This is a genomic window from Wenxinia marina DSM 24838 (assembly GCF_000379485.1).
GTDB classification, from domain to species: domain Bacteria; phylum Pseudomonadota; class Alphaproteobacteria; order Rhodobacterales; family Rhodobacteraceae; genus Wenxinia; species Wenxinia marina.
Genome location: NZ_KB902299.1, coordinates 218,086 through 259,519 on the forward strand (window position 1 = coordinate 218,086; position 41,434 = coordinate 259,519).

Consider the following 41,434-nt stretch of genomic DNA (forward strand, 5'->3'; position numbering starts at 1 on the left):
GTCAGGTGTTCTTCCGCTCGGACCGCAGGCCCTGCCAGATGGCGTAGCACATCAGCAGCAGCACGACGGTGAACAGCAGGCCGGTAGAGATCACCATCGACTGCAGCGAGGCGAGCCCGCCGCCGACCAGCAGCGCGATCGCGACCGCGCCCTCGAAGATGCACCAGAACACCCGCTGCGGCATCGGCGCGTCGACCTTGCCGCCGGCGGTGATCGTGTCGATTACGAGGCTGCCCGAATCCGACGAGGTCACGAAGAACACGATGACGAGGACGATGCCGACGAGACTGGTGATCTGCGTCAGCGGCAGGCCGTCCAGCATCTTGAACAGCTGCAGCTCCAGCGGCGCGTCCTGCGCGGCGGTGTAGCCCTCGGCCACCACCTGGTGGATCGCGGCGCCGCCGAAGACGGACATCCACAGCACGCACACCATCGACGGGATCAGCAGCACGCAGATGACGAACTCGCGCACCGTGCGGCCGCGGCTGACGCGGGCGATGAACATGCCCACGAACGGCGACCAGCTGATCCACCACGCCCAGTAGAACGACGTCCAGCCCTGGGAATAGTTCACGTCCTCGCGGCCGAACGGGTTCGACAGCGCCGGCAGGTACTGGCCGTAGGCGACGAGGCTCTCCCAGAAGAAGTTGAGGAGGAACAGCGTCGGCCCGAAGAAGAGGACGAACAGGAACAGAAGGCCCGCGAGGCCCATGTTGATCTCGGACAGGACCTTGACCCCGCCGTCGAGGCCACGGACGACCGAGACCAGCGCGACGGCCGTGATCGCCGAGATCAGGATCACCTCGGTCCCGACGCCGACCGGCACGCCGAACAGCTCGTTCAGGCCCGCGTTCGCCTGCGTCGCCCCGAATCCGAGCGAGGTGGCGAGACCGAACAGCGTCGCGAACACCGCGATGATGTCGATGACGTGGCCCCACCAGCCCCAGACCCGCTCGCCGAAGATCGGATAGAAGGCCGAGCGGATCGTCAGCGGCAGGCCCTTGTTGAAGCTGAAGAGCGCCAGCGCCAGCGCGACCATCGCATAGACCGCCCAGGGGTGCAGCGCCCAGTGGTAGATCGTCGCCGCCATGCCGAGCCGCACGGACTCCGCCTCGTTGCCCATCGCGCCGGTCAGCGGCGCCCAGTCGGTGCGAACGCCGTTCTCGACCGTCTGTTCGCCCATCGCGGTCGAGAAGTGGGTCATCGGCTCGGACACGCCGTAGAACATCAGGCCGATGCCCATGCCGGCCGCGAACAGCATCGCGAACCAGCCGACGTAGCTGTAATCCGGCGTCGCGTCCCTGCCGCCCAGCCGGACCGATCCGTAGGGCGTGAAGATCAGGAGGATCGCGAAGATCACGACGAGGTCGGCGGCGCCGAGGAAGAACCAGTCGAAGGTCTGGGTGGTGAACGCGAAGAGCGCGCTGAAGACGCTGCTCGCCTGCTCCGGCAGCGCCAGCGTGTAGAAGACGAAGACGACGATCGCGAGGCCCGAGATCAGGAACACCGGGTTGTGGATGTCGAGACCGAAGGGCCCGATCTTCGTCTCGATGTTGTCCTGCCCGATCGTGTAATCGGTCTCGATCACGTGCGCGGCGCCCTCCGGCGCCGGTATGCCGTGAGCGGCGGTTTCGTCGGTCATGTGGCCGGGTCTCCTTTCTTGTCGTTGGTTGGCGGTCAGGCCGCGGCGCGGACCAGGAAGATCGAGATGTCGGTGTGGCGGGCGAGCGCGCCGCCGTGGTTGGGGACCAGCATGTCGCCGATGCCGGGGACGTGCGTCGCCATCACCACGAGGTCGGCCCCCGTCTCGTGAACCGCCTCGACCAGCTTGTCGTCGAGGTCGGCGGCAGGGTCGTGGCTGACGACCGCATGGCCGCGCGTGGTGATGCCGCGCCCCTGCGCCTGCTCGCCGGCGAAGGCGTCCAGCTTGCTGCCGAACTCCTGCGGCGTGCGGGCGATCTGGCCCGGCATGTTCGTCGTCACGCCGACGAAGACCACCTCGGCGCCGTAGTGGCTGGCCAGATCGACCGCGACCGACACGGCGCCGGTCAGCTTGTCCGCGTGGGCCAGGTCGACGGGCACCATGATGCGCTTGAACATCTCGTCCCTCCATGAGTTGACGGCCGGGCTGGACCCGGCTCGCATTGGCCGGTCCCGCGGGTGGTGCGGGCCGGAGCGTGTTGGCTTGACGCAAGGATGCTAGCAGCAATGTCGGCGACCGAGAACCGCCAGCGGCGCGAAATGTTCGAGACGCGGCGCTGCGGCCGCTCAGCCGCCGTCCGGCATGAGGAACAGATCGGTGTCGGGCAGGCTGTGGCCGGCCGCGGTCAGCATGTGGTGGACCTGCCCGCGATGGTGGGTCTGGTGGTTGAAGAAGTGCACGACGAGGGGGCCGAGGGGGCGGGTCACCTCGGCCTTCCTCAGGCCCGAATACCACGTCAGGTCGCCCGCGAGGTCGAGGTCGCGCAGCCCGTCGGCCCAGGTCAGGATCGTCTGGTCGAGGCCCTTGCGCCGTGCCGCCCACTCGGCCGCGGTGGGCGTCATCGTCGGCGCCTCCTTCATTCCGACGGACGGAGCGGGCGTGCCGGCGAACCGCGACAGCCACATCGCATCGCCCCAGAGGAGGTGGTTCAGCGTGCCGAGGATCGAGCCCCAGAAGGCGCCCCGCTCTTCCGTCAGCTCAGCGGGCGGCATCGCGGTGACCACCCGGCTCAGGCCGTCGTTCTGCCATGCGTTGTAGCGGGCCATCAGCCGCACGTAGTCAGGCGTCGCCGGTCCCATCTTCGCCCCCCTTCCGAGGATGCGCAAAGAAGTGGCAGAGCGCCGCGCGCTCCGCAAGGCCGCGGCGAGGGCCCGGCCCTGCCCTTGCGGCGCTTCGGGGGCGCCATTACGGTTCCCGCCCGTGGACCACTCACCCCACGACAGGGAGACGGCTGAAACATGCATATCAAGAGCCTTGCCGGCGCCTCGCTCATGGCGCTCGCCACCGCCGCCGCGGCGCAGGATTCCGAACTGACCGTGCTCGACTATGCCGGGTTCGAGGACCCGGACTACCACCCCGCCTACATCGAGGCGCACGGCGACAGCCCCACCTACTCGTTCTTCTCGGACGAGGAGGAGGCGTTCCAGAAGGTCGTCGCCGGCTTCCAGGCGGACGTCGCGCAGATCTGCGCCGGCTCGGTCTCCAAGTGGGTCGAGAGCGGCATCATCGAGCCGTGGGACACGTCCCGCATCGACGCCATCGGCGATCTCGACGCCAACCTCACGGGGGAGCAGATCGGCTCGGGCACCGAAGAGGTCTACTTCGTGCCCCACAACTGGGGCGCGACGGCGATCGCCTACAATCCGGACGAGGTCCCGGAAGAGGACGTCGCCTCGCTGCAGGTCTTCACCAACCCGGCCTATGCCGGCCGGATGACGATGCCGGACAATACCGACGACGCCTACGCGCTCGCCTACCTCGCGACCGGGGTGACGAACTGGCAGGACGTCACGGACGAGCAGTTCGAGGCGGCGTCGAACTGGCTGCGCGAGGTGCACCCGAACATCCGCACCTACTGGGCCGACGCGTCCGAGCTGGCGCAGCTGATGGCGACCGGCGAGATCCTCGTCGCCTGGGCCTGGAACGAGACCTATCCCACGATGGAAGAGGAAGGCCGTCCGATCGGCTACCAGCGCGAGCCGGAAGAGGGCTCGTCGGTCTGGCTGTGCGGCTACGTGAACCTCGCGAACGGAGGCGGCTCCGAGGACAAGGCGTATGATTTCCTGAACGCCATCCTTGACCCCGCGGCGACGCCGTTCCTGATCGAGGACGGCTTCGGCCACGCCAACGCCGCCGCGATGGCGAGCATCGACGCGGCCGAGCTGGACGCCGTCGGCCTCGGCGAGATCGACGCGCCGGTGCTGGCGCAGCTGCCGATCTCGATCGAGCAGCGCGACCGCCAGGCCGAGACGTTCGAACTGATCAAGTCGGGCTTCTGAGCCCTTTGGGGGAGGGGCGGCGCCGGCCCTCCCCCGACCCCGGCTGTCGGTTGGCGGTCACCTATCATGCTGCGCGGCCGACCTGATCCATAACGACCCGCCCCGGCCTCGAGCCGGGGCCCCGCGAGGCCGGTCGCTCCGATTGGTCGGGGCCCCGGCTCGAGGCCGGGGCGGACCTTCTCCCGCTTCGCTGAACGCGGCGCCTTTCACTACCGGAACCGCAAAGCGACGCCGCCTCGACGCCGCGGACTGCGTATCGCCCGCAACCCGCGCCAGTCCTGCCCCTGCTCACGCCGAAATGTCCGCCCCACCCCTCGACCCCGGCAGCGCCAGAAGGCAGGGTCCGCCCATGAGCCGGCTCCGCCTCACCCTTCTGGCGTTCCTGTGCCTCGCCCTGCTGCCGTGGGGTGCGTTCGCGCGCGCCTTCCCGGCCCCGCCGCAGCCTGCGGCCGCGGAGGCGGTAACCGACGGCGCCGTCACCGCCATCCTGACCTTCGAGCGGCACTGCAAGGGTCCGGCCCTGCCCGGCTCGCCCTGCGGGCACGATCACGGGCAGCTCCCGACCGCGGCCCCGGCGATGCCGGTCCCGCCCGGCGGCCTCCTGCCCCGGACCTACGCCGACCTGCGCCTCGCCGGCCGCGCGCCGCCCGGCTCCCTCGATCCGCCCCGGGCCGGCTGATCGCCGCCGCCGCGCGCCCTAGCGCGCGGCCGACCGATCAGCCTGACTTCCGGAGCTTTTCATGACGACCCGACGCCTGTTCCTCGCGGCCCTTCCCGCCGCGCTCGTCTCCGCCTGCGCCCGCCCACCGGCGCCCCCCATCGTGATGCGCACGGCCGAGCCCCCGCCCGCCCCCCCGCCGATCCCGCCCCTGCCCGCCCGCTACGGCGCGATCACGGACGAGCCCTACCCTGTCCCCGCCGTCCCCGAGGGCGTGGTGCCGCCGCGCTTCTGGCGGCAGGAGGTCGACAATCCCTATCCCGACATGGCCGAGGGCGACCTCACCGTCGATCCCGACGACGGCTACCTGCACCTCGCCCTGCCGGGCGGACGGGCGCTGCGCTACGGTGTCGGCACGGGCGCGGCGGCCTACGACTGGTCCGGCACCGCGCGGCTGCAGTTCCGCCGCCGCTGGCCGCGCTGGAAGGCGCCCGACTCGATGATCGAGCGGCGGCCCGAGTTCGCGCCCTACTCCGTCGCCAACGGCGGCATGGACCCGGGGCCGGGCAACCCGCTCGGCGCGCGGGCGCTGTACCTGTTCCAGAACGGCGAGGACACGCTCTACCGCATCCACGGCGCCTGCGAGCCTCAGTACGTGGGCAAGGCGGTCTCGTCGGGCTGCGTGCGGATGCTGGACCAGGACGTCATCGACCTGCACGACCGCGTCCGCGACGGCGTGACGGTGACCGTGCTGCCCAGCGTGCGGCCCGCGCGGCTCGAGACGGTCTGGTAGCGCTGCGGCGGCCCGGCGGCGCGACCGCCGGGCCCCGTCTCCGGACCCCGCCCTCAGCGGTTCCAGTCGAAGACGAAGCTGGTCCCGTAGCTGCCCCAGTCGCGGGTGGTGACGCCGTTCAGCTCGGATCCGCGATAGCTGTCGAGGCCCGACGTGCCGACGGCGAAGACCGGGCCGCCGACATTGTCGATGTAGCCGGAATGGAGCGCGGCGGTGCAGATGTCGCTGTCGGCGGTGTAGGGGCCGGAGCCCCAGACGGTCCCCGACTCCTGCCCGGTACAGGAACAGGCCACCTCGGGCTCGCCCGCCGGGTAGCCGTCGCAGGCGGCGTAGGTGCCGCCGCCGCCCCGCGGGCCCTTGACATTAAAGGTGATCGAGGACGGGTAGCTGCCCCAGTCCCGGCTCTCGACCCCGTTCGCCATCGAACCGGCGAAACTGTCCTGCGCCGCGCCGAGCCGCGCTTCGATCGCCCCGCCGCCGGCGCCGATTACGCCGGCATGACGCGCCGCCGCGCACAGGTCGCTGTCGACGTGTAGGGGCCGGAACCCCAGACGCTGCCGCTCTCGCTCCCGGTGCAGGTACAGGCGTAGCTGGGCGCATCGCCCGGATAGCCCTCGCATGCCGGCAGGGTCTGCGCCTGCGCGCCGCCGCCCGCCCCGCCGGCGAGGCCGGCCAGCGCGATCATCCATGCCGTCCGCATCCCGATTCCTCCTCCGAAGGGCCGCGCCGCGCCCGGGCGACGCTGCGTCAAGCTGTAGCGCCGCCCCCGCCGGAACGGCAAGACAACGCGCAGCGCACGCTTGATCCGGCGGCCGGAGAGGCCTACCTTTGGGTCGTCCTTCGGGACTATGGACATAAACGCGCCCGCAATAAGCGGCTCGGACCCGGGGGCGGTACCCGGCGGCTCCACCAGACACCCTTCGTTGGGGGGACAGCGGGGCCGAAATAGGATCGACGAACGTCTAAAGGGGTATGCTTTGTCCCGGTGAGGTACCACCGTTATCGGTCCGAAACGCATAGTTGCCAACGACAACAATGCTCCGGTCGCGCTCGCTGCGTAAGCAGTGCGCAAAGCCGAAATCTAAGCCCTTGCGCCTAGCAGCGTAAGGCGGGGTTCGCAGGCACCTGGCAACAGAAGCCTGCACTTTCCCCTCCCTGCCTTGCCGCGGCGTCCCGTGCCTGCCACCCTCCACCCGATCAGGGGGGAGAGGCATGACCTTGCAGATCATCGGCGCCGGCTGGGGCCGGACCGGGACCGAGACGCTGCGCGCCGCGCTCGACGCGCTGGGCTTCGGACCCTGCCACCACATGCACGAGATCCGCGACCGGCCCGAGCTGCTCGCCGACTGGCAGGCCTTCGCCGCGGGCGCCCCGGTGCCGTGGGAGACGCTGTTCCGCGGCTACCGTTCGCAGGTGGACTTCCCCGGCGCCGCCTACTGGCGCGAACTGGCCGCCCATTACCCCGACGCGAAGGTGATCCTCACCGTCCGCGACCCCGACGAGTGGTACGACAGCGTCACCCGCACCGTCCTCGACCTGCTGAAGGAACGCGAGACGATGACCGACGCCCACGAGGTCGCGGTCCTCGACCTCAGCGACCGGCTCATCGGCGAGGGCTACTTCGCGGGGCGCGGCGCCGACCGCGACCACATGATCGCCCGCTTCCGCGCCCACGCCGCCGAGGTCCAGGCGGCGCTGCCGCCCGAGCGGCTGCTGACCTACGAGGTGCGGGACGGCTGGGCGCCGCTCTGCGGGTTTCTGGGCGTCCCGGTCCCGGATCTGCCGTTTCCGCATGCGAACGACCGGGACAGCTACCGCGCCGGCTGGCGCGGCTGACCGCGCGGCTTGCGCGGGGGGGCGGCGGGCGCTTTGATGGTCCCATGCGCGCGCTCCTCGCCCTGCTCGCCCTTCTCGGGCCCGCCTCCGCCCGCGCCTGCGAGACCGCGCTCCTCCTCGCCATCGACGTCAGCCAGTCGGTGGACGAGGCCGAGTTCCGGCTGCAGGTCGACGGCATGGCCGACGCGATGCGCGATCCCGAAGTGGCCGAGGCGCTGGTGCAGGGCGAGGTCGCGCTCGCCGTGATGCAATGGTCCGGCGCCGAGCGGCAGGAGATGTCGATCCCCTGGACCCGCATCGCCTCCCACTCGGACGTCGAAAGACTGTCGGACGCGGCCCGCGCCATTCCCCGTGCGTTCGTGATGTCCGACACCGCCCCGGGCGACGCGCTGGCCTTCGCGCTGGGGCAGTTCGGCCCGGTCGCGGACTGCGAGCGGCGGGTGATCGACGTCTCCGGCGACGGCACGCCGAACGCCGGCCGCGACGTGCGGCACGCCCGGATCGACGCCCAGCGCGCCGGCGTGACGATCAACGCCATCGCGATCGAGAGCCTCGGCCTCGCCATCACCAACTTCTACGAGCGCGCCGTCATCACCGCCGACGGCTTCGTCATGACGGCCCGCGGCCACCGCGACTACCCGATGGCGATCCGCCGCAAGATCCTGCGCGAGGTGTCGCGGGTTCTCGGCTGACTTGACGGGCTGCGGGCCGCCGTCTCATCTGCGCGCGCGCCAGTGGCAGGAGAGAAAGTGGCCGACCCGACCGCGACGCCGCCCCCCCTCGCCGAGCTGACGCGCGTCTTCGGCCGCATCGGCTGCGTGTCCTTCGGCGGACCGGCGGCGCAGATGGCGCTGATGCACCACGAGCTGGTGGAGCGGCGGGCGTGGCTGGGCGAGGCGCAGTACCTGCGCGGCCTGGGCTTCTGCATGCTGCTGCCGGGGCCCGAGGCGATGCAGCTCGCCACCTACGCCGGCTGGCGCCTGCGCGGCGTGCCGGGCGGGCTGATCGCGGGGGGCCTGTTCGTCCTGCCGGGCGCCCTGGTCATCCTCGTCCTCGCCCTGCTATACGGCGCCTACGGGACGCTTCCAGGCGTGCAGGCGGCCTTCCTCGGGGTGAAGGCGGCGGTCCTCGTCATCGTCGCCGAGGCGGTGCTGCGGATCGGCCGTCGCGCCCTCGGCCGGTGCGAAGCCGCGCTGATCGCCGTGCTGTCGCTGGTCGCGCTGTCGGTCTTCGGCCTGCCGTTCCCGCTGGTCATCGCCGTCGCCGGGGCCTGGGGCGCGCTGCGCCTGTCCGGCACCGGCACGCCGGCCCCGCCGGCACCGGCCGCGCCGGCCCGCGGGGCATTGACCGCGGCGGCAGGTGCGCTGGTGCTCTGGTGGCTGCCGGTCGCCTTGGCGTGGGCGGCGGGCGCCGACCTCCTCTACGAGATCGGCCGCTTCTTCTCGCTCCTCGCGGTGCTGACCTTCGGCGGCGCCTACGCCGTCCTCGCCTGGCTCGCCGACGCGGCGGTGGGCGGGTTCGGCTGGCTGAGCGCCGCGCAGATGATCGACGCGCTGGGCCTGGCCGAGACGACGCCGGGGCCGCTGATCCTGGTGACCGAGTTCGTGGCGATCCTCGCCGGCCTGCAGGCGGGGGGCGTGTGGCTGGGCCTCCTCGCCGGAGCGATGTGCCTGTGGGTGACCTTCGCGCCGTGCTTTCTGTGGATCTTCGCCTTCGCGCCGTTCCTCGACCGGATCACCGCGCAGCCGCGGCTGCAGGGCGCGCTGAACGGCATCACGGCGGCCGTCGTCGGCGTCATCGCCTCGCTCGGCCTGTGGTTCGGCGGGCATGTCCTGTTCGGTGGCGACGGAGAGGGCCTTGGCGCTCTCGACCCTTTCGCGCTGGTCCTCACCGCCCTCGGCGCCGCGCTGCTCCTCTGGCGGCACTGGCCGCTGCCGGCGGTTCTCGGCACGCTGGCGGCGGCGGGGCTGGCGCTCGGCGCGCTGGGCTGACAGAGCGGCGGCCGGGGGCCTTTTCACTGCACCCGAATCCCTTATGCTCGCACCCCGGAGAGACAGGACAGCGCACCCGATGACCCGTTCGATCGACTACGGCAATCTCATGCACCGCGCCATGCGCGGTTTGATCCAGGAGGTGCTGTCGGACGTCTCCGAACACGGCCTGCCGGGGCGGCACCATTTCTTCATCACCTTCGATACGATGCACCCCGACGTGGAGATCGCCGACTGGCTGTCCGACCGCTACCCGGGCGAGATGACCATCGTGCTGCAGCACTGGTTCCAGGGCCTCGAGGTCACGGACGAGGGCTTCTCGGTGACGCTGAACTTCGGCGACAACCCCGAGCCGCTCTACATTCCCTACGACGCGATCCGCACCTTCGTGGACCCGTCGGTGGAGTTCGGCCTGCGGTTCGAGACCCAGGACGAGGAGACCGCCGACGAGGACGGCGAAGCCCCCGCCGGCGAGGTCATCCCGGCGCGAAGCGCCAGGATCCCGGCCGAGACCGACGAGAACGAAGACGAGGACGCGCCCAAGCGCGACGCCGACATCGTCAGCCTCGACAGCTTCCGCAAGGGCTGAGCTCCGGCGCCGGCGCCCGATAGCGCCACCGGCGATTTACACGCAGGGGACCCCGGTCTAGACCGTCGCCGCACCGGACGACGAGGGACCCGCCGATGACCGCCACCCGCCTTGAGACCGACAGCTTCGGACCGATCGAGGTCCCCGGCGACCGCTACTGGGGCGCCCAGACCCAGCGCTCGATCCAGAACTTCCCCATCGGGTGGGAGAAGCAGCCGGTCGCCATCGTCCGCGCCCTCGGCGTCATCAAGCAGGCCTGCGCCGTCGCCAACAAGGCGAGAGGCAAGCTGTCCGGCGAGATGGCGGACGCGATCATCGCCGCCGCCGCCGAGGTGGTGGAGGGCAGGCTCGACGACCACTTCCCGCTGGTCGTCTGGCAGACCGGCTCTGGCACGCAGTCCAACATGAACGCCAACGAGGTGATCTCGAACCGCGCGATCGAGATGCTGGGCGGCGAGATGGGGTCGAAGGACCCGGTCCACCCCAACGACCACTGCAACATGGGCCAGTCGTCGAACGACACCTTCCCCACCGCGATGCACATCGCCGTCGCGATGACCGCCCGGGACGTGACCCTGCCCGGCCTGCGGCACCTCGCCGAGGCGCTGGAGGCCAAGCGCGACGCCTTCGACGCCATCATCAAGATCGGCCGCACGCATACGATGGACGCGACCCCGCTCACGCTGGGGCAGGAGTTCGGCGGCTACGCCCACCAGGTCCGCAAGGCGATCGAGCGGATCGAGGCGGCCCTCGGCGACATCTACGAGCTGGCCCAGGGCGGCACGGCCGTCGGCACCGGCCTCAACTCGCCCAAGGGCTGGGGCGAGACCGTGGCGAAGGAGATCGCGACGATCACCTCCCTGCCCTTCGTCACCGCGCCCAACAAGTTCGAGGCGCTCGCCGCGCACGACGCGATGGTGGCCATGTCGGGCGCGCTCAAGGCCTGCGCCGCCGGCCTGTTCAAGATCGCCAACGACATCCGCCTCATGGGCTCCGGCCCCCGCTGCGGCATCGGCGAGCTGAAGCTGCCCGAGAACGAGCCCGGCTCCTCGATCATGCCCGGCAAGGTGAACCCCACCCAGTCCGAGGCGCTGACGCAGGTCTGCGCCCACGTCGTCGGCAACGACGCCGCCGTCGGCATGGCCGGCTCCCAGGGCCATTTCGAGCTCAACGTCTACAAGCCGATGATCGCCTACAACGTCCTGCAATCCATGCAGCTGCTCGGCGATGCCGCCCGCGCCTTCACCGACAACTGCGTCGTCGGGATCGAGGCCGACGAGGAGCGGATCGGCAAGCTGATGCGCGAGAGCCTGATGCTCGTCACCGCGCTGGCGCCGACCATCGGCTACGACAACGCGACCACGGTGGCCAAGACCGCGCACAAGAAGGGCACGACCCTGCGGGAAGAGGCCATCGGTCTCGGCTTCGTCGACGCCGAGACCTTCGACCGCGTGGTCCGGCCCGAGGACATGATCGGGCCGAAGTGAGGCGGAGTCGGGCGCCCGCCTATTCGTCGATGTTCGTCGGCTCCAGGCCGACGAAGTCGCAGCTCCGGGCGAGGACGGCGCCGATGGCGGCGTCCGAGCCGCCGAGCGGGACCTCGGACAGCGCGCCGCGGCGGTAGAGACCGAGGGCGAGGCGGGCGCCGACGCGCAGTCCGGTGATCGTGCTCTCCGCCTCCTCGATGCTGTCGAAGGTGAGCAGGCAGCTGGGGCCGGTGCAGCTGCCCGCGACGAGGAACTCGCCGTAGCGGTCGACCTCCCAGACGAAGATGTCCTCGGCGGCGCCGGGGTCGTATCCCTCCACCAGCACCGCCGGCAGGCCGCCGTTGCCGCACTCCACCGCGACCGAGACACCGCCGGTGCCTGCGCCCGTCGCCCGGCCCGAGGGCTGAGGCGCGGGGTCGTAGGACCACTGGGCGGCGGCGGGGGCGGCGGCAAGGCCGAGCAGCAGGGCGAGGAATGACGTCTTCATCATTGCAATCCTTGTGAGAATACGTGAGCGGACCGCCGGAATGTGACGGTGCCGGGCCAGCCTACGCCACCGGCCCGCGGGGCTGCAACGTCGCGCTTGGCGGCAGCCGCGCCCGTCGCCTACAAGCGGAGTCCGGACAGCGAAGGAGTGGCGCGGATGACGGACGGTCCCATCAACCTCAACCGGGTCCGCAAGGAGAAGGCGCGCGCCGAGCGCAAGGCGCAGGCCGACGCCAACGCCGCCAAGTTCGGGCGCAGCAAGGGCGAGCGTCTGCTCGACGCCGCCCGCGCCGAGGCTGCGAAGAAGCGGCTCGACGGGCACCGGTTCGACGACGAATGACCCCCGCCGGCCGCCCCGAGAAACGCTCGCTGACGCTGCGTGGTCACCGGACCAGCGTCTCGCTCGAGGCCGAGTTCTGGGCCGCCTTCCGCGAGATCGCCCGCGCCCGCGGCCTCGCCATCAACGAGCTGGCGGCGCAGCTGGACGAGGCGCGGGGCGACGTGGGCCTCGCCTCCGCCATTCGGGTCTTCGTGCTGAACGAGACCCGGCGGCGCTGAGGTCAGCGGGGCGTGAGCCGCAGCCAGATGCCGTCGGCGGATCGCACCGTCAGATGCGCCACCGGCCGCGGCGTCCTCTCGGGGACGACCTCCAGCCGGTATGCCCGCAGGATCATCGCCAGCAGCAGAACCCCTTCGGCCATCGCGAAGCCGGCGCCGGTGCAGACGCGCGGGCCGGCCGAGAACGGCATGTAGGCCTCGCGCTGGCACCTGCGCCCGTTCTCCGTTTGCCAGCGACCGGGGTCGAAATCGTCAGGCGCGTCCCAGAGGCGCGTGTGCCGGTGCAGGTGCCACGGCGACAGGACCACCTGCGCCCCCTCGGGCGCGGCGCGGCCGCGAAACGTCTCGGCCCTCGTCGTCTCTCGCACCATCATCGGCACCGGCGGATACAGCCGCAGCGCCTCGCGCCAGATGTCGCGGGTGACGCGCAGGCGCGCCAGGGTGGCGAAGGACGGCTCCAGCGTCGCCGCCTCGGCCGCCGCCCGCTCCTGCCACTCCGGATAGCGGGCGACCAGCCACAGCGCCCAGCCCAGCGCCGAGGCCGACGTCTCGTGCCCGGCAAGGAAGAAGATCGCCACCTGATCGACCATCTCGGAGGGCGTGAAGCGCTCGCCCGTGACCGGGTCGGCCGTCGTCATGATCTTGGTCGCCAGGTCGTCCGGCGCCGTCCCCGCCGCGATCTCGGCCGCGCGTTCGTCAGTGAGCCGCACGATCAGCCGGCGGATGTCGCGCGCCGTCGCCTTGGCACGGCGGGAAAAGAAGCGCGGCATCCAGCGCGGGCCGGGGACGAAGGCGGCGAGGTTCAGGATCGGCTGCTCGCGCTGGTGGGTGCGGAACCTGTCGAACACCTCCGCCGCGATCTCGTTCTCGATCGGGATGGAGAAGAGGGTGCGGAAGATCACGTCGGCCGCCGCGTGGGAGGTCTCGGCCTCGATCTCCACCGGGCGGCCGGTGGCGCGGGCGGCGAGGCGCTCCACGGCCGCCTCCCCCGCCGCCCACATCGCCGGAAAGGTGTCCTTCAGCCGCCCGCCCTCGAACGCGGGGTCGATGATCCTGCGCTGGCGCTTCCACGTCTCGCCGTTGGTGAGAAAGACCGACTCGCCGAGGAGCGGGCGCAGCCCGGCGCCGATGCGGTCCGACTTCGGGAAGTCGTCGGGCCGGCCCTTCAGGACAAGGTCCACCAGCGCGGGGTCGTTCACCATGTAGGAGCGGAAGAACGGCGTCCGGAACTCCGCCATCCACGCGCGGTACAGGCGCGCCGGCTGCGCCGACAGGATGTCGGCCCGGAACAGGCGCAGGTAGCGCCAGAGCGAGACGCTGTCCGGCCGCGCCGGCGGCTTCGGCGGCCGGCCGGTCTCGTCGCTCACGCCGCGACCGAGGTGTACTTCGACGCCGGCACATCGATCCGGCTCTTCGACGGGGCGCGCCCGGCGAACCGCTCGGCCAGGGTCAGCGGACCGGCCGTGATGCGGAAATAGTCATAGTCCGAGGGGGTGCCGGGCAGGTTGTCGAAGGCGCAGAGGTACTGAAAGTGCAAGCGGAAGAACCGCCAGCGCAGCGCCGTCAAGGTCTGCGGCTTCAGCGTCTGGGTGAACGCGGCGGAGACGATGAGCGGCCATTTCGCGCCCGCCGGCTGCACGCCCGACACCGCGACCGGGTCGCACAGGGCGAAGGCGCAGCCGTCGCCCGGGGCGGTGACGTCGACCCACGCCAGTTCGTCCCGGCTGGAGAGGTACGCCAGATCCGCCCGCAGCCGCGTCGCGGCCGGCAGGAACGACACCATCGGCACCACCTGCCCCAGCGACAGGAAACCCAGCGCCGGCCCGCGCCGACGCAGCCGCCCGGCGCGGATCAGGTCGGCGAGGATCGACACGCCCAGGTGCGCCCCGGACGAGTGGCCGACGACCAGGACCTCGTCCACATCCTCCTGCAACGCCTGCGCGATCCGCTCGCCGAACTCGCCCATCCGGGCCTCGAGCGGCAGCGGGTTGGCGCCGTTCAGCTGGGCCGAATAGGCGTAATCGTGCATGAGGTAATAGGCGTAGAGCTTGCCGTCCTTCGACTTGAACCAGCGCAGGACGAGGACGAAGGCCGGCAGCGCGACGGCCCACCGGGCGAGGGCCGGCAGCAGCGCCTCGCCCACGCCGACCAGCGCGGCCAGCGGTTCCACCAGCCATGCGGCCAGTGCGCCGAGAAGCAGCCCCGCCGCCAGCGCCAGCAGCGCCTGCAGGAGCAGCATGCCCACCGGGTAGAGCGCCGCGATGACCGGCCCCTTGCGCAGCCACATCAGCCGCCGCAGCGTGCCCGACGCGATGTAGGTCCAGGCGGTGCGGACCAGCTGCCAGTAGGTCGCGGGGATCGTGTTGGACATCGACCCGCGCACGATATCGGACCAGACCAGCACCTCGACCTCGGTCGCGACACGCCTGCCCTCGACCTCTCCCCTGACCTGCCAGCCGTAGGCACCCGCGCCCTTCGCCTTGGGCGACAGCGCGAGCGAATAGCCCGACAGCTCGGCCTGGGCCGCGCCCTCCTTGCGGTAGAGCTCGCGGTAGCGGCGCGGATGGATCGGGTCGTAGCCGGGGATGTAGAAGACCTTGCGCCGGAAATCGGCGTCCGCGTCCGGCCCGGGCGGCGCGGCGGAGGGAACTTCGGCCGGCGATGCCGGCGGCGGGTCGAAGGATGGTTCCGCGGACGTCGCCGGCGGCTCGTCCGGCCGCGCGGGCGCCTCCGGGGCCCCGGTCGCCGGCCGGTCGCGCCCGTCGCGCGTCGCCGCCCGCACCCGGGCCAGCACTCCGTCGTCGTCGTCCGTCATCCGCCCGTCACCGCGCCGGCCCCCGCGGCAAGCCTAGCCGGGGAATCGGGCGACATTAAGCCTCAGCCGAGCGTCGCGAGCGACGGGAACGTCTCCAGCAGCCACCAGCTGAAGTCGCTGAACTGCCCCGTCAGCATGAACAGGCCCACGGTCCAGAGCAGCAGCCCCGACACCCGCTCGATCGCGCCCATGTGCCGGCGCATCGCCGCCATCAGACCGCCGAGCCGCGGAAAGAACGCCGCCACCAGCAGGAACGGCACGCCGAGGCCCAGCGCGTAGGTTGCCAGCAGCGCCGTCCCCCGCGCGACGTCCGCCTCAGACGCGGCGAGGCCGAGGATCGCGCCCAGGATCGGCCCCAGGCACGGGGTCCAGCCGAACGCGAAGGCGAGGCCGAGCAGGTACGCCCCCAGCGCCGAGCCGCCCCGGTCGCCGGCGTCCAGCCGTGCCTCCCGGTCGAGGAACCTCAACCGGAAGATGCCCAGGAAGTGCAGCCCGAACAGCATGATCAGCAGGCCCGCCCCCCAGACGAACCACTCCTGCACCGACAGGAACATACGCCCCAGCGCCGAGAAGGCGAAGCCGAGCAGCAGGAACACCGTCGACAGGCCGAGGACGAAGAACGCGGCCGCCAGCAACACGCGGCCCCGCGGCCCGCGCGGGCCCGCCATCTCGGTCACGCTGACCCCGCCCATGTAGGCGAGGTACGGCGGCACGATCGGCAGCACGCACGGGGAGAGGAACGACAGCAGGCCCGCCAGCGCGGCCACCGCCATCGCCGGCAGCAGCGTTCCGTCGAAGATCAAGCCGGCGTCAAGCATTTCCCGTCCCCTGTCCCCTTCCGCCTAGCCGAGAGCGGCGGCGCCGTCACCTGCCCTGCCCTCACAAGGCGGCGACGGGCCGGCGACGGGCGCACAGGTGACGCCTTTCCGCCACCCCGCGATCGTGAACGGCGCCCCCGCTTGACGGCGACGCCGGAAGGACGGCACAGGCGGCCGCGGCGGACAACGATCCGCCGCACCGTACCGTCCATCGAGGCAGACTCACCATGGCAACCCAAGCCGCGCCGCAAGCGGCCCGGTCGGTCCCGCAGGGGCCCGACATGCCGGCCCAAGTCGCGACCGCGACCGCCCCGGCCCCCAAGGCCCAGACCGTCCTCTTCCGGGACCTGGCCAGCATCTGACCAAGCCGGCGGCCCCGCCCTTGCCGGTGGGGCCGTTCGCGGCCCGGCCGTCACGGCGGGCGCATGGGGATGACGACGCTCGTGCCGTCGTCGCCGCGATCGCCGGCCGCCGCGTCGGCGAACGTCCGCCGATCGGCTCACGGGCGAGTGACCGCTGCGGGGGAAAGCGGTTAATCAGTCCCCAGCACAACACAGCTGGAGCCGCCGATGGTCCGCCTCGTTCTCGCCGCCCTCGTCGCCGTCTCCACGCTCACCGCCTGCGGCCGCGCTCCGACGCCCGAAGTCGCCCGCGCCGCCCCGGCCCTCTACCCTGGCGAGAGCGTGCAGCTGCGGGCGCTGATCCGGCAGTACGCGCAGGTCCACGGCATCCCGGAGGCGCTGCTGCACCGGGTCATCCAGCGCGAGAGCGACTACAACCCGGGCGCCCGCAACGGCCCCTACTACGGCCTGATGCAGATCCTGCCGCAGACCGCCCGGACGATGGGCTTCACCGGCGCCCCGAGCGACCTGCTGGACGCCGAGACCAACCTGATGTGGGCCGGCCGCTACCTGCGCGGCGCGTACATCGTGGCCGACGGCGACATCGACGAGGCGGTCGGCTGGTACGCCCGCGGCTACTACTACGAGGCCCGCGACCGCTGCCTGCTGGTCGAGACGGGGCTGCGGGACCGCGAGCTGCGCTGCTGAGGGGCGCGCGGAGGCATTGCCGCGCGAGGTCCCGGCTCAAGGCCGAGCCTTGCATCCATCACTTCGATTCAAGACCCGCCCCGGGCCTGATCCGGGGCCTCGACCGACCGGGCGCCGGCTCCCAGCCGTCTCCGAACCTCTGAACTCGCCGCTCATTTCCATGATAACAGGAGCATGGAAATCGACGCCCTCGCCGCCGCGCCGCACTCGGCCAGCCCGCCCGGCTGGATGTGCGGCGCCTGCTGATCCAGGTGGGGCCGGACGGCCTGCCCGCCGGCAGGATCGCCTCCCGCGTGGGCTGGACGCCATGGTCGCGCACCCGATCCTCGTGAACCGCACGATCGTCTGCACGCCTTTGGGCGGCCGCCTGTGCCGGCCGTCCGAAACGGTGCTCGACCTCCTCGACCCGCGGCCGGCGCTGCCCCTCGTCGACAGCGACGGCGCGGTCGTCCTCGATGTGGACGGGCGCCGCCCCGAGTGACGCCGCCCGCCCGACCTTTACCCGGCCCGCGAATTTCTTATATGTTCTCTCGGGATTGCCAGCCGGGGAGCCGGACATGAATGCCGAAGCGAAGTTCGAAGGCCAGGTGGAAGGGGCGCCGCTGATCGCTCCGTCCACGACGGAGCATCCGCTGTATGAGCAGATCGTCGAGGCCTGCCGCACCGTCTACGATCCGGAGATCCCGGTGAACATCTACGACCTCGGCCTCGTCTACACGATCGACATCAACGCCGAGAACGAGGTCAGGATCGTCATGACCCTCACCGCCCCCGGCTGCCCCGTCGCGGGCGAAATGCCGGGCTGGGTGGCCGGCGCGGTGGAGCCGCTGCCGGGCGTCAAGCAGGTCGACGTGGATCTGACGTGGGAGCCTCAGTGGGGCATGGACATGATGTCCGACGAGGCTCGGCTCGAACTCGGCTTCATGTAACGCCGGTTCCTGTCCGCAGGCCGTGGAACTCCGGCCGATCGCGTCACGTTGAGCGGTCATCCCGCGCACGCCGCCGACAGGACCGATGACAGGCACGATCCGGACCCTTCTCGCCGCGCTCCTCGCCTGCCTCGTCGCCGCGTCGTCCCTTCCCGCCGCCGCACAGGACGCCGGCTTCGACGTGGACGCCCTGAACGAAGGCCTCGCCCCGCCGCCCGACTGGCTCGATCGCTCGACCCCGCAGGGGACGATGGAGAGCCTGCAGACCGCCGCCGGCATCGGCGACTGGGCGGCGGCCGCCCACCTGCTCGACCTCACCGCCGTGGACCCGGACGAGCAGACCGATGCCGGGGCGGAACTGGCGCAGGGCCTCTTCGGCGTGCTCGAACGCAAGGTGGTCATCGACTGGTGGGACCTGCCGGACCGGCCCGACGGCGCGCTCGAGCCGGGGGACGACGATCCGGCCATCGCGCTGACCCCCCGCAGTTCGATCCGGCTCTGGACGCTGGACCTGGGGGACCGGACGGTCCCGATCCGCCTGAACCGCCTCCAGCCGCCGGACGGCGACCCTGTCTGGGTCTTCTCGGCCGCCACGGTCCGTAACATCCCCGCCCTGCGCGATCTGTACCAGCCCTCCTGGGTCGAACGCTCGATCCCCGACCCGCTGCGCAACGACGCGCTCTGGGGTCTCGAATACTGGGAACTGGTCGCCCTGCCCCTCGTCCTGCTTATGACGGGCGGGGCGGGCTGGTTGCTGTGGCGGATCCTCGGCCGGATCGGCAGCGCGATGGAGGGGCGCGGCGGCGGCCTCGTCGTCGCGGCCCGGGCGCCGCTGACGCTCGCCCTCGTGACGCTGCTGCTGTCCACGCTGGCCGGTTCGATCCTCGTCTTCTCGGGCCGGATCGACGCGGTCTTGTCGCCGCTGACCGCGATCCTGTTCGTCGTCGCCGCGCTGTGGCTGGTGGTGGGTCTGGGCGACGCGATCCTCGACCGGGTGATCTCTCTCGACGGAATGAACTATTCCAAGGTCGACGGCGACTACGAGGAGCGGCGGCGGACCGCGACGCGCATGGTGGCGCTGCGGCGGGCGGCGATCGTCGTCGTCGCGCTCGCCGGCATCGGCATCGTCCTCAACGAGGTGAACGTCCTGCGGACGCTGGGCGTCTCGCTCCTCGCCTCGGCCGGGGCCCTGACGATCCTGATCGGTTTCGCCGCGCGCAACGTGCTGGCGAACATCATGGCGAGCCTGCAGATCGCGCTCAACGGGTCGGCCAAGATCGGCGACAAGCTCCTCTTCCAGGATCGCATCTGCACAGTGGAGCGGATCAACTTCACCTTCGTGCAGCTGCTGGTCTGGACCGGCGAGCGGCTGGTCGTGCCGGTGACCGAGTTCGTGGGTGAGCCGTTCGAGAACTGGACGATGAAGGAACCGGGCCTGACCCGCATCTTCACGCTGAAGCTCGCCCACACCGCGGATGCCGAGCGGCTGCGCGCGCCCTACAACGAGATTCTCGACCGGCTGAAGTCCGACGGCGCCGAGATCGGGCCCGACGACGGTCGGGGCGTCCATGTGACCGACCACGACGTCTTCGGTCAGGACGTGCTGTTCAAGGTGCCCTGCACCAACCCCGATACCGCCTGGACGCTGGAATGCACCGTCCGCGAAGAACTCCTGCGGGCCGCGACCCGTCTCGGCGAAGAGGCGACGCCGGTCTTCCCCGACGCCCAGCCGGCCGAGGCCGCCTGACGCGCACCCTTGAGCCGCCCCGGCGCGGGGCCTATCTTGAGGGCCAAGCCAAGGAGGCACCGATGTTCGGCATTCCCGGCAAGCAGGCCGTCACCCTCACCCCCCGCGCCGCGGCGCGCATCTCCCGCCTGATGGAGAAGGACGGGTCCAAGGGCCTGCGCCTCGGCGTCAAGAAGGGCGGCTGCGCGGGCATGGAGTACACCATGGACTTCGCGCAGGAGGTCGACCCCAACGACGAGGTGGTCGAGCAGGACGGCGCGCGGGTGATGATCGCGCCGATGGCGCAGATGTTCCTGTTCGGCACCGAGATCGACTACGAGACGTCGCTGCTCGAGTCGGGGTTCAAGTTCCGCAATCCCAACGTCACCGAGGCGTGCGGCTGCGGCGAGTCGATCAAGTTCGACGAGACCCTGGGCGCCGCCGGCTGACATGGCCGTCTCGGCCGAGGATGCCGATTTCGCCCGCGAGCTTTTCGCCGGCGTCGGCCCCCTGACCACGCGCAGGATGATGGGAGGCCTCTGCCTCTACGCGGACGGCACCATCTTCGCCATCGTCCGCTCGGACGGTGCGATCCTCCTCAAGGGGGCGGGCGCCATGGCCACGCGGATGGAGGCCGACGGCTGGGAGAAGTGGGACTACGTCCGTTCCAACGGCGCCCGCGGCGCAATGCCCTACTGGCTGCTGCCCGACGACGTCTACGACGATCCGGACCGCGCGTCCGCCCTCGCCCGGGACGCGTTGGCCTGCCTCTAGACGGATAGGCCCGGGCTGCGGGGCGTGTTACTTCCTTCTGGCACGTCACGAAGGAGGACCGCCCGATGCCCCGCAAGCTCGCCGCCGGAAACTGGAAGATGAACGGCACGCTCGAGGGCCTGTCCGAGATCGCGGAGCTCGGCGGCCTGCACCGCGCCCCGTCCGTGGACATCCTGATCTGCCCGCCCGCGACGCTGCTGTCGCCGATGGCCCGCGCCGCGCAGGGCACCTCGGTCTGGATCGGCGGGCAGGACTGCCACGCCGCCGCCTCGGGCGCCCACACCGGCGACGTCTCCGCCGGGATGCTCTCCGCCGCCGGCGCCGCCTACGTCATCGTCGGGCACTCCGAGCGGCGGACGGACCACGGCGAGGACGACGGAAACGTCCGCGCCAAGGCCGAGGCAGCCTGGCGGGCCGGCCTCGTCGCCATCGTCTGCCTCGGCGAGACGCTGGAGGAGCGGGAGAGCGGCCGGGCGCTGGATGTCGTCGCCCGACAGCTCGCCGGCTCGGTGCCGGACGGCGCGACCGCGGCGAACACGGTCGTCGCCTACGAGCCGGTCTGGGCGATCGGCACCGGAAAGGTCGCCGGACCGACCGAGATCGGCGAGGTCCACGCGGCGATGCGGGCGGCGCTGACGCAGCGGTTCGGCGACGAAGGCGCGCAGATGCGCCTGCTCTACGGCGGCTCCGTCAAGGCGTCGAACGCGGCGGAGATCTTCGCCGTGCCCCACGTCGACGGCGCCCTCGTCGGCGGCGCGAGCCTGAAGGCGTCGGACTTCTCGCCCATCGTGACGGCCCTCGAACAGGCGTAGGTGGGTGAAACCCACCACGCCGGACCGGGTCGCGTCGGTGGGTTTCACCCACCCTACGGAAGGCGGCCCCGTAGGGTGGGTGAAACCCACCGTGCCCCGGCCGACCAACCCGCCGCGCCCCGGTGGACGGCCCCGTCCAACCCCATCACCGCCTCAGTTGATGATGATCTCCGGCCCCATCGTGGCGTTCGGCAGCACGGTGGAGAGCCACGGCACGTAGGTGATCAGGATCAGGAACACGAACAGCACCGCCAGGAACGGCAGGGCGGCGCGGACCACCCGCATCATGCTCATCCCCGCCACGCCCGACGTGACGAAGAGGTTCAGGCCGACGGGCGGCGTGATCATCCCGATCTCCATGTTCACGACCATGATGATCCCGAGGTGGATCGGGTCGATCCCGAGCGAGATCGCGATCGGAAACACCAGCGGCGCGACGATGACGATCAGGCCCGACGGCTCCATGAACTGACCGCCGATGAGCAGGATCACGTTCACCACGATCAGGAACGTCACCGGCCCCAGCCCCGCCGACAGCATCGCCTCGGCGATGTGCTGCGGCACCTGCTCGTCCGTCAGCACGTGCTTGAGGATCAGCGCGTTGGCGATGATGAACATCAGCGTGATGGTCAGCTTGCCGCTCTCGAACAGGGTCTTGCGGGTGTCCCGGTGCCAGAACGCCGTCACCAGCGTCCAGGGCCGGCGGAACACGGTCGAGCGCTCGCCCAGCGGCGCGCCCTCGGCCACCGCGCTGGCCGACAGGCTGCGCGCGGGGCGCGGCGCCAGCGGGCCCATGTCGCGGTAGATGAACGTCGCCGCGATGAAGGCGTAGACCGCTGCGACCGCCGCCGCCTCGGTCGGCGTGAAGGCGCCGGGCGACCAGTAGACATAGAGCGGCGAGAGGCTGATCCAGGGATGGCCGTAGATGCCGCCCATGATGATGGCGATCAGGAACAGGCCCCAGAACGCCTCGCGGAAGCTCGTCCAGACCTCGCCCCAGCCCAGCCACTCGCCCTTGGGCATGTTCTTGATCCGCGCCATCACGTAGATCGTGACCATCAGCATGAGGCCGGCGAGGATCCCCGGAATGACGCCGGCCAGGAACATGCGCCCGACGCTGACGTCCGTCGCGCTGGCATAGACGACCATGACGATCGACGGCGGGATCAGGATGCCGAGCGTGCCGGCGTTGCAGATCACGCCCGCCGCGAATTCCTTGGTGTAGCCGACCTGCCGCATCGCCGCGATGACGATGGAGCCGATGGCGACCACCGTCGCGGGGCTGGAACCGGAGAGCGCCGCGAACATCATGCAGGCCAGCACGCCGGCGATGGCGAGGCCGCCCTGCAGGTGCCCGACGCAGGCCACCGAGAACCGGATGATCCGCCGCGCCACGCCCCCCGTCGACATGAACGACGAGGCGAGGACGAAGAACGGGATCGCCAGCAGCGCGGGATGCCCGGCCATCCCTTGGTACAGGGACTGCGCGATCGCCGCGAGAGAGGTGTTGGAATAGAGCAGCTGGAAGATGATCGAGGCGAGGCCGAGCGACACCGCGATCGGCACCCCGATCAGCAGGAAGCCCACGATCATCACGAAGAGAAGGACGACCTCCATCCCCTCAGCCCTCCCGGTTCATGTGGGCCACGTCCTCGACCGCGTCCTCGGCCTCGTGGCTGACGATGAGGCTCTGGCTCGCCCCGGTCCAGACGCGGCCGATGGCCTGCACGATCCGGAACAGCATCAGCGCCGCCGCGATCGGCAGGATCGTGTAGGGCACGAGGCGGGGCATGTAGTTGTACCGCTCCACGATGATCTCCCCGCCCTCCTCGTAGGAGTTGAAGGTCGCGGACAGCCACCCCCGGAACCACTCGAACGGGATCGGCATCCGGTCCGTCTCGAAGTACGGCGTGCGGCGGGCGTCCCAGTCGATCCCGTCGGGAAGCCAGCGGCCCGTCGTCTTTGGCAGGTTCGCGAACGGTGCCCAGTAGTCCCAGGCGCCCTTGGCGATCAGCAGCGCGTAGACCAGGCACAGCAGCCCGGACAGCAGCGCCACCCAGCGCCGCGGACCCGGCGGCAGCAGGTTGGTGATCGCGTCGACCCCCAGATGCGCCGTCACCTTGAAGCCATAGGCGATGCCGAACAGCACGAGCCACGCGAACAGCGTCAGCACCACCTCGAGCGACCAGATGATCGACGAGTTGAAGCCGTATCGCAGAACCACGTTGCAGAAGGTCAGAAGCGTCATCGCGCCGAGGATCAGCGCGATCGCCGTCTCCTCGAACCCGTTGATCCAGTTCCCGAGCCGGCTGCGCTGCCGGTAGTCCGAGACCCTGTCCATGCTCTCGCGTCCCCCGTTCGATGGGCGTCGCCCGCCTCCCCGCGGGCCTCCGCCGTCGCTGTCGGGCCCCCGCCACGTCCCCGGTGGCGGAGGCCCGGACGCACCGCCGGTCCGGCGGCGCGCGGGCCCTGGCGGGCCCGAGGTTCGGCCCGGCTTCAGGCCGGGCCGGCCATCCGGCTCAGAGCGAGTCGTTGATCGCCTGCGCCGCGTCGATGTTCTCCTGGCCCACCTCTTCGGCGAACTGGTCCCAGACGGGCTTCATCACGTCGACCCAAGCCTGGCGCTGCTCGGGCGTCAGCTCGCGGATCTCGCCGCCGGCGTCGAGGATCGCCTGGCGCGCGGCGAGGTCGACCTCGTTCACCGCCGCGTTCCGCTCGGTCGTGACCTCCTGCAGGATCGTCAGGAACTGGTCCCGCACCTCGGGGTCGAGGCTGTCGAGGAAGTCGGTCGAGGTGACGACCATGTAGTCGATCACGCCGTGCTCGGTCTGGGTGATGCCGTCCTGCACCTCGAAGAACTTCTGGCCGTAGATGTTGGACCAGGTGTTCTCCTGCCCGTCGACGACGCCGGTCTGCAGCGCGCCGTAGACCTCGGCGAACGCCATCGGCTGCGGCGAGGCGCCGAGCGCCTCCATCTGCGCGACCAGCACGTCGGACGGCTGCACGCGGAACTTCAGCCCCTCGGCATCCGACGGCTCGATCAGCGGCACGTTGGCCGACATCTGCTTCATGCCGTTGTGCCAGTAGGCGAGGCCCTGAAGGCCGCGGCGCTGCATCATGTCCAGCATGCCCTGCCCGGTCTCGGACGCCTGGAAGGCGTCGACTGCCTCGATGCTCTCGAACATGAAGGGCAGGTCGAACAGGCGGTAGGCGCGGGTGATCGACTCGAACAGCGACAGCGACGGCGCCGCCAGCTGGACGTCGCCGCGCAGCAGCGCCTCGATCACCTGCTCGTCGGTGTAGAGCGTGGAGTTCGGATAGACCTCCATGCACATCGTGCCATCCATCTCGGCGTTCACCCGCTCCATCAGGAGCTGCGCGGCGAGACCCTTGGGATGGGTGTCGGTGTTGGTGACGTGGCTGAACTTGACGACGATCTCGCCGTCGTCGCAGCCGGCCTCCTGCGCCTGCGCAGCGCCGGTGGCGGCCAGGGCGAGCGCGCTCGCGGCCAGGAACTTCTTCATGCTGTCCTCCCTCAGACATTCTTGTGGCGTCCCCGAAGTCACCGGGGGGCGGCGCCGAGGATGACGCAGCGACGGCATGCAGCAAGAGCCTTCTGCCGCCTCGCCAGGAACGTCGTGTTATCAGGAGCTTGCCCGCCGCCTCTCGACCCCGTCCCGCTCCGCCAGCGCCCCCGTGTGCGGTTTCCCACACAGGGGACGTCGGCGATTGTGCGGAAATCCGCACAAGCTAGTCTCCGCCGCTCCGGTAGGCTTCGGCCCGCAGCCCGTGCCGCGCCAGCTTGTCGTAGAAGGTCTTGCGCGGCAGCTTCAGCTCCTGCGCCGCCTCGGTGGCGTTTCCGCCGTGCCGCTTCAGCGCCTCGGCGAGGATCGAGCGCTCGACCCGCGCCATCTGGTCCGCGAGACCGAGGCCGCCGCTCTCCTCCGCCTCGGGCAGCAGACCCATCGCGAAGCGCATCGCGGCGTTCATCAGCGAGCGGGCGTTGCCCGGCCAGTCCTGCGCCATCAGCCGCGACAGAACCGCGTTCGGGATCTCGGGCTCGGGCAGGTTCGCCTGTTCGCAGGCCTGCGCGACGTAGTGGCGGAACAGGACGGGAATGTCCTCCTTCCGCTCGCGCAGCGACGGCACGCGCACCGGCATCAGGTCCAGCCTGTAGAACAGCTCGGCCGCGAACCGGCCCGCCGCCACCTCCTGCGACAGATCCCGCGTCGCGCCCGCGATGACCCGCGCCGCCGGCGCCCCCTCCAGCCGGTCGAGAAGCGCGAACTGCGCCGCCTGCGGCAACAGGCCGATCTCGTCGAGGAACAGCGTCCCGTCCGCCGCCTCCGCCAGCGCGGTCTCGAGCGCCGGCACGCCCAGGGACGCCGCCGCCCGCTTGACGAAGGGCGCCCGCGCGGCCGGCGACAGCAGGTGGATCACCTCGGCGATCTTCGGCGTTCCCGATCCCGGCTCGCCGGTGACGAGGACCTCCGCCCCGGTCCGGGCGACCGCCCGGATTCGCTCGCGCAGATCCTCGGCCAGGCGCGAGACGCCGAAGATCATCCGCGCCGCCGCGTCGCCGGTCTGCAGCTGCCGCTTCAGCCGCCGGTTCTCCAGCACCAGGTCGCGGGCCTTCAGCGCCTTCTCGACCGCGGCGAGGAAGTCCGACGGTGCGCACGGCTTCTCGAGAAAGGCGAACGCGCCCTCGCCCATCGCCCGGACCGCCATCGGGACGTCGCCCTCGCCCGTCAGTAGGATCACCGGCAGATCCGGATCCAGCGCCCGGACATGGGACAGCAGGTGAAACCCGTCCCGCCCCGGCATCCGGATGTCGGTCACGACGATCCCGTCGAACCCAGCGCCCAGGTGGTCCTTCGCCTCCACGAACGATCCGGCGACGATCGGATCCAGTCCGGCCAGGTCCAGCGTCTGGCCCAGCGCCTCGCGCACCGCCCGGTCATCGTCCACCAGAAGAACCCGCCGCGTCATCGCCCCTCCGTCGCGCCTGAGGCGATACTACGCGCGCGGCCCCGCGCCCCGCCAGCCCGGCCGCACCGCTTCGCGATTCGGCGGAGGGTCAAGGACGCCGCAGGCGCCGGCGAAGCCGGGACTCCTTGACGCTCCGCCGAATCGCATCACGCTCGAAGGACGCGCGTTCAGGGGCACACCTGCCCCTGAACCGCTTCCCAGGCATGGGCGCCGACCGCTCCGCCGGCACTGCCGTCTCGGCGTCCCCACCTCGCTGCCGGTCGCCGGCTAACTGGCCGACATGCAAAGGAGGCGGCTCGTCCGAGGGACGGCGGGCGGGCGAGGCGCCGCCGCAGGCGAGCGCGAGCGCCGCACGCCGTCAGGCCGCCGCCGCCCGCTCCACCAGGTCCAGCTCCACCGTGAACACCGCCCCGCCCCCGTCGCGGTTGCGCCCGCGGATCGCGCCGCCGAAGCTCTGGACCAGCCCGTAGGAGATGGAGAGGCCGAGCCCCATCCCCTCCTCTCCGCCGACACTCTTGGTGGTGTAGAACGGATCGAAGATCCGTTCCGGCTCGGCGATGCCGGGCCCGGTGTCCCGCACCTCCACCACCGCCCGTCCGTCCGCGCGCCGGGCCGTGATCTCGACCCGCCGCTCGGGCGTCCCCTCCATCGCGTCGATCGCGTTGGTGACGAGGTTCAGGATCACCTGCGCCAGCCGCACCTCCCCTGCGCGCACGACAAGCGGCGCGTCCGGCGCGGTCCAGAGGATCGTCGCCCCGGCCGCCCGCGCCCGCACCTCGGCCATCTCCACCACCTGCTCGATCACGGCGGCGAGGCCGATGTCCGACAGCGCCTCGTTCTCCTGCCGGGCGAAGGCGCGCAGGTTGCGGATGATCCGCCCCATCCGCCGCGCCATCTCGCCGATCCGCTGCAGGTTGCCGTCGGCGACCTCGGGCCGGCCCCGAGCCAGGAAGCCGCGCGCGTTGTCGGCGAAGTAGCGGATGGCCATCAGCGGCTGGTTCAGCTCGTGGCTGATCCCGGCCGACATCTCGCCCAGCGCGGACAGCTTCGCCGCCTGGACGAGATCCCCTTGCGCCTTCTTCAGCCGCGCCTCGGCCTCCAGCCGCTCGGCCACCTCGCGGCGCAGATCCGCGTTCAGTGCCTGCAGCTCGGCCGTCCGCTGCGCCACCCGCCCCTCGAGCCGCTGGTTGGCGAGGGCGAGCGTCCGCCGCCGCTCGGTCGCGAGGAAGAGGAGCGCCCCGAACGCGAGGCAGATGGCGGCCGCCGCCGCCGCCTGCAGCGCCGCCAGCTGCCGCGCCGGCGCGACGTCCAGCAGCACCTCCGCCACCATCCCGATCTCCGGCAGGTCCGCCTGAAGGTGCAGCCCCCTGTCCGGCAGGTAGGGCCCGCCGTCGACGTCCCACAGGTCGAACCCGGCGAGGGGGCGGGGATGGAAGTCGACGAAGGCCGTCACCTGGCCCGCGGCGAAATCGGGCCCCTGCACGATCCGGCTCGGGTCGCCCCGGCGCGCGCGGAACAGCAGTTCGGACCGGTTGGACAGGAAGATGACGCCGTCCGGCCCGGTGAACCAGACCGCCGGCCGGTCGCCGCGCCAGTCCGCCTCCACCTGCTCGACATCGACGACCGCCAGCGCCGCGCCGGTCACCGGCCCCGCCTCCGAGAAGACCGGCGCCGCGAACCACCAGACGCGCCGCCGGTAGCGATCCGGCAGCGCCCGCGCCGATCCCAGCGCGCCGTCGAGCGCCCGTTCGAAATGCGCCGTGCCCGCATGGGTGGTCCCCGAGGCGTCCGAGGCCGCCGCCAGTTCGCGCCCGTCCGCCGCGAGGATCGCGAGGTCGAGCAGGCCCGTCGTGTCCGCCACGGACCGCAGCAGCGCCTGCGCCTCGGCCGGGTCGCGCCCCTCCAGCACCGGGCCGACCGCCGGATGCGCCGCCATCAGGACCGCCAGCTCCTTGAACCGCTGCAGCTCTCCCGTCAGGCGGTCGGCGGCGAGCGACAGGTCCGCCTGGCCGCGCCGCGCCAGCGGCTCCAGCGCCGCGACGTACGCCACGCGCCAGACTCCGGCCGTGAAACCACCGACCAGCGCCAGGAAAAGCGCGACGATACCGAGCCTGCGCACGTCTCCTCCTCCGCCGCGCCGCGGGTGAGCCTACCCGCCCCCGCCGATCCGGCAAAGCACCTTGCGCAGGGCCGCCCGCGCGCCTACCGCTCGCGCCATGCAGCGGCTCTCCCAGTCCCCGACCGACCCCGCCTTCGTGCAGGACCCTTACCCGTTCTACGACCGTGCCCGCGCCTCCGGCGATCTCTTCTGGTGGGAGGAGTACGGCATGGTCGCCGCCACCTCGCACCGCGCGGTCTCGGCCCTGCTGCGCGACCGCCGCTTCGGCCGCGAGACGCCGCCCGAACTGGCGAAACCCGTCCCCGCGCACCTGGAGCCGTTCGAGGCGGTGGAGCGGCACTCGCTGCTGGCGATGGAGCCGCCGCGCCACACGCGCCTGCGCGGCCTGATCCTGCGCGCCTTCACCTCGCGCCGGGTCCAGGCCCTCGCCCCCGGGATCGAGAGCCTCTGCCATGCGCTGATCGACGCCTTTCCGGCGGAGGGGGTCGAGATGCTGGACGCCTATTGCCGCCCGATCCCCGCCATCGTCATCTGCCGCCTCCTCGGCGTGCCGGAAGAGCGGCATCCCGACCTCCTCGCCTGGTCGAACGCGATGGTCGCCATGTACCAGGCCCGCCGGGACCGTCGCATCGAGGACACCGCCAGCGCCGCCTCGGCCGAGTTCTCGGCGTTCCTGCGCGCCTACGTGGAGGAGCGGCGCCGCCGCCCCGCGGACGATCTCATCTCCGAGCTGATCGCCGCCGAAGGCGCGGACGGCAAGCTGGACGCGGACGAGCTGATCGGCCTGTGCATCCTGCTCCTCAATGCCGGCCACGAGGCGACGGTCCACACCCTGGGCAACGGCATCCGCCTGATGGCGCAGGCGGGCGTGACCGAGGTCACCCAAGGCACGGTGGAGGAGATCCTCCGCCTCGACCCGCCGCTGCACCTGTTCGACCGCTGGGCCTACGAGGAGGCCGAGGCGTTCGGCCACACCTTCCGCCGCGGCGACAAGGTCGCGCTCCTCCTCGGCGCCGCCAACCGCGACCCGGCCGTCTACCCCGACCCGGCCGACTTCGACCCGCACCGCACCGGCCCCGCCAACACGTCGTTCGGGGCGGGCCTGCATTTCTGCGTCGGCGCCCCCCTCGCCCGGCTGGAGATCGAGATCGCGCTGCGCGTCCTGTTCGACCGCCTACCCGCCCTCTCGCTCCCCGAGCCGCCCGCCTACGCCGACGTCTACCACTTCCACGGCTTGACCCGCCTCGACGCCATCCCGGCCTGAGCGCCACTGCCGCGATTCGGCGGAGGGTCAAGGACGCCGCAGGCGCCGGCGAAGCCGGGTATCCTTGACGCTCCGCCGAATCGTGAAAACCATGGACGAGGCGCGTTCAGGGCACACCTGCCCCTGAACCGCCTCCCCAGCAGATTCCCGACCTCGCCCCGGGTCCCCCGGCCGCCACCGGAGCCCCGCCATGGGACGGCGGGCGGGGCGCTGGCCGCAGGCCGAGCGCCGCACGGCGTCACAGCGGCAGCGCCCCCGTCGACTTCAGCTCTTCCATGGACAGCAGCGCCGTCACGTTGTGCACCCGCACCTCCGAGATCAGCGCCTGGTAGAAGGCGTCGTAGGCCCGCGCGTTCTTCACCCTGACCTTCAGGATGTAATCGATGTCGCCGGCCAGACGGTGCGCCTCCTGCACCTCGGGCCGCCGCCGCAGCGCTTCCAGGAATCGCCGCTGCCAGTCCGCCTCGTGCTCCGACGTGCGGATCAGGACGAAGAACGTCGCCTCGAAGCCCAGCGCCTCGGCGTCCAGTTCCACCGTCTGGCGGCCGATGATCCCCGCCTCGCGCATCTTGCGGATCCGGTTCCAGACCGGCGTCTTGGACGAGCCCGCGGCCTTCGCGATCTCGTCCAGCGAGCGGTCGGCGTCCTTCTGCAGTTCGATGAGGATTTTCCGATCCGTCTCGTCGATCCGGTACGACATTCCGCCTCTCCCGCCTTTCGCGAACGTCCGGTCCCCGCGGCCGCCGGAGCCGAACATACGTCCTTATCCGGGGCAGGCAATGGTCAAAACCGGGACATCCGTTCTATATCGGAGATCACGACCGACGGAGATCCCCGATGCGCCACTACCCCGTCTTCCTCGACCTCAAGGGTCGCCGCGTCGTCCTCGCCGGCGGCGGCGAGACGGCGCTGGCCAAGCTGCGCCTGCTGACCAAGACCGAAGCCCGGATCGAGGTCTTCGCCGCCGATCCGGTCCCCGCGCTGCAGGCGCTGGCCGACGAGGGCCGCATCCACCTCCACCGCCGCGGCTTCGCCGCCGGCGACGCCGCGGGCGCCGCGCTGGCCTATGCCGCGGCCGACGACGAGGCCGAGGACCGGCGCGTCGCCGCGCTCGCCCGGGCGGACGGCGCGCTGGTCAACGTGGTGGACGACTTGAACGCCAGCGACTTCATCACTCCCGCCATCGTAGACCGCGACCCCGTCGTCGTCGCCATCGGCACCGAGGGCGCGGCCCCCGTCCTCGCCCGTCGCATCAAGGCCGAGCTGGAAGAGCGGCTGCCCGCCTCGCTCGGCCTCCTCGCCCGCGCCGGCCGCGCCTTCCGCCGCGCCGCCGAGGCACTGCCCCACGGTCGCCCGCGCCGCGACTTCTGGTCCGACTGGTACGACCGCGCCGGCCCCAAGGCCCTGGAGGAGGGCGGCACGGCCGCGCTCGCCCCCGCGCTGGAGCGGACGCTGGACGACCACCGCCACGCCCGCCCCCGCGCCGGCCACGTCGCCTTCGTCGGCGCCGGCCCCGGCGATCCGGACCTCCTCACGCTGAAGGCGCGCAAGGCGCTCGACGTCGCCGACGTGGTGATCCACGACCGCCTCGTGACGCCGGCGATCCTGGAACTCGCCCGCCGCGAGGCGGTGATGATCGACGTCGGCAAGGAGGGCTTCGGCGCCTCCGCCGCGCAGGACGACATCGACGCGCTGATCGTCGAGCACGCCCGCAAAGGCGCCCAGGTGGTCCGCCTCAAGGGCGGCGATCCGACAATCTTCGGCCGCCTCGACGAGGAGATCGACGCCTGCGACGCCGCCGGGATCGAATGGTCGGTCGTCCCCGGCATCACCGCCGCCTCCGCCGCCGTCGCGCAGATCGGCCAGAGCCTGACGCGCCGGACCCGCAACTCCTCGGTCCGCCTCCTCACCGGCCACGACATGAAGGGCTTCGCCGAGCACGACTGGAAGGCGCTCGCCCCCCCCGGCGAGGTCGCGGCGATCTACATGGGCAAGCGTGCCGCGCGGCTCGTCCAGGGCCGGCTGATGATGCACGGCGCCGACCCCGCGACCCCCGTCACCGTGGTCGAGAACGCCTCGCGCCCGGACAGCCGGACCATCGCCACGACCCTCGGGCGGATGGAGCCGACCATCTCGGACGCCGGCCTGACCGGCCCGGCGCTCGTGCTCATCGGCCTCGCCCCCCGTCATGCAGCCTACGCATTGGACGGGCAGGACGTGCGCATCGAACTCAAGGAGGAGGCCGCACTGTGAGCCGCCAATTCACCCCCAAGGTCGTCACCGCCAACGCGCTGCTGGAAGGCGACGCCGTCTGGCTGACCGAGGACGACCGCTGGACCCGCGACATCGCCGAGGCCGAGCTGATCGAGGACGAGGCGCACGCGCAGATCCGCCTGATCGACGCGCAGAGCCGCAAGGCCGAGGTCGTCGGCGCCTACCTCGCCGACGCCAAAGCCGGCACCGCGGGCCCCGAGCCGGTGCATTTCCGCGAGGCGTTCCGCACCCGCGGCCCCTCGAACTACGCCCACGGCAAGCAGGAACACGCGTCCCGGCCCTGAGCCGGGACCCCGATCCATCGAGGCCCCGGATCACGTCCGGGGCGCGACGAAAGAGACGAGGCCGGACCGCCGCCCAGGCGACCGGGGAAAGGCAAGAGACGCGATGTACCAGTACACCGATTTCGACGAGGCGTTCGTCCGCACCCGCGTGGCCCAGTTCCGCGGCCAGGTGGAGCGGCGCATCGACGGCTCGCTCACCGAGGACGAGTTCAAGCCGCTGCGCCTGATGAACGGCCTCTACCTGCAGCTGCACGCCTACATGCTGCGCGTCGCCATTCCCTACGGCACGATCAACCCCGGCCAGATGCGCCAGCTCGCCATGATCGCCGAGCGGTGGGATCGCGGCTACGGCCACTTCACCACGCGGCAGAACATCCAGTTCAACTGGCCGAAGCTGAAGGACGTGCCCGACATCCTGGACGCGCTGGCGGACGTGCAGATGCACGCGATCCAGACGTCCGGCAACACGATCCGCAACGTGACCGCGGACCATTTCGCCGGCGCCGCCGCGGACGAGATCGAGGACCCCCGCCCCTATGCCGAGCTGCTGCGGCAATGGTCCACCGACCACCCGGAATTCCAGTTCCTGCCGCGCAAGTTCAAGATCGCCGTCACCGGCAGCCCGAACGACCGGGCGGTGACCAAGTCGCACGACATCGGCCTGCGGATGGTCCGGAACGCGGCGGGTACGCCCGGCTTCGAGGTGATCGTCGGCGGCGGCCTCGGCCGGACGCCGATGATCGGCAAGGTCGTGCGGGACTTCCTGCCGGTCGAGGACCTGCTACCCTACTGCGAGGCGATCGTCTCGGTCTGGAACCTGCTGGGGCGGCGCGACAACAAGTACAAGGCGCGGATCAAGATCACCGTGCACGAGCACGGGATCGAAGAGATTTCCCGGCTGGTGGAAGAGCGCTTCGCCACTCTCAAGGCCGCCTTCGGCGGCGCCGACCAGGCGCTGCTGGCGAACATCCGCGCCGCCTTCGCCCCGCCCGTCTTCGCCGAGCGCCCGACCGACGGCTTCGAGGCCGCGCGCCTCGCCAACCCCGCCTTCGCGGCCTGGGCGGACGTGAACCTCGCGCCGCACAAGGCGCCGGGGCACGCCATCGTCACCATCTCGCTGAAGAAGCACGGCGCGACGCCGGGCGATGCGACGGCGGACCAGATGCGCGCGATGGCCGATCTGGCCGAACGCTATGGCTACGGCGAACTCAGGATCAGCCACGAGCAGAACGTCATCCTGCCCCACGTCCACAAGGCCGACCTGCCGGAGGTCTACGCGCGCTTGCGCGCCGCCGACCTCGCCACCGCCAACGTCGGCCTCGTCAGCGACATCATCGCCTGCCCGGGCATGGATTACTGCGCGCTCGCCACCGCCCGCTCCATCCCCATCGCGCAGGAGATCGCCGAGCGGTTCGAGGCGCTGAAGATCGAGCACGAGGTAGGGCCGCTCAAGATCAAGATCTCGGGCTGCATCAACGCCTGCGGCCACCACCATGTCGGCCATATCGGCATCCTCGGCCTCGACCGCGCGGGGGTCGAGAACTACCAGGTCACGCTCGGCGGCGACCATACCGAGGACGCGGTTGTGGGCGAGAAGACGGGCCCCGGCTTCTCGGCGGACGAGATCACCGGCGCGATCGAGCGCATCGTCTTCGCCTACCTGGATCTCCGCGAGGGGCCGGAGGAGACGTTCCTGCAGGCCTACCGCCGGGTCGGGATGCAGCCGTTCAAGGCCGCCCTCTACGAGAAGGACAGGGCCGATGCCGCTTGATACCCTGCCCGCCGTGCGGGCGGCGGCGCTGAACGGGCGCTACCGCCACCACGGCGCGACCGCGGTGCTGGAGCATGCGCTGCGCGACCCGGATGTGGGGCGCACCGCGCTCGTCTCCTCCTTCGGGGCCGAGTCGGTGGTCCTGCTGCACCTCGTCTCGATCATCGACCGCACCACGCCGGTCCTGTTCATCGACACCGAGATGCTGTTTGCCGAGACGCTGGTCTACCAGCAGGAGGTGGCCGAGCGGCTGCACCTGCAGGACGTGCGCGTGATCCGCGCCGATCCGGCGCGCAAGGCGGCCATCGACCCGGACGACACGCTGCACCTGCGCGACACGGACGCCTGCTGCGATCTGCGCAAGACGGTGCCGCTGCAGACCGCTCTGGAGGACTTCGATTCCTGGATCACCGGGCGCAAGCGCTACCAGGGCGGCAAGCGGTCGGACCTCGACTTCTTCGAGGCCGAGGGCGACCTTCGCATCAAGGTCAATCCGCTGGTGCACTGGACGACACAGGACCTGCAGGACTACATCGCCGAGAACCGGCTGCCGCGGCATCCGCTGGTGGCGCAGGGCTACCCGTCGATCGGCTGCGCGCCCTGCACCAGCCGCGTGGCGGACGGCGAGGACGCCCGGGCCGGCCGCTGGCGCGGGACCGAGAAGGACGAGTGCGGCATTCACTTCGTCAACGGCAAGCTGGTGCGCGGGCCGCTGCCCGCGGCGGTCGAGATGGCCGCGACGGACACGGCTCCCGAGACGGCCAGAGACGAGACGAACGGCGCCCCCGCCGCGCCTGAGACGACGGAGACGGTGATGAACGTGATCGTGACGGACGACGGCTTCGGCCCCGACGACTGGACCGGCGGCTTCGCCGCGCCGGCCGAGGCGACGACGCAGGAGGTCGGCATCGACCTGCCCCCCGACACCGCGCCCGACGCGCTGGAGACGGTGCTGGACGCCCCGCTCGTCCGGATCGACTTTCCCAGCTTCTCGGACGGCCGGGGCTTCACCCTGGCGCGCCTCCTGCGCCTGCGCGGCTACCGCGGGCGTCTGCGGGCCAAGGGGCACCTGATCGCCGACCAGTACGCGATGGCGCGCCGCGCCGGCTTCGACGAGGTCGAGATCGACGGCGAGCTCGCCGCCCGCCAGCCCGAGGACCAGTGGCGCGCCCGCGCCGACTGGCAGGCGCACGACTACCAGTCGCGGCTGCGCGCCCGCATCCCGGCCTGACGCCTTCCATTCCACCGCAATCCACGACTAGAAGGGGACGGCCCCGCGCGGGGCCGGAATGACAGACATGACGCAGCTTGCCCCCGTGAGCCCAGACACCGCCTCCAAGGTCGCCCTCCCCGACGCCCAGACCGTCACCGAGGTGCGGCACTACACCGACCGGCTGTTCAGCTTCCGCTGCACCCGACCCGCCTCCCTGCGCTTCCGCTCGGGCGAGTTCGTGATGATCGGCCTGATGGGCGACAACGGCAAGCCGCTGCTGCGCGCCTATTCCATCGCCTCGCCGTCCTGGGACGACGAGCTGGAGTTCTACTCGATCAAGGTGCAGGACGGCCCGCTGACGTCCAAGCTGCAGCACATCGCGGTGGGCGACCAGATCATCCTGCGGCCGAAACCGGTGGGAACGCTGGTGCACGACGCGCTGCTGCCCGGCAAGCGGCTCTACTTCTTTTCCACCGGCACCGGGTTCGCGCCCTTCGCCTCGCTGCTGCGCGATCCGCAGACCTTTGAGGATTACGACGAGGTCATCGTCACCCACACCTGCCGCGACGTAGCCGAGCTGAAATACGGCGCCGAGCTGATCGAGAGCATCCGCAGCGACGAGATGCTGGCAGAGCTGATCGGCGCGGAGAACCTCGGCAAGCTGCGCTACTACCCCACGACGACGCGCGAGCAGAGCCCGAAGATGGGCCGGATCACGACGCTGATCGAGTCGGGCGAGCTGTTCTCCGACCTCGGCGTGCCGCCGCTGTCGCCGGAGACGGACCGCGCGATGGTCTGCGGCAGCCTCGCCTTCAATATCGACCTCAAGGCACTGCTGGAGAAGGCGGGCCTGCGTGAAGGTGCGAATTCCGAACCGGCGGAGTTCGTGGTGGAGAAGGCGTTCGTCGGCGACGGCGTCTGACCGCGCCCGGTTCCGGAAAGCAACCTCGAAAGAGAAAGGGCCGCGCGGACCGCGCGGCCCTTCGTCCGTCCGGGACAGGCCCCGCCCGACGGGCGGGGCGGACCCGTCACTCCAGCCCGAGACCGGCGCGCAGGTACTGCAGCGACAGCGGTCGCAGCGCCTGGTTGGCGTCCGCGGCGCGGATCGACGCGAGAAACGCCGAGCGCTGCTGGTCGGTGAGTTCGGCCTCTTCGACGTAGGCGGCCATCTGTTCGGCGTTCCAGTTGCCTTCCTGGAACAGCTCCTCCGGCGGCAGGGTGACGGTCTCGGCGGCCTCCGTGGTGGCGGCGGCCGTCTCCTCGGCCGGCGCGGCCGCGTCCTCGGCGACGTCCTCGACGGCGTCGACCGCCTGCTCGGTCGCCACGGCGGCAGCGTCCGCGGTCTCCTCGGCGAGCTGCCCGACCGCATCCGCGGCCTCGTCCAGCGCGCCGGCCAGCCCCTCGGCGGCGTCCTCGGTCGCTTCGGCGGTCTCCTCGGTCGCAGCGGCAGCGTCCTCTGCAACCTCGTCGGTCGCGGCGGCAGCGTCCTCCGCGGCCTCTTCGGTCGCGTCGGCCGCACCCTCTTCGGTCGCAGCGGCCGTATCGTCGGCGGCCTCCTCCGTCGTGGCGGCCGCGTCATCGGCAGCCTCCGCAGTCGCCGCGGCGGCGTCGTCCACCGCGTCGTCGGTATCGGCCGCCAGTTCCTCGGCCGCCTGCTCCGCCTCGGCGGCGGTCTCTTCCGCAGCCGCATCGGCCTCGGCGGCGACATCGGCCGCCTCGGCCTCGGCCTCGGCGGCGATCTCCTCGGTCGTCTGCTCGACATCCTCGGCGGCCTCGCCGGTCGCCTCGACCGCATCACCCACGACGTCCCCGGTGGCCTCGCCGGCGTCCTCGGTCACCTGCGCCAGTTCCTGCAGCGCCTCGTTACCCTCCTCGACCGCGGCGTCGGCCACGTCCTCGGCGGCGTCAGCCGTCTCCTCGGCAGCGGCTTCAGTTGCGTCCGCGGTCTCTTCCACCGCTTCATCCGTGGCATCGGCCGCCTCTTCCGCCGCGACCTCCGCATCGGTCGCGGCGTCTTCGGCAGCGACCTCCACGTCGGTTGCGGCCTCGTCGGCGGCGGCCTCGGCCTCGACCAGCGCCGGGTCCGGCTCCTGCTGAGACTGGTAGTACCAGTAGCCGCCGAGCGCGATCAGCGCCGCAACCACGATCAGGAGCACGTTTCTCATCGTCTTCGATCCTTCCAACTTCCGGCGCCGGGCGTCCGCGCGCGATTCGCGATATGCCAGAAGGGGGAACGGCCCGGAAGGGCGCGGGTTCCCCGGCACCCCCGGAACCGCCCGAGCGGGCGAATATCCAGTTGAACCGAACGCGCCGCGGCCTTACGTTGCGGGGCCTGACGAAACAGCGAGCAAGGGAGTTCAACCATAGCCCGCAGACCCCACAACGCACCTCCGGTGCGTGATACCGGCCCCCGCGTGAACGACCGCATCCGGGCCACGGAAATCCGGCTCATCGGGCCGGACGGACAGAATGTCGGCGTCGTGTCCCCTGACCGGGCCCTCGCCGCGGCCGAACAGCTCGGCCTCGATCTCGTCGAGATCTCTCCGAACGCCACGCCCCCCGTCTGCAAGATCATGGACTACGGCAAGTTCAAGTACGAGACGCAGAAGAAGGAGGCCGAGGCGCGGAAGAACCAGAAGATCATCGAGATCAAGGAGGTCAAGTTCCGCCCCAACACCGACACGCACGATTACGACGTGAAGATGCGCAACGTGCTCAAGTTCCTCGAGAACGGCGACAAGGTGAAGGTCACGCTGCGGTTCCGCGGCCGCGAGATGGCGCACCAGAACCTCGGCCGCGACCTGCTGGAGCGCGTCGCCAAGGACGTCGAGGAGATCGGCAAGGTCGAGAACATGCCGAAAATGGAAGGCCGTCAGATGGTCATGATGATCGGCCCGACCCGTCAGTAACGACCGGGCCGGCAGCCGCCCCCGCGAGCGAGGCCGTCCTTTGGGGCGGCCTTTGTCGTATGGGCGGGGCTTTCGACCGGGCTGTCAGCGCAAAACGAGGGCTCGGCTATCCGGCCGGCGCCCGCACTATCCCCGCCCCGGCCTTGAGCCGGGGCCTCGCCGGTATCGCGTGCACGATCGGGGCCCCGGCTCGAGGCCGGGGCGGGTTTCGCTTGTCCTGCCGGCCTCCTTCCCCAAACGAAAAAGGCCCCGCCGAAGCGGGGCCCCTTCCCTCGTCACGTCGGTCTCAGCGCAGCAGGCCGGTGATGTTGCGCACCGCCGCGCGGCGATTCTCGCGGATGTCGCCTTCCTGCTCGATCAGCAGGTCGCTCTCGCCATACCCCTGCGTGATCAGATTCTCCGGCGGCACGTCGAAGAACTGCGTCAGCGCCAGCGCCACCGTCTCGGCCCGGCGGTCCGACAGGGCCAGGTTGTAGCCCGCGTCGCCGACCGTGTCGGTATGCCCCTCGATCAGGAACACCTGGCTCGGATCCTCGTCGAGGATCGACGAGATCGCCACGCCGAGGTCGACGAGGTCGTCCGACGCCGCCTGGTCGATCGCGGCCGAGCCGGTCGCGAAGGTCACGCTGTCCAGCGCGACCTGCGGCGCCAGCGCGCGCACCTCCTCGTACTGCCGCACCTGCTGCAGCGAGAAGGTCCGGCCGACATCGCTCCGCAGGCTGGCCATCAGCGCCGCCCGCAGGGCCTGTTCGTCGGTGTCGGACATGCGGGCCTGTGCCTGCTCCTCGACCTGCGGCAGGCTGGACACCTCGACCGGCGCCACCTCGGCGGTGTCGTCGAACAGCTGCACCTCCGAGCCGTCGGGGAAGATCACCGACCGGCGCAGCACACGGCCGTCGGCGGCGCGGATCGTCACCACCTGGCTGCCGTCGGCCCGGTCCACGAAGGTCCGGCTGGAGCCGTCGGCGAAGTTCTCGGTGCGGATTTCCGAGCCCGGCTGCCGCAGCAGCGCGTCGTCGTTCTTCAGGACCTGAAGGCCGGCGTCGGTGTCCACGACGACCCGGTCGCCGGTGTTGGCGACCACTTCGTCGCCGTTGTTCAGGATCGAACCGACCGCCACGGCGCCGAGACCGACCAGCAGCGCCCGCTGGAAGTTGTCGAGACCGTCGTCGTCCTCGTCCTCGGTCGCCTCGACGTTCTCGTTTACGGCGGTGTCGAATTCCTCGTCCGCCTGGCGCGAGTTCTCCTCCGTCACCTGCTCGGTGACCACCTCGCCCTGGGGCTCGTCGCCCTCGGCTGCGGCCGCCGCCGCCGGCGGGGTCTCCTGCTCCGCAGGCATGCCCAGATTGGCGCGCAGCCGCTGCATCACCTCGCGCCGGTTCTGGCCCGGGGTGGCGTCGACGTAGTCGCGGAACTGCCGCAGCTCTCTCAGGATCTGCCCCTCGTCGGTCACGCAGGGCAGCGTCGGGTTGTCGAAGTCGCAGGCAGGGAGATCACCCTCGACCTCTTCCTGCATCTCGGCCTCGGCCGTGGCGACGGGCGCCTCCGTCGTCATGTTCTCATCGGCGCCGTCCATCGCCTCGTCGGTCGCGACGACTTCGGCGTCGTCCGCTTCGTCCGACGGTCCGAACATCTGGTCCGCCACGTCCGCCATTCCGCGGGCCTCCAGCGCAGCCCTCGCCTCCTCCTGCGTCGTCACCAACTGACCGTCCGGCAGGGCACACGGCAGTTGCGGGGCATTGATGTCGCAGCGAGGCACCTCCGGGGTGGCCTCGGCCGTCGCTTCGGCTTCGGGTGCGGTTTCAGGTGCGGCTTCCGACGCGTCCGCTGCCGGATCGGCGTCGGCGGGGCCGAACAGGTCGTCCGCCAGCTGCCCCAGACCGCGAGCCTCCAATTCGGTCCTGGCCTCGACCTCGGTCGTCACCACCTGTCCATCAGGCAGGGTGCAGGGCAGCGCCGGCGCGTTCGGATCGCAACGGGGCGCCTCGAGCGAGCCTTCCGCCCCGACATCCAATCGAGACAGGATCCCTTCGATGTCCTCGACCCCCAGCGACTCTAGAAGCGCGCGCGCCTCGTCCGGGGTCTCGACGAGGGTACCGTCCGGACCGACACACGGCAGTTCCGGCGTGTCGATGGAACAGGCAGACGCCGTTTCGGCGTCCTGAGCAGCGACCCAGACGGGGGCGCTGGCGATGACGATCGCCGCAGCGCTCGTCGATTTCATCAGGGATCTTAGCATTGTGCCTCCAAGCGGTTGGCGTTGTCGAACGCCCCAGTCGGAGGCCCAACGCAGATCGCCACGGCCCGGCTCCCCGGTTCGTGGGGCAGCGGGCCGAACGTCGCCCGCCCCCCATGCCCGGAGGACGCGTTCAACCGGCCGCCGCCACCGCCCGCTTGGTCAGCACCCCGATCAGATGCGCCCGGTAAGCCGGCGTGCCGTGCAGATCCCCGATCATCCCCTCCGCCGCATGCGACAGCCCCTCCAGCGCGGCGGCCGAGAAATCCGACGACAGCTTCTCCTCCGCCTCGGTCCAGCGGAATACGCCGCTCTCGGACGCCCCGGTCACGGCGACTCGGACGCCGGCCTCGTACTTGGCGACGAAGACGCCGACGAGCGCGAAGCGCGAGGCCGGCTGCGCGAACTTCTGGTAGTTCGCCGCCTGCGGGACGGGGAAGCGCACCTCGGTGACGATCTCGCCCTCCTCCAGCACGGTCTCGAACAGTCCGGCGAAGAAGTCGTCCGCCGCGATCTCGCGGCGGTCGGTCTTGATCACCGCGTCCGAGGCCAGTGCCGCCGCCGGCCAGCAGGCCGAGGGATCGTTGTTCGCCAGCGACCCGCCGATGGTGCCGCGGTTGCGCACCGCCGGATCGCCGATCCGCGCCGCCAGCGAGGCGAGCGCGGGATAGCTGTCCTTCAGCTCGGCCGCGACGCGCCCGTGCGGCGTGCCGCCGCCGATGCAGATGCGGCCCTCGTCGTCGGTGCAGATGCCCTTGATCTCGTCGATGGCCGACAGGCTCACCAGCACCTCCGGCATCGCCAGCCGCGCCTTCAGCGACGGGATCAGCGTCTGCCCGCCGCCGAGGGCCTGCGCCCCCTCCGCCTTCAGCGCGCTCACCGCGTCCGAAAGGCTCGTCGGCCGCTCGATCTCGAATGCGTACATTACCGTCTCTCCCTTGCGGGGCGCTTTTGCGCCGTCGTTCCCGGAACAGGGAGCCCCGCCCTGTCCCCTATCTTGCCTCAAATACCTCCGGGGGGTCCGGGGGGACAGCGCCCCCCGCCCCCCGATCCGTCAGTGCGCCGCGCCGCCG

The 41,434-nt window shown here is 71.2% G+C and carries 42 protein-coding genes, 1 other RNA gene and 2 pseudogenes; 26 read left to right on the forward strand and 19 right to left on the reverse strand.

Going from position 1 to position 41,434, the window contains the following annotated elements; all coding sequences use genetic code 11:
* Nucleotide 1: 1 nt before the first annotated feature.
* The 3 genes from A37W_RS0114040 to A37W_RS0114050 all read right to left on the reverse strand — a co-directional run bounded on the left by A37W_RS0114040 (nucleotide 2) and on the right by A37W_RS0114050 (nucleotide 2,781).
* On the reverse strand, nucleotides 2-1,642 hold the full coding sequence (locus A37W_RS0114040; RefSeq protein ID WP_018303674.1) for a BCCT family transporter: 1,641 nt from the start codon (nucleotides 1,640-1,642) through the stop codon (nucleotides 2-4).
* A gap of 35 nt (nucleotides 1,643-1,677) precedes the next feature.
* Nucleotides 1,678-2,100, reverse strand: a complete 423-nt coding sequence (locus tag A37W_RS0114045; RefSeq protein ID WP_018303675.1) for a universal stress protein — start codon at nucleotides 2,098-2,100, stop codon at nucleotides 1,678-1,680.
* 168 nt (nucleotides 2,101-2,268) lie between these two features.
* Nucleotides 2,269-2,781 (reverse strand): DinB family protein, encoded by a 513-nt coding sequence (locus A37W_RS0114050; protein WP_018303676.1) that lies wholly within the window; start codon nucleotides 2,779-2,781, stop codon nucleotides 2,269-2,271.
* A gap of 159 nt (nucleotides 2,782-2,940) precedes the next feature.
* Between A37W_RS0114050 and A37W_RS0114055 the strand changes: the two genes are divergently transcribed.
* From A37W_RS0114055 to A37W_RS24585, 3 genes are all read left to right on the forward strand, one after another.
* The gene (locus tag A37W_RS0114055; protein WP_018303677.1) at nucleotides 2,941-3,981 is read left to right on the forward strand and encodes an extracellular solute-binding protein; all 1,041 of its coding nucleotides are present in this window, start codon (nucleotides 2,941-2,943) and stop codon (nucleotides 3,979-3,981) included.
* A gap of 349 nt (nucleotides 3,982-4,330) precedes the next feature.
* The gene (locus A37W_RS0114060; RefSeq protein ID WP_018303678.1) at nucleotides 4,331-4,660 is read left to right on the forward strand and encodes a hypothetical protein; all 330 of its coding nucleotides are present in this window, start codon (nucleotides 4,331-4,333) and stop codon (nucleotides 4,658-4,660) included.
* Between the two features lie 61 nt (nucleotides 4,661-4,721).
* Nucleotides 4,722-5,432 (forward strand): L,D-transpeptidase, encoded by a 711-nt coding sequence (locus A37W_RS24585; RefSeq protein ID WP_018303679.1) that lies wholly within the window; start codon nucleotides 4,722-4,724, stop codon nucleotides 5,430-5,432.
* Between the two features lie 53 nt (nucleotides 5,433-5,485).
* Here the strand turns inward: A37W_RS24585 and A37W_RS23380 are convergent, their stop codons facing one another.
* From A37W_RS23380 to A37W_RS24400, 3 genes and pseudogenes are all read right to left on the reverse strand, one after another.
* A complete protein-coding gene (locus tag A37W_RS23380; RefSeq protein WP_018303680.1) occupies nucleotides 5,486-5,854 on the reverse strand; it encodes an LCCL domain-containing protein in 369 nt (122 codons plus the stop codon).
* Between the two features lie 12 nt (nucleotides 5,855-5,866).
* Nucleotides 5,867-5,950 (reverse strand): annotated as a pseudogene (locus tag A37W_RS24650) (hypothetical protein); the annotation flags it as partial.
* The gene (locus A37W_RS24400) at nucleotides 5,920-6,132 is read right to left on the reverse strand and encodes a hypothetical protein (protein ID WP_018303681.1); all 213 of its coding nucleotides are present in this window, start codon (nucleotides 6,130-6,132) and stop codon (nucleotides 5,920-5,922) included. The gene A37W_RS24400 and the pseudogene A37W_RS24650, both read right to left, overlap by 31 nt.
* 96 nt (nucleotides 6,133-6,228) lie before the next feature.
* Between A37W_RS24400 and ssrA the strand changes: the two genes are divergently transcribed.
* From ssrA to fumC, 6 genes are all read left to right on the forward strand, one after another.
* Nucleotides 6,229-6,578, forward strand: a transfer-messenger RNA (tmRNA) gene (gene ssrA / locus A37W_RS23385).
* Between the two features lie 66 nt (nucleotides 6,579-6,644).
* On the forward strand, nucleotides 6,645-7,268 hold the full coding sequence (locus tag A37W_RS0114080; RefSeq protein WP_018303682.1) for a sulfotransferase family protein: 624 nt from the start codon (nucleotides 6,645-6,647) through the stop codon (nucleotides 7,266-7,268).
* Nucleotides 7,269-7,312: 44 nt separating this feature from the next.
* Nucleotides 7,313-7,960 (forward strand): DUF1194 domain-containing protein, encoded by a 648-nt coding sequence (locus A37W_RS0114085; protein WP_018303683.1) that lies wholly within the window; start codon nucleotides 7,313-7,315, stop codon nucleotides 7,958-7,960.
* A gap of 57 nt (nucleotides 7,961-8,017) precedes the next feature.
* Nucleotides 8,018-9,259 carry a chromate efflux transporter gene (gene chrA / locus A37W_RS0114090; protein ID WP_018303684.1) on the forward strand — a complete coding sequence of 414 codons (1,242 nt, stop codon included), beginning with the start codon at nucleotides 8,018-8,020 and terminating at the stop codon, nucleotides 9,257-9,259.
* Nucleotides 9,260-9,338: 79 nt separating this feature from the next.
* Nucleotides 9,339-9,848, forward strand: coding sequence for an SspB family protein (locus tag A37W_RS0114095; RefSeq protein WP_018303685.1), 510 nt, complete (start codon nucleotides 9,339-9,341; stop codon nucleotides 9,846-9,848).
* A gap of 95 nt (nucleotides 9,849-9,943) precedes the next feature.
* Nucleotides 9,944-11,335, forward strand: a complete 1,392-nt coding sequence (fumC, locus tag A37W_RS0114100) for a class II fumarate hydratase (protein WP_018303686.1) — start codon at nucleotides 9,944-9,946, stop codon at nucleotides 11,333-11,335.
* A gap of 19 nt (nucleotides 11,336-11,354) precedes the next feature.
* Here the strand turns inward: fumC and A37W_RS0114105 are convergent, their stop codons facing one another.
* Complete coding sequence (locus A37W_RS0114105; protein ID WP_156169314.1) at nucleotides 11,355-11,822, reverse strand: hypothetical protein; 468 nt, start codon at nucleotides 11,820-11,822, stop codon at nucleotides 11,355-11,357.
* Between the two features lie 156 nt (nucleotides 11,823-11,978).
* Here A37W_RS0114105 and A37W_RS0114110 point away from each other — a divergent pair, with 156 nt between their 5' ends.
* Both A37W_RS0114110 and A37W_RS0114115 read left to right on the forward strand, forming a co-directional pair.
* Nucleotides 11,979-12,161, forward strand: coding sequence for a DUF4169 family protein (locus A37W_RS0114110; RefSeq protein WP_018303688.1), 183 nt, complete (start codon nucleotides 11,979-11,981; stop codon nucleotides 12,159-12,161).
* Nucleotides 12,158-12,379 carry a ribbon-helix-helix domain-containing protein gene (locus A37W_RS0114115; protein WP_018303689.1) on the forward strand — a complete coding sequence of 74 codons (222 nt, stop codon included), beginning with the start codon at nucleotides 12,158-12,160 and terminating at the stop codon, nucleotides 12,377-12,379. The genes A37W_RS0114110 and A37W_RS0114115 overlap by 4 nt, the downstream gene beginning before the upstream one ends.
* A 2-nt stretch (nucleotides 12,380-12,381) precedes the next feature.
* Here the strand turns inward: A37W_RS0114115 and A37W_RS0114120 are convergent, their stop codons facing one another.
* The 3 genes from A37W_RS0114120 to A37W_RS0114130 form a co-directional block, all read right to left on the reverse strand.
* Nucleotides 12,382-13,746, reverse strand: coding sequence for a cytochrome P450 (locus A37W_RS0114120; protein WP_018303690.1), 1,365 nt, complete (start codon nucleotides 13,744-13,746; stop codon nucleotides 12,382-12,384).
* Entirely contained in the window at nucleotides 13,743-15,194 is a 1,452-nt protein-coding gene (locus A37W_RS0114125) for a hypothetical protein (RefSeq protein WP_018303691.1), read from the reverse strand. Before A37W_RS0114125 ends, A37W_RS0114120 begins: the two co-directional genes overlap by 4 nt.
* Before the next feature lie 62 nt (nucleotides 15,195-15,256).
* Nucleotides 15,257-16,012 (reverse strand): cytochrome c biogenesis CcdA family protein, encoded by a 756-nt coding sequence (locus A37W_RS0114130; RefSeq protein ID WP_018303692.1) that lies wholly within the window; start codon nucleotides 16,010-16,012, stop codon nucleotides 15,257-15,259.
* Nucleotides 16,013-16,581: 569 nt separating this feature from the next.
* Between A37W_RS0114130 and A37W_RS0114140 the strand changes: the two genes are divergently transcribed.
* The 7 genes from A37W_RS0114140 (at nucleotide 16,582) to tpiA (ending at nucleotide 21,302) form a co-directional block, all read left to right on the forward strand.
* A complete protein-coding gene (locus A37W_RS0114140; RefSeq protein WP_018303694.1) occupies nucleotides 16,582-17,061 on the forward strand; it encodes a lytic transglycosylase domain-containing protein in 480 nt (159 codons plus the stop codon).
* A gap of 307 nt (nucleotides 17,062-17,368) precedes the next feature.
* Entirely contained in the window at nucleotides 17,369-17,542 is a 174-nt protein-coding gene (locus tag A37W_RS22025) for a thioredoxin domain-containing protein (protein WP_018303695.1), read from the forward strand.
* A 76-nt stretch (nucleotides 17,543-17,618) separates the two neighbouring features.
* Nucleotides 17,619-17,990 (forward strand): SUF system Fe-S cluster assembly protein, encoded by a 372-nt coding sequence (locus A37W_RS0114150; protein ID WP_018303696.1) that lies wholly within the window; start codon nucleotides 17,619-17,621, stop codon nucleotides 17,988-17,990.
* Between the two features lie 85 nt (nucleotides 17,991-18,075).
* The gene (locus tag A37W_RS0114155; protein WP_018303697.1) at nucleotides 18,076-19,737 is read left to right on the forward strand and encodes a mechanosensitive ion channel family protein; all 1,662 of its coding nucleotides are present in this window, start codon (nucleotides 18,076-18,078) and stop codon (nucleotides 19,735-19,737) included.
* Nucleotides 19,738-19,799: 62 nt separating this feature from the next.
* Entirely contained in the window at nucleotides 19,800-20,165 is a 366-nt protein-coding gene (locus A37W_RS0114160; RefSeq protein WP_018303698.1) for a HesB/IscA family protein, read from the forward strand.
* Between the two features lies 1 nt (nucleotide 20,166).
* A complete protein-coding gene (locus tag A37W_RS0114165) occupies nucleotides 20,167-20,490 on the forward strand; it encodes a TfoX/Sxy family protein (protein ID WP_018303699.1) in 324 nt (107 codons plus the stop codon).
* A 65-nt stretch (nucleotides 20,491-20,555) separates the two neighbouring features.
* Nucleotides 20,556-21,302, forward strand: coding sequence for a triose-phosphate isomerase (gene tpiA, locus A37W_RS0114170; RefSeq protein ID WP_018303700.1), 747 nt, complete (start codon nucleotides 20,556-20,558; stop codon nucleotides 21,300-21,302).
* Between the two features lie 153 nt (nucleotides 21,303-21,455).
* Here tpiA and A37W_RS0114175 read toward each other — a convergent pair whose 3' ends face one another.
* From A37W_RS0114175 to A37W_RS0114195, 5 genes are all read right to left on the reverse strand, one after another.
* The gene (locus A37W_RS0114175; protein ID WP_018303701.1) at nucleotides 21,456-22,919 is read right to left on the reverse strand and encodes a TRAP transporter large permease; all 1,464 of its coding nucleotides are present in this window, start codon (nucleotides 22,917-22,919) and stop codon (nucleotides 21,456-21,458) included.
* Nucleotides 22,920-22,923: 4 nt separating this feature from the next.
* Entirely contained in the window at nucleotides 22,924-23,643 is a 720-nt protein-coding gene (locus A37W_RS0114180) for a TRAP transporter small permease (RefSeq protein WP_018303702.1), read from the reverse strand.
* Between the two features lie 178 nt (nucleotides 23,644-23,821).
* The gene (locus A37W_RS0114185) at nucleotides 23,822-24,826 is read right to left on the reverse strand and encodes a DctP family TRAP transporter solute-binding subunit (RefSeq protein ID WP_018303703.1); all 1,005 of its coding nucleotides are present in this window, start codon (nucleotides 24,824-24,826) and stop codon (nucleotides 23,822-23,824) included.
* A gap of 226 nt (nucleotides 24,827-25,052) precedes the next feature.
* Nucleotides 25,053-26,291: a sigma-54-dependent transcriptional regulator gene (locus A37W_RS0114190; protein ID WP_018303704.1), complete on the reverse strand. Its 1,239-nt coding sequence runs from the start codon at nucleotides 26,289-26,291 to the stop codon at nucleotides 25,053-25,055.
* 358 nt (nucleotides 26,292-26,649) lie between these two features.
* The gene (locus A37W_RS0114195) at nucleotides 26,650-28,410 is read right to left on the reverse strand and encodes a sensor histidine kinase (RefSeq protein ID WP_018303705.1); all 1,761 of its coding nucleotides are present in this window, start codon (nucleotides 28,408-28,410) and stop codon (nucleotides 26,650-26,652) included.
* Between the two features lie 97 nt (nucleotides 28,411-28,507).
* On the opposite strand from A37W_RS0114195, the gene A37W_RS0114200 reads away from it, so the two are divergent.
* Complete coding sequence (locus tag A37W_RS0114200; protein ID WP_018303706.1) at nucleotides 28,508-29,674, forward strand: cytochrome P450; 1,167 nt, start codon at nucleotides 28,508-28,510, stop codon at nucleotides 29,672-29,674.
* 238 nt (nucleotides 29,675-29,912) lie between these two features.
* Here A37W_RS0114200 and A37W_RS0114205 read toward each other — a convergent pair whose 3' ends face one another.
* Nucleotides 29,913-30,374 (reverse strand): Lrp/AsnC family transcriptional regulator, encoded by a 462-nt coding sequence (locus A37W_RS0114205; protein WP_026198508.1) that lies wholly within the window; start codon nucleotides 30,372-30,374, stop codon nucleotides 29,913-29,915.
* A gap of 137 nt (nucleotides 30,375-30,511) precedes the next feature.
* On the opposite strand from A37W_RS0114205, the gene cysG reads away from it, so the two are divergent.
* The 6 genes and pseudogenes from cysG (at nucleotide 30,512) to A37W_RS0114230 (ending at nucleotide 36,138) form a co-directional block, all read left to right on the forward strand.
* On the forward strand, nucleotides 30,512-31,927 hold the full coding sequence (gene cysG / locus A37W_RS0114210; RefSeq protein ID WP_018303708.1) for a siroheme synthase CysG: 1,416 nt from the start codon (nucleotides 30,512-30,514) through the stop codon (nucleotides 31,925-31,927).
* The gene (locus tag A37W_RS0114215) at nucleotides 31,924-32,232 is read left to right on the forward strand and encodes a DUF2849 domain-containing protein (RefSeq protein ID WP_018303709.1); all 309 of its coding nucleotides are present in this window, start codon (nucleotides 31,924-31,926) and stop codon (nucleotides 32,230-32,232) included. Before cysG ends, A37W_RS0114215 begins: the two co-directional genes overlap by 4 nt.
* 103 nt (nucleotides 32,233-32,335) lie before the next feature.
* Nucleotides 32,336-34,003 (forward strand): nitrite/sulfite reductase, encoded by a 1,668-nt coding sequence (locus tag A37W_RS0114220; protein ID WP_018303710.1) that lies wholly within the window; start codon nucleotides 32,336-32,338, stop codon nucleotides 34,001-34,003.
* Nucleotides 33,993-34,718: pseudogene (locus A37W_RS24040) on the forward strand (phosphoadenylyl-sulfate reductase); the annotation flags it as partial. The gene A37W_RS0114220 and the pseudogene A37W_RS24040, both read left to right, overlap by 11 nt.
* 99 nt (nucleotides 34,719-34,817) lie before the next feature.
* Nucleotides 34,818-35,234 (forward strand): DUF934 domain-containing protein, encoded by a 417-nt coding sequence (locus A37W_RS24045; protein ID WP_169337585.1) that lies wholly within the window; start codon nucleotides 34,818-34,820, stop codon nucleotides 35,232-35,234.
* Between the two features lie 67 nt (nucleotides 35,235-35,301).
* Nucleotides 35,302-36,138, forward strand: coding sequence for a ferredoxin--NADP reductase (locus tag A37W_RS0114230; RefSeq protein ID WP_018303712.1), 837 nt, complete (start codon nucleotides 35,302-35,304; stop codon nucleotides 36,136-36,138).
* 106 nt (nucleotides 36,139-36,244) lie between these two features.
* Here A37W_RS0114230 and A37W_RS22920 read toward each other — a convergent pair whose 3' ends face one another.
* Complete coding sequence (locus tag A37W_RS22920) at nucleotides 36,245-37,381, reverse strand: hypothetical protein (protein WP_018303713.1); 1,137 nt, start codon at nucleotides 37,379-37,381, stop codon at nucleotides 36,245-36,247.
* A 249-nt stretch (nucleotides 37,382-37,630) separates the two neighbouring features.
* On the opposite strand from A37W_RS22920, the gene infC reads away from it, so the two are divergent.
* The gene (gene infC, locus A37W_RS0114245; protein WP_018303714.1) at nucleotides 37,631-38,125 is read left to right on the forward strand and encodes a translation initiation factor IF-3; all 495 of its coding nucleotides are present in this window, start codon (nucleotides 37,631-37,633) and stop codon (nucleotides 38,123-38,125) included.
* A gap of 286 nt (nucleotides 38,126-38,411) precedes the next feature.
* Here infC and A37W_RS0114250 read toward each other — a convergent pair whose 3' ends face one another.
* Nucleotides 38,412-40,349, reverse strand: a complete 1,938-nt coding sequence (locus tag A37W_RS0114250; protein ID WP_018303715.1) for an OmpA family protein — start codon at nucleotides 40,347-40,349, stop codon at nucleotides 38,412-38,414.
* A gap of 145 nt (nucleotides 40,350-40,494) precedes the next feature.
* Nucleotides 40,495-41,286, reverse strand: coding sequence for an FAD binding domain-containing protein (locus tag A37W_RS0114255; RefSeq protein WP_018303716.1), 792 nt, complete (start codon nucleotides 41,284-41,286; stop codon nucleotides 40,495-40,497).
* Between the last annotated feature and the right edge of the window lie 148 nt (nucleotides 41,287-41,434).

Bases quoted from the DNA above. Each gene is read 5' to 3' on its own strand.
- A37W_RS24585 (WP_018303679.1), top strand. From the start codon at position 4,722: ATGACGACCCGACGCCTGTTCCTCGCGGCCCTTCCCGCCGCGCTCGTC.
- A37W_RS0114110 (WP_018303688.1), top strand. From the start codon at position 11,979: ATGACGGACGGTCCCATCAACCTCAACCGGGTCCGCAAGGAGAAGGCG.
- A37W_RS0114165 (WP_018303699.1), top strand. From the start codon at position 20,167: ATGGCCGTCTCGGCCGAGGATGCCGATTTCGCCCGCGAGCTTTTCGCC.
- A37W_RS0114130 (WP_018303692.1), bottom strand. From the start codon at position 16,012: ATGCTTGACGCCGGCTTGATCTTCGACGGAACGCTGCTGCCGGCGATG.
- A37W_RS23380 (WP_018303680.1), bottom strand. From the start codon at position 5,854: ATGGCGAACGGGGTCGAGAGCCGGGACTGGGGCAGCTACCCGTCCTCG.
- A37W_RS0114140 (WP_018303694.1), top strand. From the start codon at position 16,582: ATGGTCCGCCTCGTTCTCGCCGCCCTCGTCGCCGTCTCCACGCTCACC.
- A37W_RS0114055 (WP_018303677.1), top strand. From the start codon at position 2,941: ATGCATATCAAGAGCCTTGCCGGCGCCTCGCTCATGGCGCTCGCCACC.
- A37W_RS0114175 (WP_018303701.1), bottom strand. From the start codon at position 22,919: ATGGAGGTCGTCCTTCTCTTCGTGATGATCGTGGGCTTCCTGCTGATC.
- A37W_RS0114185 (WP_018303703.1), bottom strand. From the start codon at position 24,826: ATGAAGAAGTTCCTGGCCGCGAGCGCGCTCGCCCTGGCCGCCACCGGC.
- A37W_RS0114160 (WP_018303698.1), top strand. From the start codon at position 19,800: ATGTTCGGCATTCCCGGCAAGCAGGCCGTCACCCTCACCCCCCGCGCC.
- A37W_RS0114155 (WP_018303697.1), top strand. From the start codon at position 18,076: ATGACAGGCACGATCCGGACCCTTCTCGCCGCGCTCCTCGCCTGCCTC.
- A37W_RS24045 (WP_169337585.1), top strand. From the start codon at position 34,818: ATGAACGTGATCGTGACGGACGACGGCTTCGGCCCCGACGACTGGACC.
- cysG (WP_018303708.1), top strand. From the start codon at position 30,512: ATGCGCCACTACCCCGTCTTCCTCGACCTCAAGGGTCGCCGCGTCGTC.
- A37W_RS0114250 (WP_018303715.1), bottom strand. From the start codon at position 40,349: ATGAAATCGACGAGCGCTGCGGCGATCGTCATCGCCAGCGCCCCCGTC.
- A37W_RS0114180 (WP_018303702.1), bottom strand. From the start codon at position 23,643: ATGGACAGGGTCTCGGACTACCGGCAGCGCAGCCGGCTCGGGAACTGG.
- tpiA (WP_018303700.1), top strand. From the start codon at position 20,556: ATGCCCCGCAAGCTCGCCGCCGGAAACTGGAAGATGAACGGCACGCTC.
- A37W_RS0114220 (WP_018303710.1), top strand. From the start codon at position 32,336: ATGTACCAGTACACCGATTTCGACGAGGCGTTCGTCCGCACCCGCGTG.
- A37W_RS0114125 (WP_018303691.1), bottom strand. From the start codon at position 15,194: ATGACGGACGACGACGACGGAGTGCTGGCCCGGGTGCGGGCGGCGACG.
- A37W_RS0114255 (WP_018303716.1), bottom strand. From the start codon at position 41,286: ATGTACGCATTCGAGATCGAGCGGCCGACGAGCCTTTCGGACGCGGTG.
- A37W_RS0114115 (WP_018303689.1), top strand. From the start codon at position 12,158: ATGACCCCCGCCGGCCGCCCCGAGAAACGCTCGCTGACGCTGCGTGGT.
- A37W_RS0114050 (WP_018303676.1), bottom strand. From the start codon at position 2,781: ATGGGACCGGCGACGCCTGACTACGTGCGGCTGATGGCCCGCTACAAC.
- A37W_RS0114040 (WP_018303674.1), bottom strand. From the start codon at position 1,642: ATGACCGACGAAACCGCCGCTCACGGCATACCGGCGCCGGAGGGCGCC.
- A37W_RS0114105 (WP_156169314.1), bottom strand. From the start codon at position 11,822: ATGAAGACGTCATTCCTCGCCCTGCTGCTCGGCCTTGCCGCCGCCCCC.
- A37W_RS22025 (WP_018303695.1), top strand. From the start codon at position 17,369: ATGGTCGCGCACCCGATCCTCGTGAACCGCACGATCGTCTGCACGCCT.
- A37W_RS0114190 (WP_018303704.1), bottom strand. From the start codon at position 26,291: ATGACGCGGCGGGTTCTTCTGGTGGACGATGACCGGGCGGTGCGCGAG.
- A37W_RS0114200 (WP_018303706.1), top strand. From the start codon at position 28,508: ATGCAGCGGCTCTCCCAGTCCCCGACCGACCCCGCCTTCGTGCAGGAC.
- A37W_RS0114045 (WP_018303675.1), bottom strand. From the start codon at position 2,100: ATGTTCAAGCGCATCATGGTGCCCGTCGACCTGGCCCACGCGGACAAG.
- A37W_RS0114230 (WP_018303712.1), top strand. From the start codon at position 35,302: ATGACGCAGCTTGCCCCCGTGAGCCCAGACACCGCCTCCAAGGTCGCC.
- A37W_RS0114085 (WP_018303683.1), top strand. From the start codon at position 7,313: ATGCGCGCGCTCCTCGCCCTGCTCGCCCTTCTCGGGCCCGCCTCCGCC.
- A37W_RS0114205 (WP_026198508.1), bottom strand. From the start codon at position 30,374: ATGTCGTACCGGATCGACGAGACGGATCGGAAAATCCTCATCGAACTG.
- A37W_RS22920 (WP_018303713.1), bottom strand. From the start codon at position 37,381: ATGAGAAACGTGCTCCTGATCGTGGTTGCGGCGCTGATCGCGCTCGGC.
- fumC (WP_018303686.1), top strand. From the start codon at position 9,944: ATGACCGCCACCCGCCTTGAGACCGACAGCTTCGGACCGATCGAGGTC.
- A37W_RS0114060 (WP_018303678.1), top strand. From the start codon at position 4,331: ATGAGCCGGCTCCGCCTCACCCTTCTGGCGTTCCTGTGCCTCGCCCTG.
- A37W_RS24400 (WP_018303681.1), bottom strand. From the start codon at position 6,132: ATGCGGACGGCATGGATGATCGCGCTGGCCGGCCTCGCCGGCGGGGCG.
- A37W_RS0114080 (WP_018303682.1), top strand. From the start codon at position 6,645: ATGACCTTGCAGATCATCGGCGCCGGCTGGGGCCGGACCGGGACCGAG.
- A37W_RS0114095 (WP_018303685.1), top strand. From the start codon at position 9,339: ATGACCCGTTCGATCGACTACGGCAATCTCATGCACCGCGCCATGCGC.
- A37W_RS0114150 (WP_018303696.1), top strand. From the start codon at position 17,619: ATGAATGCCGAAGCGAAGTTCGAAGGCCAGGTGGAAGGGGCGCCGCTG.